Genomic DNA, 55,891 nt, shown 5'->3' with positions numbered 1-55,891 from the left:
AAGCAGATGCCAAACCTGGATGCGCTCGGCTTTCAAATCTTCGACAAGATTGATGGCGTTAAACAACCGGCCAAGCGACCCGCTGTTGCCACAAGTGCTCAGCAGCAGGCTAATTCCAAGGGGCTGAGTTGGCCGCTGGGACTAATCCTCTTGTTGCTGGCATTGACGGCGGGACACTTTGCCGAACCTTTGGGGCTGGTCATAGGGCAGAAGTTCTGGCCGGAGCGATTTGCGCCCAAGCCACCCGAGCAGGTGACCCAGTTGCCGACTGAAACGGCATTGCCGCTGTGGCAGAAGATAGACCAGCTATTTGCCGCCGCACCTTTGGCCAACGATGAGCCATATGTTTATCCCGAGCAGGTAGATTATCTGTTGGAGCTGGACAAGTATTTCCAGCGTTTTGCCGCCAGTCGCACCCGAGCGGCCAACTTAAGCAAAGAGTTACAGCAATGGCAGGGGCTTGATGCCAACAAACTCAGTGCGCTGCAGCGTCAGTCACGGGATATGGCCGAGTATGCCAGCAGCCTGTCCCCCGTGTTGGCCAGAGCCTACTTCATCGATGAGCTGCTCAAGCAACAGCAAAATGAGCGGGCAGCTCAGGAGCTGACACTGCTGGACAGGCAACTGAAATCCCTGCTGATCAAGCGCACTTTGTTGGCCCAGAGTTTGGGGCTCACTCAGGCTTCTGGCGTTACAAATGACCCGGCAGTCCAAACCGCCTCAGGTTCAGATAAGGCGCCAATGGCGGCGGGCTCAGATAGGGCTAATGTCCAAGAAGCGGCCGACGTTCAAGATGTTGTTATGTAATACAAGAATTCACCCGGTTGGCCCTTGTATTCGCTCTTGAGCTCTGGCCTTTGGCGGCTTTTGGCAACTCTTTTGGGCCACTCAATTTGGGCAAAAACTGGCCTGGAGAGAGGAGGTGGGTTTGGATGTTTTTGTAAAACAGTATGTTACGATTTGGCATGCTTCTGGCGTTGGGTGATGGGGTTTTATCACTCATTCAACAGTAAAAGGAACTAACCATGCCAACACCATGTTATATCTCTATCGAAGGTCAAACCCAGGGCAACATCACCGCAGGCGCCTCAGGGCGACTCATTGCTTCCTTACGACAAGCCCAAACATCCGCCGCACCCTCGTACCATTGCCACGGGTTCGGGCAGTGTTTTTATCTATGGTAAACCCGCTGCCTGAATCGGCGATGTAGTTGACTGCAGTGGTAATCTGGTGGGCGTGGTAATGTGAATATCGGTTGAGAACAGAGAGGTAAAAAAGGCCCTTGGGGCTGGTTCGTTCCATTGCCCTTCTGTATGATGTCGGCCTTAAAAAAACATTCAGTTTCATAGAGGTATTGAAATGGAAGTCAATCAAGAACCAAGTCAGCGTCGGGGTGCAAAAAAAATCAGATTCGATAATCAGGAGTTGGTGAAAACCAGCTTTTGGGTCAGCCAGATTTTTATGATTATCGCTACGGTTGCCGGGGTTTATTTGGCAGCGCAGGAAGGTCTGTCACAGGCGATTAAGTTTGATAGCCTGACCAATATGCAAAACAATTATCATCTGCAGCATTCTCTCTATGAGGAGCTGAAAGACAATGTCGCGGTGATGACTGCGTACACTGAGCTTATTGAGAAAGAAAAACCCTATAATATTAAAGAATATCATCCGGTTATGGCTGACTTTATCTGGGAAAATATGAAGTACTCGGCCTATACCTTGGAAACCCCAAGCGATATTCTCTCAGGCGCCCGCCGTTTCTATATGGGGTCTGCTGATATTGTCGGCAAGATTGAACGTAAGTTCTATGGCCCCAGCTTTGGTTCCAAACAGCTGCGATCCCTGATTGAAGAGGTGGAAACCCACACCTTACCCAAGTTGGAACAGAGTTATAAGAAGATGGCCGATGAGCTAAAGCGCGCCGGGATCGACGTTAACTGACAACTCAGGTTGTTACTTGGGAATTGGCCGACGGATAACCAGGTTTTTCTGACTCACAATGACAGGTTAAATACCATCATTGGGAGTTGCTATGGAAAGGAAATCTGAGCCGGTATCAAACGGTCGTAAAATTCATTTTGACAATAGTGAGCTGGTGAAAACCAGCTTCTGGGTGAGTCAGCTGTTGATGGTGCTGGCAACGGTTTTGGGGGTTTATCTGGCTGCGCAGCAGGGGCTGTCACAGGCGATTAAGTTTGACTCTCTGGTTAATACCCAGAATAACTATCATCTGCAGCGTGCCTTGTATGATGAAGTGCGGGATAACTTGCATGAACTGGAAGCCTATATGGCGGACATAGATAAACAGAGACCACTGGACTTGAGGTCATTGCATCCCCAGCTCAGTGATTTTGTTTGGCAAAACATGTATTACTCGGCCAATGCGCTGGAAACACCGGCTGAGATCCTGACCGCTATCCGCAGGTTCAGAATTGAATCTGCCCAGCTGATTGAAAAAATGGAAAAGCAAGAGTTGAGTCGTGGTGTCGGTACAACCAGGTTAAGAGCCTTGGTAGGGAAGATTTCGGCCGACACTTTGCCTAAGCTGCAACTGAATTTTCAGCGTATGGAGCTTGAGTTGCAGCGTAGTGGCATGGATGTGAATATCACAGAGGAATAATCCATGAGTTTAAAATGTCCCGGATGTTACAGCGAATCGATGCGCACCTTCGAACTTTATGGTGAGCAGGTGGACAGCTGCAATCACTGTGAAGGTATCTGGTTTGATAATGGCGAGCTTAATGGCGCGCTGTCAACAGCCGATAATGGCAATGATCATGTACGTATTGAAGAGTCGCTCGGGCCTCATCTTGGGCTTTCCAAGCGGCACTGCATGCACTGTGAAGAACAGATGCACAGATACCATCTGATGGATGGCTATCAGATAGAGCTGGATGTCTGCCACAGTTGCAATGGCGTCTGGGTCGATAAAGACGAAAGGAATAAAGTGGTGCAGTCCCCAAGGTTGCAGGGGCTGTTGGCGGAGTTGAATGGCAAGATCAGTGTCAAAACCTGGCTGTTTCAGTTTCTGTCGCAAATGCCGGTGGAGTTCAATCTCAAAACCCGCTCACAACCTGCAATCACCTACCTGCTGCTGGCACTCAATATCATGATCTTTGCCGCTTATGGCACAGACTTGGACATAGCTGATACCGTGTTTGCCAACTTTGCCCTGCGGGCCGATGAGGTGTTGCACGGCAGCCATGTATGGACCCTGTTCAGCCATATGTTCCTTCACGGTGATTTGATCCACCTGGCGGGCAATATGTATTTCCTCTATGTGGTTGGCGACAATCTGGAAGACGCCTTGGGACGCATGAGGTTCCTCGGGCTTTATCTGCTTTGTGGCCTGGCGGCTGCGGCGGTGCAGATTATTGCCGATCCCGGCTCCAATATCCCCATGGTGGGTGCCAGTGGCGCCATTGCCGGCCTGTTCGGTATGTATCTATTGTGGTTCCGTCATGCCAGCCTGACCTTTATGTTTGTTGTCTACCAGAAGAAGCTGTCGCCTATGGCTTTCTTTGCCATCTGGCTGGTATTCAACCTGGTTGGTTTGATGATGGCCGGTGAAGGCGTGGCTTACTGGGCTCATATCGGTGGCTTTGTTATGGGACTTATCCTTGGGGTTGGCCTCAAATCCAGAGTGATGCAGCAAAATCCCTTGCTGGCGATGCTTAATGAGCCAGAGGTGAAGATCCGTCGCTGAGTTTCAGTTAGGTTCGTAGGTAAGGCGCGAATAAGTCCTCGTGGCACTCTCTTATGTAGAGAGTGGCTTGCACAGTAATTAGCGTTCAAGGCATCCGACTGAAGGCATGCCGGGGCCTGTCGAAGTCGGCCTTCTTCAATAAATCCCGGTCAGTTCTCTGAGCGGGGTTTATTTTATGCCTCTGAAAAATATTGCGCTTTTTTCCAAGGCAGTGTTATTGTCGACAAATGGGTGTTTTGAGATCTGGATCACAAATGAGCCGAATCGAGAGGTGGTTTGCATTATTGCTGGTCAGTATTTTGCTGACGGGCACTCTTGCAGCTATCCCCAAGGCCCATTCTCAGCAGGTTTCTCTGGTACCGGTTTCAGCCTCAATACCTCTGGCGGTGCAGGGAGATAGTTCCCAAGGCCTGTTCCTCAAGACGCTGATAGATTCTCAGGAGCCGACGCTTCCGAAACAGAAATCTACTCATCTGGCGCCTTCGGCCGAGTTGGTATTGCGTCTGCCTTCGCTGGCGTCACTGCAGTCCCATGCACTGCATGTATTTCCTCAGGCACAGACCCGCGCACCGCCATTTGCCCTCATTTGAAAACCGTCTTTCGGGTTCGCACTAATGCGAAGCCCGGCAACCCAGTTTCCAAGTGAGGTAATAACATGAAAACACTTCATCCTTTTGCGATTGCCAGCAACGACAGGCTGCAAGCCTCTGCTTTAGCCAATCAACTCAACCCTTATGACAATGCCTTAGAGGCCATGATGGACTTCAGCCACAGTGCGCGTATGGTCATCAGTGCCGATATGTCGGCGCCTGATGCCTCAGCCCTGATGCAGAGTGAACACAGCGCATTGCACTTTGTCATTAATGCACGTCATGAGATGCTGGGCATTATCACCCAGGAATTGTTGGCGCCGGACAATCTGCTCAAGCTTGTCGACAAGGCCCACCAACCTTCCTCCTGGACGGTATTTGATTTGATGCTGCCAAGAGAGCAACTGCAGGCACTGGCCTATGATGAGGTTGCCAACGCCAGTGTCGCCGATGTGCTGCAGAGCCTGCGTCACAGCCGCGATAACTATTTTGCTGTGGTCGATACCCAGACCCATCAGATCCGCGGATTGTTGAGCCTGGCCGATATCAGCCATCGTTTGAATGTCGGCCAGTTGAGGGAAGACAAGGGCGGCAATCTGCTGAATATTCTGCGGCAGATAAACACCAGTCATGGCCTGGTTCAGCAGATAGCCTGATTTCGGCCCTGTTGCCAATAATGTGTTTGATAGAGGTCCGGCAGCCTCGGCGCGCCGGGCCTATTATTGCAGTTCCCACCACTCCCAGCTTTCCAGCTGATAGGTTTCGGCCAGTTCCAGCGCCTTGGCATGAGCTGCTTTTGCCCCAAGGCTGTCGCCTTCAGCCGCCAGTGCCAGGCTCAGTTGTTGCTGCCAATCGGCCTGGGTTGCGCCCACTCTTGAGGTCATCAGCAAGAGTTCCTTGGCCTAATGCGGTTCACAATAAGTGAACGGCATTAGGCCCAGAGTGGCCTTTAACTTGTTGGCGAATATAGTGTTTTGTCTATGGTGTCTGATTTCAGCGGCGGCGTCTGCTGACGGCGGCGACACCGGCAAAGGCCAGGAACAACCAACCCAGGCTGCCTCCTTCATCTTGCTTGGCATCTTTTTCGGTAGCCAGGAAATTGATCAGATCGGTCAGCTCACCCAGAGTGCGAATTTCTCCCAGGTTAACCAGATATTTGTCGTTTACCACGAAGCTTGGCACGCTCTGGATGGCAAATTCATTCTGCTGCTTACGCCACAGGGCGATGACATCATTGATTTTCTTGCTGTCGGCCAAGGCATCATACTGGCTGATATCGACGCCGTTGGCGGCGAACAATTGTTTGATATCGTCGCGGCTATTGATAGCAGAGGTGTGCTTGTGTCCAGGGGCGGAATGGTCATGACCATGGGCTCCTTCCTCGCCCTGAATGGCGGCAAACATAGGATGAACCAGCTTATCAGTCGCGCCCAGTTCCTGCATGATGGCCAGAGACTTCATCACCTCAGTGCCCAGATCGCTGTTCATAAAGTCGACATGCTTGCTGTCAAAGCTGACTTCTTTATTGAGACCGGCCTTGATGTCCGGCAGATACTGGGTTTCCATGCTGAAGCAGTTGTGACAGTAGAAAGAGTAGAACTCGGTGAGTTTGGGTTCTTCACTGCCTTTCTTGGCTATCTGGGTATAGTGTTTACCTTCGATAAAGTCGGCGGCGTTGGCGGCCAGCGGGATCAGGGTAAGTGCCATTGCGGCAACCAGTGGCTTGAGCAAAATAATCTCCTCAGAATTGACCGGGCGCAGCGCCCTTTGCTGTCAGGTTAGTGTGACTGGCTTAATTATGACTTAAGCGTTGGTGCCTTTGGCGGTCATTTCTGTGAGCGAGGCTAAGCTTTGGCGCTTTGCCTGGTTATTCAACCTCGCAGGGCTTGCCAGGCTTCGCAGATCTGCCTGAACTTGGCGGTATCACCGCCTTGCCTGTCAGGGTGCCACTTCAGCGCCAGTTTACGCCACTGGCGACGGATTTCCTTGTCGCTGGCATCGTCTTCCAGTTCCAATACCCGCAGCGCCTCTCGCTGGGCAAAACGGCCGGGACGCACGCCAATATAATCCTGATAACTGTTCCAGAAGGACTCCAGCATCTCACGAACGACATTGACGCAGGTGTCGTAGTTGTTCCAGTCGAGGTAGTAGTCTCTAAGCGCTGAGTCATCCTGTTGTAGTTGCAGCACATTGGCCGGTGGGATCCGCAGCAGTATGATATCCATGGCCTGTACTTGCAGCCATTGGCCCGGCAGCAGCATGTGTTGCAGTTCATAGAGGGCATTCATCAGCAGAAAGTTTCGTTTGAACAGATCTTTCTCGGGCAGAGGATCCAAGTTGTGCATCAGTCCCTGCTGCTGTAACTCAGTGGCGAGGTGATGCACCTTCCAGGAGCGGTTGCTGCGTTTGAGTAAACCGAGAATTGGCCAGGTAAGCGGGTTATCGCCTTTGAGTCGGGTCGGTTTGACTTCAGTGGCGTCGGCCTGGTTCAGCGCGGGTTTGGCAAGCAGCATGGTAGCAATCATTCATCCTGAACTGACGATAAAATCTACTATGCCACAGGTGTCCGCGGGTGCAAGGTGAAATTAATGGAACCCGGCATGGAGCCGGGTTCTGGAATAGAAGGTGAGAATGAGCTCTTCCTTAGATCTTGGTAAACAGCTCTTCTTGAGGCAGGCGAGACTTGGGCAGCTTGGCGTTGAAGTCAGACTCGTCATGGTAGCCAAGAGCCACCACTACGCTGGCGGTCAGGCCCTGTTCTCTTAGACCCAAAACCTGATTGAGTTTGCTGGCATCGAAGCCTTCAATAGGGGTTGCATCTATGTCCAATACGCTGGCGCCCAGTAGCAAAGTACCCAGCGCCAGATAGGTTTGTTTCTCCATCCAGTGCTGCAGGTCCTTAAGTTCGAACTTGTGCATATTGGTGAAGAAAGAGCGGCCGTTGTGTTGGCCCTGTTTGGCGTTTTCGTCGGCGAAGCGGCCATCGGCCTCTTCCTGCTCAAGCAGACGCAGCAGATGGGCTTCGTCCATGTTGTTGCGGGTACAGAGCACAATCACGTGGGAAGCGTTGAGGATCTTTGGCGTGTTGAAGCTATAGTCTGCGGTAGACTCGGCAATTTTGGCTTTGCCTTCATCTGTCGCGGCCAGTACAAAGTGCCATGGCTGGGAGTTCACCGAGGAGGGGCTGAACTGCAGCAGGCTCTGCAGATCTTCAATTTTATCCTGGGGGATCTTCTTGTTGGGAGCAAAAGCCTTGGTGGTATAGCGCTTTTTGGCAAGGTATGTCAGATCTGTCATGTCACTACTCCGGACAAATGAGGCTGAAATTGTTTTGGCATTCTACGATCTCTGTTGCGCTTTACAACAGTGTTTCTGCTGCAAGCTATATCAAAAATAAATTGAAAGTACGCGGTGGGGAACCACCTCTCGGTGCCAACAGGATTGCTTTTGCATGTTTGTTGGATGCTAAATTGCGTTTGCTGTATATATTGGTTAATATATGGACAGGTTTATGGCGGAGCAGCAAAGATGAATACCCTAGAGAAAGCCAATGCAGCCGAGGTATTATTCAAGGCGTTTTCCAATGCTTGCAGCGAGTTACAACTTACCCAGGCCGAGGCCAGCCGTATCATAGGCGTAAATCCCAGCACCTTGAGCCGTAACAGCGGCAAGGGGTTTAAACCCGATTCCAAGCAGGGGGAGTTGCAGTTGCAGCTTATCCGTCTGTATCGTTCACTGTATGCCATAGCGGGTGGTGAAAAAGCCTTTATGCGTCACTGGCTCAACAGTCCCAACAAGGCGCTGAATGGGACCCCCAAGACTTTATTGCAAACCGTGGTTGGCCTGGTGAGTGTTAACCAATATCTGGATGCGATGCGAGGCAAGGTCTGACAGCCATAGCCGGTGACAGGAGACAAACAACTGAAAATGGATTTTAGTGCGTTAGAGCCGCAGGACTTTTTTCCTCGCCGCTACTTTGGTCGCGGTTATCGCCTGGTCGAGTCCCAGGAAGAAGCCGCCACCCTGAGCCTGGTGGATGATTTTGACGAACAGATGCTGCTTGAATCTCTGCTCGATGAGGTTAAACCGCCATACCGAAGCGGGACAGAGCACTTGCATTATCTGCTCAAGACCCCGTTTCGTTATCCGCCGCTGCGCCATGGTTCGCGCTTTGGCAGTATCACAATGGAAAGCTTCTTTTATGCCAGTGAATCCTGGCAGACCTGTTTGGCCGAAGTTGCCTATTATCGTTTTGTCTTTATGGCCGACATGCTGGAGCCTTATCTGGAGCCGCTGCGCTCTGAGCATATGTTGTACTCTGTGGATATCAATGCCTGCGATTGTGCCGACCTGACGCTATTGCAGGGGCAGGGAGTGCAGCAGCAACTGACTCACAAGTCGAGCTATGCCTATACCCAGGCTTTGGGTGCTTGGTTGCTGCAACAGCAGGCGCAGATGATCCGTTACACTTCGGCCAGAGCAGAAAAGGGCGTCAACCTGGCGCTGCACGATCCTTTGGTGTTGCTATCAACCGAGCCGCAGGAGTGTGAATACTGGCTCTGTCAAAGCTCCGCCGACAAGGTGGCTTTCAGTCGTCGTAACAGCCGCAGCATGCCATTGACCTGGTTTTTAAAAGACTTTTTGCGGGACGGGCAGTTGCCGCGTCCCGCCTGAGAACAGAAATTACTTCAGGATTGGGTGCTGATAAACAGCGGGTTGGAATAGAACCAGAGATCGCCGTAGTTACGCTCATTGATGTCGTTGTACCATTGCTGCACCTGCTCCCCTTCGGCCTGTGGCAATACCTCTGAACGCAGTGGCGTGCCCTTGTTGGTCAAGCCACTGACGTTGTAATCCAGGTTGGTGCCCCGCAGGCGGAAATACTGCTTGCCATCGGCGATAAAGCTGAAGCTCATGCGGTAGAAACCATCGCTGTCTTTTTGCCAGTCGGCCTGGGTGAATGACTTGATCACCCGGGTACTGTCGTTGGTTTCCTTTTGCCAGGCAGCTGTTCCCGGCTTGGCCCGCTCACTGATATCGCCGGCAATCAAATCGATATGATGTACTCCCGGATTAATGCCGGCGTAGTGTTCATTGCCGATATCGCTTTCCTTGTTATTCAGCTCAGGGCTGCGGAACCTGATATTGATAGTGACCTTGTCGCCGGCCTTGGCACTCAGGGTTTGTCCCATAGTGATGGTTTGATCACCGCTATTCATCTGGAAATCCAGTCCATCGATGAGATCGCCAAATACCGCAAAGCTGTTCCCCGAGCGTAACCCTTCAAGCAGCGCCTGGGTGCCTTCTCCCTCAACCCAGGTGTAATTCTTGGCATATTCGCCGGGATAATAACTGCTGGCGTAAGGGGGGCGGGTCTTGAAGTGAATATCCGAGTTGCCCATGTTCCAAATTCTGCGTCCTTCGCCCAGTAGCGCATCCCACCAACCGCCGACCTCGGCCACGACCGGATCGACACCGCCGTAAACACCGCTCGATCTGTCGCCATAGTCACCGCGGTTGCCACTGAACTGGCCGCCAACCATGCCTTCCACCAGGAAGAAGACCTCAGGCGCGGCATCGTGAAGCTCCCTGACTTCGGCTATGGTGTAGCTGTCGAGATAGCGTCTGGGGTGATTGAGCATGCCGTAGCTCTGTTTGGGAAAGTGTTGCTGCAGCCAGGTGAGTGCCGCGACTGCATCTGCATGGGTTTGATTCTGACGCTTGACGCCGGCGGCCTCCCAGGCGGCGAGATCTTCGGCTGCGAAATCCTCCGGCTCATTCTTGGCGCTGAAGCGATACTCGAAGGTTTTAATCGCATCCAGAGTCTGCTGTTCATCGGCCAAGATGGCGATATTGAAGTGCTCGTGAGTCGGCATATCCCACTCAAAACCTGAGTAAACCAACTTGTCCGGGTAGTTGGGCATTTGGCTGGCGAGTCCGGGTTTTTCGTAGCGGGTGAGGGCATCATAGAAGAGAATGCCGCCTAGGTCGTTATCTTCATTGTCCTGGCTGTTGTTGCGCATATGGTTGGTCAGGCTCATATAATCCAGACCAAAGTCCTCGAAGCCCCACTTGAGAATATCGGCCTGGGTCTCTCTGGCATCTTGGGAAACAGCGGTGTGAACATGAAGATCGCCTTTGAGCCAGCGACCCGTTATCGGCTCGGGAGTTTGAGTGTTGTCATCTGAGTTACAGCCGGCCAGCAGGGCCAGAGATAGCAGCGACAAGGCTGCGACTTGATGGGATTGGCGCAAGAATAACCTCTCTATATTGGGCGTTTGGGAAAGCACCCAACATAGAGAGAAACGATGGCAGTTTTATGGCACTTTTGTACTAAAAAGTTACCCCTGTGATCAGCGCAGCACCTTAGCAAGGAAACCTTGAGTACGAGGGTTTTGCGGCGCATTGAAAATCTGCTCCGGTGTGCCCGCTTCCTGGATCACCCCTTCATCCATGAAGATCACCCTGTCAGACACCTCGCGGGCAAACCCCATTTCGTGAGTGACTATCACCATGGTCATGCCGTCGCGAGCCAAGGATTGCATCACATCCAGTACATCGCCGACCATTTCCGGGTCCAGCGCCGAGGTGGGTTCGTCAAACAGCATCAGCTCGGGAGACATGGTCAGGGCTCTGGCAATGGCCACCCTCTGTTTCTGGCCGCCGGACAGACTGGATGGATAGGCATCTTCCTTGTCTGCCAGGCCAACCTTAGCCAGCAATCCCAAAGCCTTGGCTTCGGCCTCGGCCAAACTCATCAATCCCAGTTTGACTGGTGCCAGGGTCAGGTTGGCCAACACTGTCTTGTGAGGAAACAGGTTAAAGTGCTGGAATACCATGCCAACTTTTTGTCTGAGCTTGTCGACACAGGCACCTGGCGCCGTTATCGATTCACCGGCTATCCGTATTTCGCCTTCGGTAGGTTGCTCCAAAAGGTTAATACAGCGAAGAAAAGTACTCTTGCCACTACCACTTGGGCCTATGATACTGACCACTTCGCCTTTGGCGATATGCTGATCTATGCCCTTGAGTACTTCCAGTTTGCCGTAGGACTTATGCAGGTTGGTTATCTCAATCACTTTGTTTCAGCCTCGCTTCAAACTTACCCAACAGCCAGGTGAAGCTGTAGGTCAATAACAGATAGATCAGGGCACAAGTCAGCAGTGGCACCACATCTTCGAAGGTCCGGCTGCGGATGATTTCACCGGCGCGCATAAGATCCACACCACCTATAAAGCCGATGACGGCGGTTTCCTTTAATAGCACGATAAATTCATTGCCGAGCGCCGGTAGGATATTCTTGATAGCCTGCGGTAACACCACCTCACGCATGGTCAGTGAATGGCTCATCCCTAAAGAGCGGGCGGCCTCGGCCTGGCCCTTGTCGACCGCCTGGATACCGGCACGGATAATCTCACTGATATAAGCGCCGCTGTTGAGACCGAAGGCGATGATGGCGGCGGTCACCTTGTCGACATCCATGGCGGCCAACACGATAAAGTAGAGGATTACCAGTTGCACCACCACAGGGGTGCCGCGGATCACCCCGACATACAGCTTGGCCGGCCAGCGAAGATACCAACGTTCGGACATGCCCATCAGGGTGGTCAGTACCCCGAGGATGGCGCCGAGGATCATGGCGAAGAAGGTCACTGTCAGGGTGACCTTGAGGCCGCTTAGGATCAGCAAGATGCCGACCATGCCGTCTTCCCCTATGGGGGTGAACAGCGAAGAGATTATTGCATCCATCTAAGATTACTTCTGATATTTTTCAAGGATTTGTTGGTATTCACCTGAGCTTTGCAGCCGTGACAGGGTGGCATTGATCTGGCCGAGCAGTTCGGGTTGATTCTTGGCAACTGCAATACCGTAAAACTCGGGTGAGAAGTCGATATCCAGCTGTTTGAGAGTGGGGTTCTTGGCCAGATAAGTGGCCGCCGGTTGGCTGTCGAACAGTACCAGGTCTACCTTGTGGTTTTTCAGCTCCATAAAAGCCTCAAAACCTGTGTTGAAAGCCACGACTTCGGCCTTGAGCTCCTTGGCCATAATGTCGCCGGTCGAACCCAACTGCACCGCAATTTTCTTGCCGGCAAGATCAGCCGGAGTGTTGAATACCTGGCTGTCCTGATTGACTATCACCACTTGGGTAGCTTCGTAGTAAGGCGTGGAGAAGTCGACGCTCTTTTGCCGCTCATCCGTGATTGTCATACCGGAGGCGATAAAGTCGATTTTGCCTGAGTTCAGCGCCACTATCAAAGAGTCGAACTTGAGGTTTTCTACCTTGAGGGTTTTACCGGCATCGGCGGCAATCGCCTTGGCAATGTCGATATCCAGCCCTTTTACCTCATCACCATTGGCGCCTCCCATGTATTCAAATGGGGGGAAGGCGGCATTGGTGCCGACGACCAGTACATCTTGATCTTTACCGCAGCCGGTCAACAGCAAGGCCGTGATCGTGGCCAGAAGCAGGGATTTTTTCATCTTGGAGATACTCTTGAGGAACCGTATGACTGGCACTATAGCCAGTTCCCATACCTCAATCAATAACTAATCACAAAAAATGACTAATTATTCACTGTCCGCACATATTTCGTTAAAAAAACATTATTAATTAGTTTGTTATTTATTAACCAAATGTGTTTGAGTGAATGAAGTAGAGATTGCTCAACTAAGGCTGAGCGACGAGTGAAGATTTTTTGTCGCCTGAGACACAAGAATGTGCATTTGGCACAGCACCGAGGAAAAATTTGTTATAAAATGCGCGCCCAAAATCCTCTGCCTGCCTACAATGGTGGAAGCCCACTCCGGATTTTGGAACAGGCCTCCAATTCAGCACCTGCCAAAGCAGACAGCGAAGCACACAAAATAGAACAAGATGGGGTCGTATACCTATGATAGAAAAACGCTTTATTACCGCTCAGGAATTGCTGGAGGATTCATTTCGTCTGGCTGCACAGGTCTATGAGAGTGGCTTTCGGCCGCAGTTTATTGTTGGGATCTGGCGTGGCGGCGCCCCAATAGGGATCGCGGTACAGGAGTTTTTCGACTTCAAGAAAGTGGAAACCGATCATATTGCGGTGCGTACTTCATCTTATTACGGCATAGGCACAGATAAGCAGAGCAAGGAGATCAAGGTTCATGGTCTGCATTACATTGTTGAAAATGCCAATGCTGATGATGGTTTGTTGATTGTTGATGATGTCTTCGATTCCGGGCGCAGCGTTTTTGCGCTTAAGGAAAAGCTCAGTCAATCCATGCGTCTGAATATGCCCAAGGATATCCGCATCGCTTGTCCTTACTACAAGCCGCAAAATACTGCGGTGCCATTGAAACCCGATTACTATATCCACGCCTCGGATGAATGGCTGGTATTCCCCCATGAAGTTTCCGGCCTGAGTGCGCAAGAGCTGGCCGAAGGTAAGGGCGATCTTAAAAATATCAAAGAGCTGTTTCTCTGATAAAAAATCCAATGCAAAGAGGGCGCCGATAGGCGCCCTCTTTGTTGTTGGCAATGGCTAGATATCCATGCAGTTGGCGTAGTAAGTCACGGTCGCCGGCCAATCGGAGAATACCCCCAGGACACCTATTTCTTTGGCCAGTACATCCAGTAGTTGATAGACATCGCCATCGTTATTAATGCTGCCGCTGATGCTTTGGTAGTACCAACCACCGCCTTGTGCCAGGGGGCCAGAACGCTCCAGTGACCAAGTGATTATTTTAAGCCCGGCTTCCTTGGCCGCCAGAGCATAGGCCGAGGGAACTATTTTGCCGCTGTCATCCAGACCGACCAATACCCACAAGGGCGGCGCAATGATTTCGACTCCCAGGGCCTTGAGCCTTTGCATATCGGCCTGCCATTGGCTCATATCATTGGGGTTAAAGCTGCTGTCCGAGTCATACCTGTCATCCAGATAGACGGCCTGCCTGCCAAAATCGGTATTATTGGCCAACCAGTACTGCACATCTTCCAGATTAAACGACTGGGGATAGACATTTTTTGCAGGTACTCCGGCCGCCTGATATTCGTCGATCATCTTCTGAGCATAGTCCTGCTGGCTAAAGCCATCGAAGGGCATGGGCACACTGGCGGCCTTGAGCTCAGGCGTCATCTTGACCCTGGCTTCTTTAAACAGAGCTATACTCTCGGCGTGGGTCATCAATGTGCCACAACTGGCGTAGAGATCCGTGCGCCAGTCAGGAGTACCCTTCATAAATGTTTCCGCCGTGGTGGCCTTGGGATTAAAACCATCCATCTTGCCGCAAAGCTGTTTGAATTCATCCAAGGTTATATCGCTGGTACAGCACTCGGCGCTGGCGTTAACACCATTGGCAGCATCGGCGGGAGAGAAGGGCTGACGGCATTTGGCTGCCAACTCAGGGATGCCGAGGATATTGGTGGTTGTGGCCAGATCGCATTGGGAGTGCCGACAAACCAGCTGTTTATCGGCGGTGAAGGTGACATCACATTCCACTATCCCGGCTCCGGCATCTATAGCTGCCAAATAGGCTTCTTTGGTGTGCTCAGGGAACTGCATGGAGGCGCCGCGGTGGCCTATGCTGAAGTCGGTGCGATAAAAGGGCCCTTTGCTGCATTGTGCCAGTTTATCTTTGAGCGGCCCTTCATCCATGTCATTTACCAGAAATTGGGGGCGGGGGCCCAAGTTGGCGCCAACTTTTTCCTGTTGATCCTGTGCCGGGGTTGAAGTACTGGCGTTGTTGTCACTGCTGTTGCAGCCACTGAGCAACAGGCCAAGCAGCACCAGGCCTGGTAACGTCGATGCTGTCTTGGAGTGAAAAGTCTTCATTAAGCAGATCCTTATGCTATTTCGCACAGGAGTTTACTCACCTGACGAGAATGGTATTTCTGAAGCTAGGGATGCTTGATGACAGCCGGATAGTAAAATTATGACAACTAACTTAATTAATACAGTACTTTGTTCCGGATATACTGAAGAGGAACCATTGCGTTAGTCTTAGAGTCGGTTGATCTTATCCTTCAGATCGTAGCTCTTGTCTGTAACTATGGTTTCCAGATTAGCAATCCGCTGCTTCAATTCATCCACTTCCCGTTGCAGTTTTTCAATCTCACCATTTTGGAGATACTGTTGTTTTTTGTTGTAGTCCTTGATGAGTATCATGGCAAAGAAGCCTATGATTATAATGAATATTAGTCCCATAATGACCCTTGATATTTAGCTCGTTAGCTATTGTGGCACAGCATGGTGCCACAGGAAAACCAAGCGGCTCACATAGCTAGAGTTTCAGCGTGTCTTTAATCAACACGCAGCGCTGCTCTTTCTCTATTGCTTGCTTGAGATTGCGCTGGGTCTGGGCCGATAGCTCAGGGTTAGCCTGCAAGGCTTTTTCGAGCCGCAGCATTGAGGCGTGACTGCATTGACGCGGTAAGAGTGCCGGCGCGTAACTGCGCATAAATACCGGGTCTTTTTCGGCGTCCAGAGCGGCTAACTGACTCAAGCGCTGCTCTGCAGTGCTTGCCTGCAGTTGCCCTTGGCTGCTGGGATAGAGGTTTTCCATCGCTACTCTCAGCTTGGCAAACGGCAGCGCCGAATGGTTGATTTTCTCCAGCCAGCGGCGTTTGCCGGCGGTGTCCGGGCGCACCACTTCGGCGGCGATGGCCGCCTTTTGCCCCGAATCGCTGATATCAAGTTTGGCTTCTTGCTGTAGCAGATATTTGCTGGTGGGGTAATCGTAACGGTTCAACTGATAGATAAGCTGCCAGCGGGTATCCTGATCCAGCTCCACTCCCTTTATCTTGCTGTGGCCCTGCAGCAGTGACAGCAGGTGATCAAGTGAATCACCGTCGCGGGCAAAGTCCACATAGGCATCGAACCAGCGCCGCTGCAGATCTTTATTATCCGCGTTTTGCATGGTCAGACGCAGACTCATCTGCGCCAGCGCTCTGATGGCGCGCTCGGCGTAGGCCGAGTGAATCGGAGCCATCGACTCGAGTAAGGCCTTGCTATAGCGCATATTGCCGAGAATTTGTCCCAGCAGGGTGTAATCCTTCTCTTGGGGAGCATTGATCAGCACAGTTTCCAGATACTTGTTCAAGGGCAAATTACCGCTCTGGACACTGTCCCACAGGCTTTGCCAGAGCATGGCGCGCAGCAGGGGATCTTCTACCTTGGCCAGGTGATTGAAGGCGGTATCGAACGAGCGTGGGTCGAGCTCTACTTTGACATAGCCCCAGTCCTGATAGTTGGGATAAACCAAATCAGGACAGGATGCGCCTTTAAGTTGCGGCACCAAGGTCTTTTCACCTTGGTAGGTAACGGCCAGAGTTTGCAGCAGGTGCATTTCATGGCGGCCCTTGCTTAGTAAGGCCAGCTGAACTTTTTGCTCTCTGAGCGTCGGGTAGGCGGGATCGCTTGTTGACTGCAACAGGGCAAATTCACTGATGCGGCCATCTTGGCACTGGAACTCGGCCTTGAGGCTGTTGACACCGGCGCTGTAGAGCCAATCCCGGGTCCATTGGCTCAGATCCCGCTTGGCGGCCTGGCCGAGACTGGTAATGAAGTCTTCCAGTGTGGCGTTTTGCCAGGAGTAGCGTTTGAGGTATTCACTGACGCCACGGCGGAAGGTTTGCTCCCCAAGCAGGTGGCGCAGTTGAATGAGAACCGCGGCCCCTTTCTGGTAAGTGATGGCGTCGATATTATCGAAGGCGTTGGCACTACTGGCCACAGGCACTTCTATCGGATGGGTGGTAACGCCAGAGTCCTGTTGATAAGCACTCTGTTTGCCCCTGGCGTAAAAACTGCGCCAGGTGTTGTCAAACTCAGTGGCTTCGGCGCTCGCCAGCATGCCCATGAAGGAGGCGAAGCTTTCATTGAGCCACAAACCGTTCCACCATTTCATGGTCACCAGATCGCCAAACCACTGGTGCGCCATTTCATGCATGATCACCGACGCCAAGCGCTGGCGCTGATTAGCTGTCATATCACCACTGCCAAGAAAACGCCCTTCGGCAAAGGTGATGGCGGCGGCATTTTCCATGGCACCATAGAGGAAGTCAGGCACCAGCAGTTGATCGTATTTTTTAAAGGGGTAGTCGATACCGAAATAGTCGTCAAAAAACTTAAGCCCGGCGTCTGTGTATCTGAACCAGTCGGTGGCATTGACCTGGGCTGCCACTGATTGGCGGGCAAACAGGCGCATGGGGTATTTGCCGCTGTTGTCTTGCCAGACATGGTAAGGGCCGGCATGCATGGAAAAATTGTAGGGGCTCAACTTGGGCGTTGCCGGAAACTGCCACAGCTGGCTGTCACCCTCCGGGGTCACACTCAATTCTTGGGTGGCGCTGATCACCTGCCAGTCTTTGGGGGCTCTAACGGTTAACTTGTAGCTGGCCTTGAGATCCGGTTGGTCGAATACGGCAAACATCTGCTGTGCGGCGGCGGGCTCAAAGTGGGAGTAGAGATAGACCTTGCCATCGACGGGATCCACAAAGCGGTGCAGCCCTTCACCATTGCTGGAATGCTGGCGTGTGAAGCTGACTTCTATCTCATTGTCGCCTATGAGCAGCAACTTGGCACTGATCTCCAGGTAGGCGCCATTGTATTTGGGATAGAGCCTGTGGCCGTTGATCTTAAGGCTGGTGATCTGCGCCTTGCTCAAGTCCAGTGTCAGGGGCTGTTGGTTGTCGCTGAGACTGAAACGTACCAGGGTGCGGTTGGCAAATCGCTCGCTGCCATCCAAGGTAAAGTCCAGTTCATAGCTGACATTGCTGACTCTGGCAGAGCGAGCCATCGCCTGTTGCTCGCTGATATAACCGCTGCCATCCCGCACTCCGGCGGAGGATTGAGTGCTGCTGCAGCCGCTGAGTGATAGCAGTCCGGCAGCCAACAGGCTGAGACCAAACAACCGGGGAAGAGATTTCACAAACAGATTCCTTGCTTTTTATTGTTTTACCATTAGGTGTCGGTGTTTTCCCTCACAACAGGAATGAAAGGGGAGGGATACACTTAGAGTTAATACCCTGTCAGGCTTGGCGCCCGTGGCATAAATTACGCTATTTGCCGACAAAGAACAAAGGAGAAATGTTACAAAAAAGCCGCTGTGACAGCGGCTTTTGGGAAGGAGCGTTAGACTTGGTTAGAGCCCGAGGAAGGACTTGGACTTCACTTTGCGGATCTCTTTTTCATCGGACCATTCGATCAAACCAGTTTCCAGATCCATCAGGCGCATGGTCATCTTGTAGTAGACATCACGGGTGCTGCCATTTTGTTTGACTATGCTGGAAAGGTTGCCGTAGAGCATGTACTGAGCGCCTATTTGACGACCGAACTTGATGGCGGTGGATGGGTCAACCATGCCGGCGTTGTTCTGGTAGTCCAGTTGTTTGCGCACTGAATCCACCTTGGTCATATCGATAAAACGGAACTTGCCTGAGCGCAGCAGCTTGTTGCTGATGGAGTCGGTCACTGACTCAGTATCTATATGCTCAGAGGTCTTGTTCTTGATCTTGTCGACAAAGATGATAGGTCTATCGTTGGCTGTCATGGCCACCACAGGCGGAAAAGTCAGCATGCTGTCGACCATTTTGGCGGCAATGGCTTGCAGATCTGTCGAACCGAAGTTTTCATTCACTGTCTCTACCTCAGTGGCATCACCGTATTCCACTTTGGATTGACAGGCTGCCATGCCCATAGCCATTGCCAGTATCAGTATCAGCTTCAAGTGTTTCATAGTCAGTTCCATTTCAAGGTTATCAAATCAATTCTGTATAAAAACGTGTGACATTGCCAGTGTCTATTGCCCAGACCAGAGTGGTCTTGCCACTCTGAACCTGAATTTCCGTGCCCTGATTGTCCAGGGTTAGTTGATAGCTGCCGGCATCGACAAACTGCCTCGCTATCTGTGCCTGCCTAGGTAACGTGAGCCAACTGCGGCGATCGGCCTGCTCTGTGACCACGTTGAATATCTGCATGGCGATCACCCCGAGGTCCGAACCGTCTTTGCGCTCGGCCTTGCGGGCCATTTCCGACTTGGCATAGACCCTGGCAGCCTGGCGCACCAGCAGATAGGGTAGTTCCTCCTTGAGCGCCGTGATGGCCAAGGCATCTATATTGGCTATAGGGGCTGCAGTCATAGGTTTTGACAAGCCGCGGATATTGGCACTGCTTACCGGCACTCTGGAGGGCATATAGGTGGGCAGAGAGACAGTTTGCCAGTTGCCGTGAATGGTGAAGGGAACCGTTAGGCTCTCCTTGGCGGGCACAAAGCCGCGCTCCAGCAGCAAGATGACCTGACCTTGCCCCTTGGCGGGCGTGGGCGCTTCTCCCCAACGGCGTTTGAACTCATCATACTGAGGCATGGCAAGCTCTTTGGCCAAGCGCACCAGATCCTGCTGCAGATAAGGATTATCCGGCATAATCTGCGCCGCCTTGCGATAGTCGATAAAGGCATCGTTGCGCTCACCAAGGATTTCGTGCAGTACCCCTGTGGTGTAGTAACTGTAGGCGTTCAAAAACGAGCTGGTGACACTGCCGGCCGCCTTGCCCAGTTTATCCATTTCGGCGCTGATAGTGCCGTTGGCCATCTGTTGCACCGCACTGCTGGATTTTTCGTACCTTTGCTGTTCCAGCGATTGCAGTTCATTGCTGCGACGCACCTCCACCAACGCGCCTTCGGCATCGCCCGCAAACAGATAATTGAGAGCCTGATATTGGTGCAGCATGATGCGCTCATACCCGGGACCACGATAGGGAATGATATTGTCGTTCAGCAGCAGGCTGCCGCCCTGTGAACCCAGCTCGGACAAACTGAGCTTGGCTTTGTCGTCGAATGCCTGATAGGCGGCTATGGCGCTTTGGTAATAGTCTTTGCTGGCGGTGAAATCGCCGCTTATCTGCGCGGCGCGCCCCGCTTCCTGGGCATAGAGCAGGCCATCTCGGCTGCTGATCCCGCCTGCCAATTCCTTGGCGGCATTGCCCGGCATTGATGAGTTGAGTTCGGCGCGAACGCCGGCCAGTTGGGATGGATAGTTGACCAATACACTGTTGAAGGCGCAGCCAGTGAGGCTCAACGACAACAACAGTGGCAGCAGTAACTTGCCTGACTTCAAGAGTCGGCTCCTTGGTTTTGGATCTCCAGTCGTTCTCTCAAGGTGAGTCCTTCCAGATGATCATATTCATGCTGAAAAATGCGCGCGACAAAGCCTTGTAACCATTCTTGCTGCCACTCGCCGCTGAGATCCTGATAACGTACCTCAATGCTTTCATGGCGCAGAATCTGTACTCTTTCACCGGGCAGAGATAGGCAACCCTCTTCCCCGGCCAGCATCTTGCCTGAGCGTTTGAGTATCTGTGGGTTGATCACCACCTGGGGCGCCATCAAAGGCGCATCCGGATATCTGTCGTTGGGATGGGATGCCATAATAAACAAGCGGATACCTTGGCCTACCTGAGGCGCGGCTATGCCTACGCCCTGTGCCAGTTTCATGGTCTCGAGCATTTTCTCGGCCAGGGCCGCCAAAGGTTCATCGAACAGTTGAACCGGCTGGGCAGCCTGCCCCAGAATACGTTCTCCGTAGGTTGCTATGGCTAACATCCTTATCCCCCTTTATTCGACTCAGTAGTGAGGCGGCGGCGTTTCTTCCGATTGAGATGCGATATTACTCGGTTCTACCGCTTTGAGTTTACTGATTAACAACTGGATCTGAAACTGCTGCTCGGCCACGACTTTATTGAGTTCGAAAATCTCCTGACTCAATTCTTCCAGTGTGGCTTCCTGAAATGACAGCTTGGTTTCGAGCTCTTCGATCCTGTCCGGGATTGCTTGCATTACTTACCTCTGTGTTGGCGCCGACCAGCGTTCCAGCAAGCTGGCACTGCTGATACTCTGAAGTTGGCCGTTGTCGGATTCAGACACTGAGTATACTACGGCGCTTTGGGGCAAAGGCTTTTTTGGCAGTGAAACTTGCCAGTTGGCGACTTTTTTCCCCGAATCGACCTGCCACAGACTCAATTCTCTGGCCGGCGTGCCGGTCAACAAGGCCTGCTCCTGTTGGATAAAGCGCGCTGCCGAAAAGTTCATTTGCCGCCGGACTATCGCCAGCGAGCTGGCCAGTTTCCCTGAGTCATTGTGCCAAATGTCGGCATTGCCGGTACTGTCGGACACTAAACTGAGGTTACCGCTGCGGCTGAGGGCAACCTTCAGTACCCTGGAGTCCATCTGCCAGCGCCTCAGTACCTGAGCATCCTGGGTGCGCCACAGCAGGGCGGTGGCATCGTTGGCGCCGGTCAATGCCAGGTGGCCATCGGCAGAGAGGGCAACGCTGTTGACCTTTTCGCTGTGGCCAAGAAATTTCACCAGCACACCTGTGGTCGGGGTCAGCGACATCACCGCGCCATCTGCCAGCCCTACCAGCAACTGGCCGTTGTCGGCCACGGCCACAGCCTGGGCTACTGCCGGCAGTGACCACCAACCCGCCGCCCGGCCGTCGGCGATTTTCCACAGTGCAACTGAATCGCGGCTTAACGTCACCGCATATTCTCCATTGGCCGAGATATCTGTGGCGATGACATCATTGGCTTCACTGCCTTGAGCCCACTGATACTTGACCGCGCCTTGTTTGAGATCCCAAAGCCTGATCCCCTCCTGGCTGCTTATCAAAGCGTAGCGGCCATCGGCAGAGAGGCTGGCGCTGTAGCTGGGATCGGCCGCCAGGGATTGGCTGCTATTGGGGCCTGGATGGCAGGCACCAAGGCCAAGCAAAGTAAAACTGAGCGTGCAAATAAGTAGCAATCTGTTTATTGCCATGAACTTATACCGCCTCGACTTGTCATTTTGAGTAAGGGTAAAACGCTGTCGCTTCCATGCAAGGGTTAACGGTTTGTCGGCCGCTTTCCCTTGTTAACCAGTATGGATAATCTGCTTTGTATCTCAAAGTTAACTGGTATAAAGTGAGTCGTCTTACATATTTTGGGTTAATTGTAACCATTTGAAGATCCTGAGGATGCCTTTAATGAAACCGATTTACAAAATTTCACTGGTCGCACTGGCCCTGATCGGCCTTTCCGCCTGTAACCAAGAACAAAAAACAGCGAGTGCCGACAAAGTGGAACTGAGCTCTGTCGAGCAGAAAGAAGCCTATAGCGTGGGTGCCTCTATTGGCCGCTACATGGCCGGCCATATCAAGGAGCAGGAAGAGCTGGGTTTCTCAGTCGATCGTGCTTTGATTGTGACTGGTTTCCAACAGGGGCTGAAAGACGAGCTGCAACTGACTGAAGATGAGATGCAGAAAGTGCTTGAAGGTCTGGACCAGAAGCTGAATGAAAAACGTATGGCCAAGGTCCAGGAGATGGCGGCCAAGTCGATGCAGGAAAGCAAAGCCTATCTGGAACAGAACAAGGCCAAAGAGGGTGTGATCACCACTGAGTCAGGTCTGCAATACGAAGTATTGACTCCAGGCGAGGGTGAGAAGCCGGCCGCCGAAGACGTAGTGACAGTTCACTACCGTGGTACTCTGATCGACGGCACTGAGTTTGACAGCTCCTACTCCCGCGGTGAACCGGCAGAATTTGCCCTGAACCGGGTGATCCCGGGCTGGACCGAAGGGGTTCAGCTGATGCCGGTAGGCGCCAAGTATCGCTTCGTTATCCCATCTGAGCTGGCCTATGGCGAGCGTGATATGGGCACTATTCCTGCCAACTCCACACTCATCTTTGAAGTCGAGTTGCTCAAGGTCAAAAAGGCCGATGCCCCCGTAGAGCCGACCGAAGCCGAGGCTTCTGCCAAGTAATCCCTTCTTTCACGGAAAGTGGATACCCGATATTGAAAAGGACGCCGCCGGCGTCCTTTCTGTTTACAGTCACTTATTGCGTCAGTAATTCTAAAGCCACTTATAGCGATAGAACAGCCACAACTGTCCCCCTACCAATAGCAACAGGAACAGGCAAAAGGCTCCGAAGGCCCAGCCGACATCGGCGCCCGGGATCCCGGCGATATTGACCCCGAGCAGACCGGTAAGGAAACCCAGCGGCAGGAAGACGGCGCTGATCAGCGACAGGAAATAGAGGCGGCGATTGACTGCCTCGGCCTGACGGTTTTGTAACTCTTCCTGGGTGACGCTGGCCCTGTCTCTGATGGCATCCAAATCTTCGATGCAGCGAATGAGTTGATCATTGATTTCGTTGAATTTAAGCCGCTGCTGTTCATCAAATACCTTAGCCGAGTCTGCCAGCAGGCGGGTAAAGGCTTCCCGCTGCGGCGCCAGGTAGCGCCGGACCACCACTATCTGACGCCTGAGCTCGGCGATATCGCTGCGTAGATCCCTGTCTTTACCGGCCATGACCTTGTCTTCCAGATCGTCGACAGTTTCTTCCAGCCGGTCGATAAACTCCGTCTTACGTTGGGTGAGACGCTGCGTCAGCGCCAGCAAAAACTCCCCGGTATTGCCGGGGCCAGCTCCCTGGCTGACGCTCTGGATGATGTCTTTGACCGATAACAGCTCGCGACTGCTGGTGCTGATAATTCTGTGATTGTCCAGGTAGAGGCGTATCGACACCATGTCTTCAGGGTCGGCCCCGGGGTTGTGATTGACCCCTCTGAGCGCCAGCAAGAAACCCTGGCCGGATTGTACCACCCTGGGGCGAGTGTCCTGCGCCAACAGGGCTGCCACTTCCAGTGCTTCCAGGCCGCTGTGTTGTTGCAACCACTGACGGTTGGATTTCTTCTTATAGTCCAGATGCAGCCAGAGTATGCCCTGCTCCGGGCGCCAATCACTGACCTGTTGCTGCGTCAACTCCTTGCCTGCCATCTCCCCGCTCAGCAGCAAGGCACAAAACTGTTTTTCGGCCATAGACTCACTCTCATAGGTTTGCTTTAGTTTAAGCTAACCTAGTTATATCATTGGGCATAGGAATTTACTCACTCAGTGGCAATGAAAAGCTGGGCAGGCAAGTGGGCTAATGGGCGGTTTATCGGGATAAAGCGACATTGGCTTGCGCCACATACGTGCTTTTTCAACTCGTCCTTGGGGAACTTGTCAGCCATCTGACGACTACACCAATTTGTCTCGCCGTAGCTTCACTATGTCATCACCAATCTGACTAGCACCCTAATGGCTGACATGGCTGCAGAGCTAACTGAGGAATACTACTATAGAAAGTAAAGCCCAGGCATAACTATGGGCAATCCCCTGGGCTCTGGGTTAAAATTAGGATAGGTTTGATTACAGCAAAAGAAGTGGCACCATGGAATACGAATTTCGGCGCAATTCACTGACGGGAACCGCAATGGCCCGCTTCAGTATGGAGCATCATGTACTGGGGCAATGGTTCTCTGAAGAGTTGGCGGATAACGCCGAGATCTGCACTCAGGTTAAACAGGCATTGGCGGATTTACAGTCAGGGCGCATTCGCGAATGGCAGTTGATTGGCCGGGATCTGACGCTGCAACTGGATCAGGAGCAGGTGCGGGTTTACGCCAATGTGCTCGAATTCGGTGAGAGTCAGGAGTTGGATGAGTCCCTCTCTCTTTATGATGCCGAGTCAGAAGCCTGGTGCGGCCTGGAAGACTTTCAGGATGTGCTTGAGAGTTGGTGTGACTTTCTGCACCAGAGCCGCTGAACAAGCGGCATGGGCGGCAATGAGAAGGGACGCGGTGGCGTCCCTTTTTCGTGGCTTAACGGTTGAGATAACGCACAGCCATTTCGGTGCGGGACTTGGCATTGGCCTTGCGAAGCAGGTTTTTGACATGCACCTTGACCGTGCCTTCGCTGATATGCAGTTCTTCGGAAATAACTCTGTTGCTCTGCCCTTCTGCCAGATGCTGCAGTATCTGCAACTCTCTGGGGGTCAGGCTGTCGAGCCAGGCTTCCTCTTCGGCGGCATTTTTCAATTCAAACAGATAGTCTTCCACTTCGGCGCTGATCACTCTGTGGCCGGACATGGCTTCTTTCAGTTGCCCGAGCAGCAGATCGGGTTCGGTATCCTTGAGCAGGTAACCATCGGCGCCAGCTCGCAGCAAACGGATAACATCCTGTTTGGCATCGGAAACCGTCAGGATAACGATTCTGGAGGTCACTCCCTCCTGACGCAGGGCGTTCAGGGTATCGAGACCTGTCATGCCTTTCATATTCAGATCCAGCAGGATAATGTCCGGCTCGTTTTCGGCGGTGGCCGCCAAGGCGTCGAGCCCGGTACCGGCTTCACCGAAGAGACTAAAGTCAGGATCGGATGCCAGTAACTGACAGATACCGCGACGCAATAAGGGATGATCATCGACTACCAGAACTGAATAAGGTTTACCCATGATGTGGCTCCTGCTGAGGTGGGAAAGTCAGGACAACACTGGTGCCTCCCGACGCATTGCTGGAAAATTCAACCATACCCGAGAGGCGGCTGGCGCGTTCGTGCATTATCCCTATGCCGAAATGTTGATCCCTTTCCTTGATATGCGCCAGGCCTATGCCGTTGTCTTCGATACTGATAACCACCATGTTATCAGAGTTCTTTTCGCAGCTGATACAAATACGACTCGCATTTGCATGTTTAATGGCATTGAGGGTGGCTTCGCGGGTGAGCTGCAGAATATGAATATGTTGGTGCGCCGCCAGTAACTGGGGCGGCAGACGATAGTTGAGCTCCAGCTCTGTCTCTGTTTGGCTGCGCAGTTGCTCCAGCATAGCCTCGAGGGCGTTGCGCAGATTGGGTTCTTTAACTGTCAGGCGGAAGGTAGACAAGAGTTCTCTGAGCTGGGCGTAGGCTGTGGTCACCCCCTCATTGAGTTCTTCGAGCTGTTGGGTCACCGCCGGGCTTTTGCAGCTCTGATCGAGGCCTTTACGCAGCAAACTTATCTGGATTTTCAGGAAGGATAGCAGTTGCCCCAGTGAATCGTGCAGCTCTCTGGCGATAACCGCCCGCTCTTCCAACAGGGCCAGTTGTTGGCGCTGCTCGGAGGCATTGTGAATCACAATCGAGCGAGCCAGCATGATGGCGAAGTTTTCAAACAGGGGCACATTGATATCGTGCTTGCCTATCACTTCCAGAAAGCCGAGTTCCTGCTGTTCAAACTTGAGCGGAAACTGCATGGTTTGTCCGGATTGCGGCCAGATTTCCTCGTCGGTGGCGATCACCTCCATGGCATCTTCATCCTGTTGAATAATCAGCCGCAGATGTTGCAGGTGCTCATACTCCTTGAGTTGCAGCAGCGACTGTCGCATCACCTCGAAATTGAGTTTGCCCGAGTGCAGCAACACCAGATTGTCATAAAGAAACTTGAGCTCACGGTTGGCACGGGTCAACGCCAGGGTCTTCTCCTTCACCTGAGTTTCCAGATTGCCATAGAGAGTTGCCAGTTCCTGAGCCGTACTGTCCAGGGCATCGGAAAGAGCGCTGAGCTCAATATATTCCGTCTTCGGCATTTCGACGGCAAAGTTACCTTTGGATATAGTGTTGGCTGATTCCATCATCTGTTGCAGCGGCACCACCACCTTGCGTTTGGTAAAGCGCACGGCGATAAAGGCAATCAGCAGCATCAAACCCAGACCTACTATCTGGCTGACGGCCAGCAATCTTAGTTTGAAGGCGGCATGGTGCTCCATCTCCAATACCAGCAAATCTATGGTATCGACAAAGTCTTTCAGCGAGGAGGCATAATTGCGTGAGTCTTCCTGCTCTATGTAGTACTTCATGACCTTCCACTTGCTGATCACCAGTTGGTACTGCTGTCCGAGCCTGGCCGGCGATGACCAGTCCATTGAGCGCACCAAGGCATCTGAGTAGAGGGTGTTTTCAAATTCGCGAATTTTTTGCAGCGCTTCTTCACTGCCGGAGTTGGCATAAAACATCAGCCGGTAGCTCTGCATCCGCAATGAACCGGAGGCGTTGATCGCCCGGGCATCTCCCAGGCTGTAAGACAGATTGATAATGGCAAAAGTGGCCAAACCGCTTGAAAGCAGGATAAGGGTCAGCATTAAGCCTAAAATGGTAGAGGTCAAGCTGCCTCGTTTCATGAAATATTCACTCACTTTTGCTAAGGTTTCCTCAGTCCCTGCAGTGTTGCTCTCGATTATCGGAAAGGAAACGCGCCGATAAGATTGTCGAGAATAAAAAAGGACTTGGGTCTCAGAGTTCTACATTAGCCAGCACTTGAATACATTAACAAGAGTACAAAAATGTGAACAACATCGCCTTCACATTTTGATCTGGCGCAAACTTCGCCCCGGATACCCCCTAAGAGGTATATTTTTGGTGTATTTAAGCGGCTACTTTTGACCTTGGAGATGTCGTGGTTATTGCAAATAACGATAAAGTAACACGGAGATGAGATGGTGAAAAAATTAAACCAAAAATCCTTTGCACTCAGTGCATTGGTCGCCGCAAGCCTAATGGCTGCCGGTGCGTTTGCGAGTGACAAGACTGAGCCTCGCAACGAAGTCTACAAAGACAAGTTCAAAAATCAATATGCCAGTTGGCATGACACTGCAAAGAGTTCTGAAATTGTTGACGTATTGGCAGAAGATCCCAACTTGGTAATCATGTGGGCCGGTTATGGTTTCGCCAAGGACTACAATGCCCCTCGTGGCCACATTTATGCCGTGACGGATGTGCGCAACACCCTGCGTACCGGAGCGCCAAAGAGCGCCGAAGATGGTCCAATGCCAATGGCTTGCTGGAGCTGTAAGAGCCCGGATGTTCCTCGCCTGATAGAAGAGCAGGGCGAAGATGGTTACTTCACCGGTAAGTGGGCCAAAGGTGGCCCTGAAGTGGTTAACGCCATAGGTTGTGGCGATTGTCACGAGAAAGGTTCTCCTAAGCTGCGTTTGGGACGTCCTTTTGCCGAGCGCGCCATGGAGACCTTGGGTACACCATTTGATAAGGCTTCCCGCAAAGACAAGCAATCCATGGTTTGTGGTCAGTGCCACGTAGAATACTACTTTGAGAAAGTGGAAGGTCGTAAGGGTTTTGTTAAGTTCCCATGGGATCAAGGCACTACAGTAGAATCCATGGAAGCTTACTACGATGCCATCGAATTTGCCGACTGGACTCATGCTTTGTCCAAGACTCCTATGCTGAAGGCACAGCACCCAGGTTATGAAACTTGGCAGCTGGGGGTTCATGGTAAGAACAACGTGACCTGTGTTGACTGTCACATGCCAAAAGTGACCAACGACAAGGGGCGTAAGTTCACCGATCACAAAGTGGGTAATCCGTTCGACCGCTTCGAAGAAACCTGTGCTCAATGCCACACTCAGAGCAAAGAGTTTATGGAGAATCTGACTGCTGAGCGTAAAGTTAAGGTTAATGAGCTGAAGCTGAAGGCTGAAGATCAAATCGTCAAGGCTCACTTTGAAGCCGCTGCCGCCTGGAAAGCCGGTGCGACTGAAGTCGAGATGAAGCCAATTCTGACTGATATCCGTCATGCTCAATGGCGCTGGGATTATGCTATCGCCTCTCACGGTGTCGCGGCTCACGCTCCTGATGAAGCGCTGCGGGTGCTGGGTACTGCGGTTGACAAGGCTGCCAACGCCCGGGTGAAACTGGCACAGTTGCTGGCCAAGAAAGGTATCACAGAGCCAGTTGCGCTGCCGGATATCTCCACCAAGGCCAAGGCTCAGGCTGCTCTGGGTATGGACATGAAGAAGATGGTTGCCGATAAGGAAGACTTCAAGAAAAATGTTCTGCCCAAGTGGGATGCTGAAGCCAAGAAGCGTGAAGCGACCTACAACTAACAGTCGTTAACATCACGAAATGAAAAATCCCCGCATCGCGGGGATTTTTTTATCTTACAAGCCAGCAGTGGTAGCCAGTGAGTGATTACAGGCTTATTTGATCAGCTTAAGCAGAGCCTTGAAGCGTTCACCTTCTGCCTGATGTTGCAGTTCAAACAGTAAAGATTCACTGTTATTGAGCCTGGCTCCCTGCTGCTTCATCATCTCAATTCCCAAGAGTTTGTTGCTTTCACTGCGGGAGCTGACAGCATCGGCTATCAAGTGCACATCGAAACCCTGCTCGATAAGATCACCACAGGTTTGATAGACACAGACATGGGTCTCTATCCCGGCCAGCAGTACCTGTTTGCGGCCCGTGCTCAGCAGTGCCTCACGGAACGCCGGGCAATGCCAGCCACTGAAGTGATGCTTGGCAATCGGCGAAGTGGTCTTGGATAGCAGAGCGGCCAGCGACTCTGTCGTGGGGCCGAGCTTCTGCGGCAACTGTTCCAGCCAGAGCACCGGGATATCAAACAAGGCCGTGCCTTCTATCAGCATGGCCAGTTGCTGATGCAGCTGTTCACTCTTGTCCATTATCTGCGCCAGTTTACCCTGAACATCCACTATGACCAGCACGCATTCTTCCGCTTTTAACATTTTGTTCTCCTTCTGGTTGGTCTTAGGACAGGTGTAAACGAGTCCTTCTTTCGCTTCAGTTAACGTCAGGACATTCAGTTAACGTCAGTACAGGGCTTAAGCCAATAGGTCTTAGGTCGTAGATGATTGCGCTTTTTTTGTGCGCCCAAGCCTTACTTGCACCTAATTGGTGCATATCTGCAGCTCTTAACCTGGTCCGTAAAAGCTAACTCTTTATAAAACAAAAAATTAACATTCTGGCCTGATGTTTGAATTGCTTTTGGCATAACACCAATACAGCAAGGCGATTCTGGAGGTCTGGATGAAATTAGTCAGCGCAATCATTAAGCCGTTCAAGCTCGATGATGTCCGCGAAGCGATTGCGGGCATAGGCATTGAGGGGATGACGGTCACCGAAGTCAAAGGTTTTGGCCGACAAAAGGGGCATACAGAGCTCTATCGGGGAGCCGAGTATCAGGTGGACTTTCTGCCCAAGGTTAAGCTCGAGATAGCCACCAAGGCGGAGAATCTTGAGCACCTGCTGGAGGTCATCACCAACGCCGCCCATACCGGCAAGATAGGTGACGGCAAGATCTTTGTGACAGATCTGGAACAGGTTATCCGTATTCGTACGGGCGAAACAGATACAGAAGCGCTGTAAGGGGGAGAAGATGGAAGAACTGAGCAAATTGGGTACTACGGTCACAGAGCTGCGTTTTGCGCTGGACACCTTTTACTTTCTGATCTCCGGCGCGCTGGTGATGTGGATGGCGGCGGGTTTCGCCATGCTGGAGGCTGGGTTGGTGCGTTCCAAAAACACCACAGAGATACTGACCAAAAACATCTGTCTCTATTCAATCGCCTGTATCACCTACCTGATTGTGGGTTACAACATCATGTATGTGGACAATGGCGAGGGCGGCTGGCTGCCGAGCATCAGCACCTTGATAGGCTCTCAAGCTGCCGACGCCGACCATGCGCTGGAGTCTGATTTCTTCTTCCAGGTGGTATTTGTGGCTACAGCCATGTCGATTGTTTCCGGCGCCGTGGCCGAGCGCATGCGCCTGTGGGCTTTCCTGGCATTCAGCCTGGTAATGACGGCAGTCATCTATCCGGTGGAAGGTTACTGGACCTGGGGTGGTGGTTTCCTTTCCGAAGCCGGCTTTGTCGACTTTGCCGGTAGCGGCATAGTGCATATGGCCGGTGCGGCCGCGGCCTTGGCCGGTGTCTTGCTGCTGGGGGCCCGTAAAGGTAAATATGGCGCCAATGGCCAGGTTAACCCTATCCCGGGATCCAACTTGCCGCTGGCAACTCTGGGGACTTTTATCCTCTGGATGGGCTGGTTCGGTTTCAACGGTGGTTCTCAGTTACTGGTCTCTGATGCCGAGAATGCCAGCGCTGTGGCCAAAGTCTTCGTCAACACCAATTCGGCAGCGGCCTTCGGCGCGGTATCTGCACTGATCGTCTGTAAGATGGTGTGGGGCAAGGCCGACTTGACCATGATACTCAATGGTACTTTGGCTGGTTTGGTGGCTATCACAGCAGATCCATTGTCGCCCTCGCTGCCTATGGCGGGTGTGATAGGCCTGGTAGCCGGCGGTTTGGTGGTGTTCTCCATTGTGGGCTTTGACCGAATCAAGATAGACGATCCTGTCGGGGCTATCTCGGTGCACGGGGTCGCCGGTTTCTTCGGTTTGATGATGGTGCCTCTGTCCAATGCCGATGCCAGTGTGACAGGGCAGCTGTTTGGCGCTGCGGTGATCTCTGCCTGGGTGTTCCTGGCGTCATTGCTGGTGTGGGGCGCCTTGAAAGTGACCATGGGGATCCGGGTGACCGAAGAGGAAGAGTACAACGGTATGGACGCGTCGGATTGCGGTATCGATGCCTATCCTGAGTTTGTGACTGTCAAGAACGCCAATTGATAAGCCAAGAACGCCAATTGATAAGCCAAGAACACCAGCTGATAAGTCATGAGTGTTTTTGAGAGATCAAGCAAGCTTCCTTAATCTTTAAGCCATCTCTTGTGAGATGGCTTTTGGGTTATCTGCCTTGGCGGGAGTCGGCCAGGAAAAGCGTATTTTGCGGCTATGGCGCTTGATGACAGACGCTCTTGGGGGCAGACTGAAAGCAGAAACAGCCTGGAGCCTAAGGGGATGGCGATGAAGACTCTCAGTGGAATGAAGCTGACCGGTACTTTTTTCGGCGCTTTGTTAATTACCTTGCTGTGGCTTGGCAATGCCGAGGCAGGTCAAGTGGTGGTTCGTGATGCCAGTGAGCCCTTCGATGCCTTTGCCGTCAGGGATGAATTACTGCGTCAGCATGAGTGGCAGGAACTACTGCGCTCGCAGCAACAACTGGAGATCCTCCGCAGCCTGCCTGCCATATGTGTTCCTTACATGCGCCCCTATCGCTACTTTTCCTGCGATGGCCATTTTTATCGCCCCTATCTTTACCGGCAACAGCAGCTCTATATAGGGATCCCCAAGCCGGGTTCCGACGTTATTGCTCCCGGAAATGAAGGCTTGAACTAGGGTATATTCACATTTTGTCACCCTTTGGCGCGGCAGGAGTGGCCAGTCTGACTTAAGCTTTCAGTAAAGAAGCCTTAACTCAGGAGGCCTTATGTTCTCAGGCACTTTCTCAAGCGCTTTCTCCGGCTCTGTCACTCGTGCTCTCTTTGGCGCTCTATCCGCTACCATGTTGAGTCGCCTATTGGGTGCGGTTTTGCTGCTGCTATTTTGCGGTTGCAGCAGTACCCCGGTGCCAAGCAAGATGGCTCTTGGCAGCCTGTTTCAGGATAACCAATTCAAAGAGGCAGGGAATATCCCCGAGCCCGCCGAGTTATTCGCTTTGCCTCCCGAAGCGGTGCAGTTACTCAGAGGTGCTTATAGCCGCGGTGCACTCATGTCCAATCAGGAGTTGGCCCACGAGTGGTTGGCTGACTATATCCATGCCGACAAGGGCGGCTTTCGCTATCAGGACAACTACACCCGCACCGCCGCCGAAACCTTTCACGACAGGGCCGGAAACTGCATGTCACTGGTGATCCTGACGGCGGCCATGGCGCAACAACTGGGGATAGAGGTTGAATTTCGTGATGTGGAAGTGCCCCCGGTCTGGGATCGTCAAGGCGCCTTTTATCTGGTCAATGGTCATATCAACCTCAAGCTATACCCGCCCAAGAATAATCATGTCTTCCATGTCACCGAGCGTTCCATCCTGGTGGATTTCCTGCCAGAGCGTGCTGTGCGCAGCTATAAGGTCAATAAGATCAGCCAAGGTACTGTGGTCGCCATGTATTACAACAATGCGGCGGCCGAGGCATTGATCAATGAGAATTGGGATCTCGCATACGGCTTGTTGAAAAAGAGCCTGCAACAGCAGAGTCTGTTTATTCCGGCGCTCAACAGCCTGGCGGTGCTCTATCGCGCCAGGGGCATGGAACAGATGGCCGAGCGGGTCTACCGCTATGCGTTGACGCTTGAGCCGGAAAACATGACTACCCTCTATAACCTGGCGGTCATACTGAGCAGCCAGGACAGACTGGATGAATGGGCCGAAGTGCACAAGGTACTGGAGCTTGCCCGGATCCGGAATCCTTATTACTACTATGATATGGCGCAACAAGCCTACATGGATCATCAATATGATGAGGCGCTGAGTTGGTATCGAAGAGCGATTGAGAAGGCGGATTATCGCCACGAGTTTTACTTTGGTTTGTCCAGAACCTATTGGGCAAAAGGGGACTCCGACCGCGCGAAGAGCAATCTGCAAAAGGCGTTGGCGCTGGCCGGTGACGGCGAGCAGAAAAAACGCTATCAGGCCAAGTTGCATGCGATGGAAGGGCATTGATTCAAAAGCTTGGCTGAAAGAGTGAGGTTATAAAGGCGCAACTGGTTAAGCCAAGCTGCAGAGTAAAAAGCCCGATGCTGACATCTGCATCGGGCTTTTTACTTTCTGGCTATAAGTTTCTCTCTGCCTGAAAGCTGGCTTTAAAGGGCTTCGAAACTCAGCGCCTTGTCGCGGTAACTCAAGCGCGCCATCTGCCCCATATCCTTGAGCTCAACTGCCCTGACACCATAGGGCGGCTTTAAGCCCGAATTTTGGATTAGCTCAAGGTTTAGAGGCAACTGCAGACTGTTTTGCTCTTGTGTCAGCCAGGCCGCGGTCTCACTCTGCAGTATGGCGATTTCCTGCCCTTGGGCATCGGTCCCTGTCAGTATTGCCGACACCCCAAAACGACCACTTTGGGCCAGCTCCAGCGTAAAGTTGAGGGCGCTTGGCAGACCATTTTGCCAACCCACTTTGATTTCGGGTGCCAGCCGTGCCGATGGATAGAACTGCTTGAAGGCGGTCTTGACTGTTCGTCGTACCAAGGTGTTATCCACCAGGGTCTCAATATCGACCACCAATTCACTGAAACCCGCATTGCTTGAGGGCATGGGCAACTGCTCATTTTGCAGTCGCCAGCTGTTGCCACTTTGGCTGAGTTGCAGTGGGGTTTGCTCGCCGCTTGCTTGCTGCAGCCGGGCACTGGCCAAACGAGGTGAACCCATGGCCTTATCGTTCTCAAGCGCCAGCTCCAACTCGAGATGGGTGTTGGCCTCGAGTGATGATGGGGTGCTTAACTTGAGACGATAGGCAGAGCCTTTCTCTTTGACATTAACCAGATAGTTGTCAGTGGCGGTCAGCGCTGCGGCGACCTGCAGACGATAGAGACCGGGCTTGATATCTGAGCTCAGCAACAGGGCACTGGAGTCATCATCCATCCCGGCACTGGCCAGAGACTCAGAGTCTACGGCGCGGCGGATAAGACGCTTGTTCTCAGTTTTGCCTGCGGCCGAGCTGAGTTGAACTGCGTCTGGAGCAATGCTCTTGGGGGCAGTAGGGGCGCCGCTGCTTGTATCCCAGCGAGGAGCCAGACGGATAACGCTGCTGCCTTGGGTTAATGGCAGCTCTAGGCCTTGGTTAAGCTCGGCGCCTGTAACCATCAACCAGTATTCATCACTGCTGGCACTGGCGGTTTTGTCCGGCAGCTGGGCCTGATACTCCCCTGACAGCGCCCTGACAAAGCTGACATCTTCCCTGGAGGTATTCAAGGGCGGCAATTGCCCTGTATCCAGCTCTTCTCCTGCCTTGATATCGCTTGCCTGGGGCGGCACCATGGCCAAGGTCAGGCTCTTGGGCTGCTGGTTTTGTTCTACCTTGGCATCATCCTGGCAACCCGTGAGGCTCAGGAGTATCGCTGCCAGCAGCGGTGTCTTGCTGATATACATCTTCATACTTACGTCCTCAGATATGATTGCGCAGAAGGGTGTCGAGATTAAAACAGGCCCGGCGGCTTTGATGGTGACTCAAAGGTTCTCTGTCACGGGTTTTCTGCTTATCGGTAAACCAGACACTGCCGGCGGCACTTTGGGAGTTGCACTCAAGAAAACCGTCGGAGCAGTTATCCAGCCAGTTTTGGGTAGTCTCCAGGCCCACTTGATTCTGATAGCCGCCGCAATAGCTGTCGCTGTCCCAAACTGCCGACTCCACGTCCGAGCCGACAACAGCTTCAAAAGGCTTACCCAGAGAAGGGCGCCCGGCTGTGCCGTACAGCCATTGACTGTTGTATTGCGCCATCCAACCCACTTGCTGCTGTTTGACGGCATCGCTGTCGTAACCGAGCAGCCAGCCGAGACTGGTTTCAAACACATTGCCTTGAGTGACGGCATCGGCCAGTGGTGTACCGGCACTGGAAGGAGCCAGCGCTATCACTCGGCTGATGCTGTTGATCACAGCTGGATAACGTCCATCCCAGGTGGGATTGGACAAGACCCAGCGCACTATGTTGCCGCCATTGGAGTGGGTGATAAGGATCAGTTGATCCAGATTGCGGGCGTTGATAAAGCTCTGCAGCTGATCGACCAAACAGCCGGCAGCGGCCTCATCCCACATATATTGCTCGAAGTCACAGTTGATGACCTGATAGTTACTCGGGGTGCTGATACCTTGACGAACTGAATCGACAAACTCGCGGGTCCAGTAATCGTTCAGGGCATCGGTTTGTTTTCCTGTTCCATGGACAAAGGCGACGCCGGTGGCGCCATGACTCAGGGAGCAGACACTACAAAGACCCAACATCATCAGGGTGGTGGATATTTTCATGTCGCATTTCTCTTGTTGATAATCATTATTTTGTGAAGGGATAAATATGTTTATCCGCTAATTAAGTTAGTTTTAATGTTTACTTGCAGCAAGTTAATTGCTGAAATATTGGCTAGGTTAAGCCAATTGAAAGGGATAGCTGTATATAGAGGAATTTCTTAATTTTTTAGTTAAATATAACTGTTGAACATGAGAGGAGGGAGCCGCTTTTGAGCGCACTCTATATGAGTTACTTGCCTATAAAAAGGAGTTCAATCGGGTTTGATTCAAACCAGGTGAGAGCTTGTGGCAAAAATGGCTACTCCTTGATTGAAAGGTGTTGTTGGTGGTTTGTTTGTCAATTAGGCTGTGCTTAGGGGATTTCTCATTGGAAGGCGGAGATTACCATACAAAAAATAAGAAATAACATGAATTGCAGAGAAATCTATATAAGTTAATTGCATTGGTTGAATATAGCGGATAGATTGAAACTGTTATTCAAAACAAGAGATTCTTATCAATAGCCGGAGCTGTGTGACGTTTATGTATTACCAGAATGATGATGTACGGATTAATGAAGTTAAAGAGTTACTGCCACCGATAGCCATTCTGGAACGATTTCCGGCAACCGAACGCGCCTCATCCACCGTCTTTAAAGCCAGGAAGAATATTCACAAAATCCTGCATGGACAGGACGATCGCCTGCTGGTGGTGATAGGGCCATGCTCTATTCACGACCCCGAGGCCGCGCTGGAGTATGGTGCGCGTCTGGCCAAACTCAGAGCGGCCTATCAGGATCAATTGGAAGTGGTGATGCGGGTTTATTTCGAGAAACCCAGAACGACAGTGGGCTGGAAGGGGCTGATTAACGATCCCTACATGGATAACAGCTTCAAGCTCAACGACGGCCTAAGAACGGCCCGCAAACTGCTGCTCGAATTGAATGACAGCCAGGTACCGACTGCAGGTGAGTTCCTCGATATGATCACCCCTCAATATATGGCCGACCTCATGTGCTGGGGCGCCATCGGCGCCCGTACCACAGAGTCTCAGGTTCACCGCGAGTTGGCATCGGGCCTGTCTTGTCCTGTGGGATTCAAAAACGGCACAGATGGTACCATCAAGGTGGCGATAGATGCCATTGGGGCCGCCAGCGCACCACACCATTTCCTGTCGGTGACCAAGTTTGGCCATTCGGCAATTGTGTCAACCAAGGGTAATGATGACTGCCATATCATTCTGCGTGGTGGACGCGAACCCAACTACAGCTCGGCTCATGTGAGCCGGATATGCTCTCAGCTCGAGACGGTTGGCCTGAAACCCAAGGTGATGATTGACTTCAGCCACGCCAATTCCAGTAAAGACTTCCGGCGTCAGATGTTGGTGGCTGAAGATGTCTGCGGCCAGATTGCCGCCAAACAGCAGGCGATTTTCGGGGTGATGGTGGAGAGTCATCTGGTGGAAGGGCGTCAGGACCTTAATCCCGGGCACCCCCTCAGTTATGGTCAAAGTATTACCGACGCCTGTATAGGTTGGGATGATACAGAGAAACTGCTGTCAATGCTCAACGACAGCGTGCTGAAGCGCCGTCAGGGTTGAGGGTCAATACTTTAGGTAAAGGCGCCATCGGCGCCTTTATTTTTGGACTTGCTGTGCCAGGTATTCGTTGGCCTTGGCCAGACTGCCAAAGGAAGCTATTAGATTGTTACGGCCTTTTTCCTGGATCTCGGGGTTGCCTGATTCGATCATCATCCATACCCAGGTTTGGATCAGTGGCAGGGGCGGGTATTGAACTTTTGAATCCAACATAAGATTTCCTTCAACAGATACGGTAAAAAATCGGTGCGGACCGGTTTGTTTGACATTTTTGAACACTCGTTGCCGCCCGTACTAACAGGAAAGAGTAGCAAATTCTTTTTTCATGTATAACCATCTTTCAGCTCTTTGGGGTGATTTTGGTGATAAAAATTTTGTTGCTAGTCATTTAGTCTAGGTTAAATGTTATTTTTGGCATTCTAAAGTGCTGCTTCAGATGATGATTTCCGAGCTATCAGCCAAACAGATCGCAGACTTGGGTCCCACTCACTGCTACACTCGGAACACTCTTTTCTCCTGGCAAGATGTATGCGTCCGACTCTTTACCTTGACGGTCCCGTCGATAAGCTCAACTGGCAAGTGCTCAAACTTCTCTGGCCCTATCTGTTGGAATACAAGAGCCGCATTATTCTGGCGCTGTCGTGTCTTGTGGTGGGAAAGCTCGCCAGTGTCGGCTTGCCTTTCCTGTTGAAGCATTTGGTTGATGACTTGGGGAACGCCCAAACAGCGCAGCTGTTGGCCGTGCCTATAGCTCTGGTTTTGGCTTATGGCAGTTTGAGATTAGTCAATGCACTCACCGGGGAGATCAGGGATACCCTCTTTGGCCGAGTGACCGAGAGAGCGATACGACGCCTTGGTCTGCAGGTCTTTGAACATCTGCACCGGCTGGATCTTGGCTTTCACCTCGACAGGCGCACCGGCGGATTATCACGGGACATAGAGCGCGGTACCAGTGGCATCAGTTTTCTGATGCGTTTTATGGTGTTCAACATAGTACCCACCTTATTGGAAATCCTGATGGTAGTGGCCATTTTGCTATGGAATTACGGTATTTGGTTTGCATTGATCACCTTCTGCTCTGTGCTGGCCTACGGTTTGTTTTCTGTTGTGACGACTGAGTGGCGTACCTCCTATGTCCGTGAGGCGGCGAAGGCCGACTCGGTATCCAACACCCGTGCTATTGATAGCCTGCTTAACTATGAAACCGTCAAATACTTCAACAATGAAGCCTATGAGGCGAATGAATATGACAAGGCGTTGGCCGACTGGGAGGTGGCCAAGCGCAAGAATCGTCTGTCGCTGTTCGCCCTCAATGCCGGTCAGGCCACCATTATTGCCATTGCTATGACTTTGATGCTGGGACTCGCAGCTTTTGAAGTGACCCGCGGGCAGATGACTGTGGGTGACTTTGTATTGATCAACGCCTTTATGATGCAACTCTTTATGCCGCTCAACTTCCTGGGCTTTGTGTATCGTGAAATTCGTGGAGCCTTGGCTAATATTGAGAGGATGTTCTCGCTGCTGGATAAGACCCCGCTGGTAAAAGACAGCCCTACGGCTAAAGCCGTATCGCTGACCGAGGGCCGCGTCAGTTTTGATTCGGTTGGCTTTGGTTATGGAGAGCGGGAGATACTCAAAGGGGTGAGTTTTGAGATAGAACCTGGGCAGAAGGTGGCTGTAGTGGGGGAAAGCGGCGCCGGTAAATCGACGTTGGTGCGCTTGCTGTTTCGTTTTTACGATGTCAGCCAAGGGGCGATTCGGGTCGATGGTATTGATATTCGCGATATGACCCAAGATGCACTGCGCCGAGCCATTGCCATAGTGCCTCAAGACACAGTGCTGTTTAACGATACTCTGTTTGAGAATATTCGCTATGGCCGCCCCGATGCTTCGGATGCCGAAATCTGGCAGGCGATAGAGTTGGCCCACCTGAAGCAGTTTGTTGAAGCATTACCGCAGCAGGCCCAGACCAAAGTGGGTGAGAGAGGCATGAAACTCTCCGGCGGTGAAAAGCAGCGGGTGGCTATTGCCAGGGCGATATTGAAGCGCTCGCCGATACTGGTCTTTGATGAGGCTACCTCATCATTGGATAGCCGCTCTGAGAGGGCGATTCTGAAGGCGCTCGATGAAGTTGCCAAGGGCCATACCAGTCTGGTTATTGCCCATAGGTTATCGACAGTGGTGGATGCCGATAAAATCTTAGTGTTGCATCAAGGTCAGTTGGTTGAATCCGGCAGCCATGACAGCCTGCTGGCCGCCGATGGATATTACGCGCGTTTATGGCGGATCCAGCACACAAAACAGACTGATGAGTCGGTGCAAGTTCAGCATTGATTCAGCCTGACTGCCGCATACTCGAAAGTCCGAAGTCGCGTCAGCCATGGGGGCAGCACAGATGGAAAACATTGTATTGCAGGTCAATATTGAAGGAATGCAGGACAAAGTCCGTACAGATTGGAACAGTTTGGCGGATGAGCTTAAGACTCGAGGTATGGATGATGTTGCCCTCAATCAATTACATACCGAGTTACGTGCCGGTCTGAGAGTATCCACTCGCGGCCTGACTCTGTCTATGGTATCTGCAGAACCCTTTAATGAGGCGTTGGAAGGAATTATCAGTGAGTCAAGAAAGCAGGCTCAGTCGCAAGGGGAAGTGCGTAGCTGAGCCTGAGTTGATGCTATTTCTTGGTTTGGTTGCGGTCGGCTTGCCAGCCGTCGCACAGTAGGTTGAAACTATTTTTCGCTTCGTTTACCGGCGTCAGTTCAGTTATTTTACCGCCGCGATAACAGAGCATCTCTCCCTCAATCTCAATCAAACGGCTGCAATTCTTGCAGCTGAGCGATGCAGTTTTGCTCGTTTCCGGCTTGGGGACCTGACTGACAAATGTCATTTTCACTTCAAAATCCTCTGGAAGTGGCAAGTCTTGATTAGGCGCAAGATCTTACCACTTTTGTGATGCAACGCACAATCCGGCCAATGTTACGCTTCGGTGACAGCGACAAAATCGTCACTGATCGAAGTGAGCGTAGTATTTGTCCAGAGATACCGACAGGCCACTTTGGGTAACGATTCTGACGTGGCGTGGTTTGAGTTGTCTTGGGTCAGTGACCCCACAGGAGTGGGCCAGCATCCCCAGATCATGGTGCAATGCCTTGTTGTAGTTGGCGACTCGGGTGGATTTGTCTCTGGGATCCAATCCCTGTTGTAGTTTCTTGTTATGGGTGGTTATCCCGGTGGGGCAGGTATCCTTGTTGCACTGCAGCGCTTGAATACATCCCAGCGCGAACATATTCCCTCTGGCAGAGGCGGTGAAATCCGCTCCCAGCGCCAGCGCCCAGGCGACTCTGGAGGGTGTGATAAGCTTGCCAGAGGCAATCACTTTAATCCGCTGCTTCAGTCCATGCCGCCGCAGTTGTTCGACCAGCAGTGGCAAGCTCTCTTTCAGCGGCAGGCCAACGTAGTCCATCAAGGTTTGCGGCGCTGCGCCCGTACCACCATCGGCGCTGTCGAGGGTGAAGAAATCGGGAGCCGAGTCATGACCGCGTTGGTTAATCTCTTCCAGAAAATCTTCCAACCAGTGAGTATCACCCAAGACAGCCTTGATCCCTGTGGGTTTGCCTGTCACCTGCCTGACTCTGGCTATCATGTCGAGAATGTCGCCGACATGATGAAACTCGATATGACCGTTGGGACTGATGGAATCCTCTCCTGCTGGGATCCCTCTAATCGCGGCTATCTCTTCGGTTACCTTTACCCCGGGAAGAATTCCCCCCTTGCCTGGCTTGGCTCCCTGACTGAGTTTGATTTCGAACATTTTCACCTGAGAGTGAGCGGCCACTTCCCTGAGCTTGTCATCATCCAGGTGCCCTTCAGCGCTGCGAACGCCATATTTGGCAGTGCCGATCTGGAATACCAGATCGCAGTTTCCCTTGAGGTGGTGGGCGCTGAGGCCGCCTTCCCCTGTGTTGAGCCAGCATCCTGCCTGGGCTGCCCCATGGGAAAGGGCGGTAACAGCTGGGCGAGAAAGAGCACCGAAACTCATGGCGGAAATATGGCAAATGGCGCTGGTGGCAAAGGGATGTTCGCAGTCAGGGCCGATAACCACAGGTGTTGGCGGCACAACGTCTTGATCCAGTGTTGGGAAGGCGGTGTTCATAAACAGTATGCTGCCGTTGGCTTCCAGTGGCCTGGTGGAGCCGAAGGCTATGGTGCGGTCGACATTTTTCGCCGCCCGGTAGACCCAACTACGCTCGGCACGATTGAAGGGGAGTTCTTCCCGATCGAGAGCGAAAAAGTACTGGCGGAAGAATTCGCCCATTTTCTCGAAGAAATACCGGAATCGTCCGACAACAGGGTAGTTATGCCGCACCGCCTGCTTGGTTTGCATCACATCGGCGATATACATATAAGTGATTACCAAGAGTCCTAAGCCGACGACTATTAAAAACAGGCCGGAAAAGAGTTCCAGGCCCCACATAAACCAGTTTTGCTCGCGCATCTTCTATCCTTATTGACTGCCAAAGTGGGTGGTTACCAGGCCCGTGGGCCCCTGTTCTGCCAAGGTAAGAATAAAGAGTTGATCGTATTGCTGCTCATTCAGGCTAACCAGGGGGCCACCCAGCGCCTTGATGATGGCCGGAACTGTATTGCTGTGGCCGGCGATCAGCACATTGCCTTGGCTGGCTTTGACTGCATCTGCTATGGCATTGATGTGAGCCTCCAAGCCGACTTTGGCTGGAAACACCTCAATCCTGAGTTGTTTGGCTGTTGCAATCGGTGCCAGGGTTTCCTGAGTTCGGCGAAACTCACTCGACATCAGCCTTTGCAGTTGGGTGTCCCTTAATGCCTCTGCCAGAGCTTCGGCGCGCGCCTTGCCTGCGACTGTCAGCCCGGGATCGCTTCCCTGAGCTTTTTCCGCATGCCTAACCAGGAATATGGTTTGATGGGGGGCGGCGGCCTGGGACGGCCAACTAAAAAGCACTGAAAGACAAAGCAGTAGAAAAATTCTTACCATTTTTATTTTCTATCAAATACTTAAATAACATGTGGGATCATAGCTCGAGTATCGACCTGGGTAAACAATCACTAAACTAATTGCTGAATTGGTCGATAATTAACCTGAGATACGCTTTTCATACGAGGAAACCAAGATGGAAATCCGCAATCATGGCGCTCAGGTCTCTGAGGTGGCCAAGGACAAGACTCAACAACTGGACGGTAATCATGGTAAGGCGGTATCTGAAGTCGCCGGCAGCAAGAGTGCCCGCCATATCAGCCAGCAGTTGATGAATAACGCTATTCTGGCGGCGCAGGAGGAAGTAAGCCTCAATAGCGGTAACGAACCCATGAGTCTCTTGTATCGCGCCGCGATTGAGGCCATCAATGAAGAACTGGCACCTTACATGGGGGAAAATGCCCTGCAGCAGGTGCAGGAGCAGCAGATAGATACTTCTCCCGAGGCCACGGCCGACAGAATTGTCAGCTTTGCCACTCAGTTCTTCAGTGTCTACCAGCAGCAAAACTCCAGCATGGACTTTGACAGTCAGCTGTCCGGTTTTATGGACGTTATCGGCGGCGCCATAGATCAGGGCTTTAAAGAGGCGACGGATATTCTTTCCGGACTCAAGGTGCTGGAGGGCGATATCAAGACCGGGGTGGATGAAACCTACTCTCTGGTACAACAAGGGTTGCAGTCATTCAGAGACAGCTTTACCACTGAGCAGGAATAATCGAGCTCACGTGAAACCTTTCCTGCCGATAACACCCCTCACTATGAGGGGTTTTTGTTGGCTGAATATGGGGTTATGCTGCAATAATCGTCTTGTGTTACCTAAGGAGAAGCTATGTGGACTGAAGGTCGGGTCATTGAGCGTATCGATTGGAACAGCAAGTTATTCAGCCTGAGGATAGCCGCCGAGATAGCGCCGTTTATTGCGGGCCAGTTTATTAAGCTCAGTCAGCAGAGGGATGATAAACGTATCGCCCGGGCCTATTCGCTGGTGAATGCCCCAGGGGCCGACTATCTTGAAATACTGGCGGTGGCGGTAGATCAAGGCCAGTTGTCGCCGGATCTGCAATCTTTGCAGCCGGGTGACAGTATTAGCGTGACAGACAAAGCCACCGGCTTCATGACCCTGGATGAGATCCCAAAAGGGGAATTGCAGGGGCGCCACCTGTGGTTTTTGGCAACCGGTACCGCCGTGGGGCCGTTTCTTTCCATGTTGGATACTCCTGAACCTTGGCAGCGGTTTGATAAGGTGGTTCTGGTTTACGGGGTCAGAGAAGTGCAGGATCTCGCCTATCTCGATAAGATCCGCGGCTATCAACAGGCCTATCCCGAGCAATTTGTGTTTGTGCCCAGTGTCACTCGTGAAGACTTTGACGGTGCGCTGCGTTGCCGCATCCCGGATGGCCTACAAAGCGGTGAGATAGAGGCCAAGGCCGGGCTAAGCATAAGTGCAAAGGACTCGCAATTGATGCTTTGTGGTAACCCCGGGATGATCCAGGGGGCTACGGCGGCGCTTATCGATAAAGGTTTGGCCAAAAACCTGCGCCGGGCCCCCGGACAGATAACAGTCGAAAAATACTGGTAACAGGAGAGTCTGGATGCAGCTCTATTACTCTACAGCTTCGCCTTATGCCCGCGTGGTCAGGGTCATTGCCCGCGAGCTGGGTTTGGCGTTGGATGAAAAGCTGGTCAATCCTTTCGATAACAGTGACGAGTTACTGTCGGTTAACCCCTTGGGGAAAATTCCCTGTCTGCTTTTGGACGATGGCGCCGCACTGTTCGACAGCGAAGTCATTGCCCGTTATCTGGACGCTAGATTCGGCCAGGATCGTTTCTTTGGGCCCCAAAAAAACTGGGCTTATGAGTGCCAGTTCTCACTGCTTAAAGGCGCGTTGGATAGCGCCGTTGGCCTAAGGCAGGAACAGATGCGTGAAGAGGAGGGGGTTCGTTCTCTTTTCTGGAGTGGTCGTTTCGAGCAGGCCCTGCTCAGAGCCTTGATGGAAGTGGAGCGTCAGGGAATTATCGCGAGCGGTCCACTCGATGCCAGGCAGGTACTGCTGTTGGTGCTACTCGAATACCTTGATTTTCGTCATCCGGATCTCGACTGGCGTAAAGTGGCGCCGGCCTTGGCACACTGGCTGGAATCTGCATCAATCAGGCAGAGTTTCCGAGATACTCGTCCTGGATGATTTCTCGGTAATTTGCGGTTTGGCCAAGTCCGAGTAACGCCTGCCCTTGGGGTGGGTTCTGCGGTTGGTTTCACCGAAGATGCCATAGAGGTCACGGCTCATACCATAGTCCAGTCGCCGATCGCTGAAGGGAACTCTTCTGTCTTCATGATGTTGATACTTGCAGTCGCATTGGCTGCAATTACATTCTGCCAAGGGGAGCCGGGGCGCCTCCTTCGACAGAAAACGCTTGCCTTCAAGCGCTCTTATCGCTTGGCAGGCAGTTGGCGTCAACACTATGGAGACACAGTGATATTGTTTCTCTTTGGGGACAGAGGGTCTGTCCTGCCGACGCTTTTCTGGTCTTAACCTGTGACGGAACAGAAACAAGATCAGTAGCAAAGACATGACAGCCAGCAGGATTTCCAAAATATCCAAGATACTTCCCCTCTCCATGTATAAGTTTTAAGGTTCAGTTTAGTTTAGTTTGCGACAATTTGGCCGATTCCAATCGCTTTGCTCCCAGCCACTGCCATTCTGTCTGTTTTCATTTGTACTCCCCTTGTCAGAATTTTTGCACTAGGCTGAAAATAAAGCTGATTAGAAATAGTTCTCATTAAATTACTCATCCAATATGGGGTACTGAATAATATGAGCTACAAGACAGGTCTGTTACTTTGCAGTGCGTTGGCTGCATCCAGTTTGACATTGCCGGTGGCCGCCGCCGATGAGGTGACGGTTTATTCCTATCGCCAGGAGTTTTTGGTCAAGCCCATTCTGGATGACTTCAGTCAGGCTACCGGGGTGAAGGTTAATTTTGTGTTTGCCAAAGATGGCATCGCCGATAGATTGGCTCGTGAAGGACGCTTATCACCGGCGGATCTGGTGCTGACGTCTGACTTTTCCCGCTTGCAGGAATTGGTGGACAAGCAGTTGGTCAAACAGGTGGAAAGTGACACGCTCAAGCAGAATATTCCGGCCCAATACCGGGATCCCGAAGGAAACTGGTACGCCTTGACTATGAGGGTGCGTAATCTCTATTCCAGCAAGGAGCGCCTCGGGCCGCTGACAATCAACTATGAAGACCTGGCCGATGCCCGTTACAAGGGTAAGGTGTGTATGCGTAGTGGCAAGCATCCCTACAACATAGCGCTGGTGGCCTCCATGATAGCCCACCACGGTGAAGCCGATGCCAAGAGTTGGCTTCAGGGACTGAAGAGTAACTTGGCCCGTAAGCCTCAGGGTAACGACAGGGCGCAGGTGCAGGCGGTAAAAGAAGGTTTGTGTGATATCGCCATCGGTAACAGCTATTACTATGGCAAGATGCTGCAAGACCCCAAACAGCGGCCATGGGCCGAAGCGGCGGTGATCAACTTCCCGAATCAGGAAAATCGCGGTGCCCATATCAATGTCTCGGGTATGGCGCTGGCCAAGCATGCACCTAACTCGGCCGATGCTCTCAAACTGATGGAGTATCTGTCTTCGGATGCCGCCCAACAGAGCTATGCCGAGGTCAATATGGAATATCCGGTCAAGGACGATGTGCCTGTCTCAGAATTGGTGGCATCCTGGGGAGACTTTAAAGCCGATGACTTGCCTGTCTACAAATTGGCAGAGCACCATCAGGCGGCGCTGAGACTGCTCGATGAGGTTAAGTTTGATCTCTGAGCTTGAAGGCGTTTCTGTAAAGGTTGTGGGGGAATAGCTGTGATCCTGACCTTCTCCAGAGGCTGGTCGTGGGCGGGGTTTACCGTCTGCGGCCTTATGGTGGCGCCTTTGCTGGCGCTGGTCATGCAGGCATTCGAACCGGGTGAAACCCGCTTTGGGCAGATGTTTGCCACTGTGCTGCCGTCATACATAGCCAATACCTTCTGGCTGATGTTGGGGGTGAGTGTCGGCAGTCTGCTTTTGGCGGTGCCAGCTGCCTGGCTGGTGGCGCGCTGTGAGTTTCGGGGCCGGCGCCTGTTCCAGTGGGCTCTGTTGTTGCCGCTGGCCATGCCAGCCTATATCGTCGCTTATGTGTATACCGATCTACTGGATTATGCCGGGCCTGTGCAGCGGTTTTTACGCGCAAGTTTTGGTTGGCAATCGGTAAGCGACTACTGGTTTCCCGATATTCGAACTCTGGGCGGCGCCACTGTGATTTTGTCGCTGGTACTCTTCCCCTATGTTTACCTCTTGGGGCGCACCGCGTTTCTGGAGCAATCCTTAAGTTTGCAGCATGCAGCCAAGGTGATGGGTTGCTCGCCATGGCAGAGTTTCTGGCGTTTGTCGCTGCCAATGGCACGCCCGGCGCTGGCGGCCGGTGTCGCCCTGGTGGCCATGGAAACCATGGCTGACTTGGCGACGGTCAATTATTTTGCGGTATCCACCCTGACCACGGCTGTCTACGACACCTGGCGAGCCTATGGTGACTTGGCGGCCGCGGCTAAAATTTCGCTATTGATGTTGCTTGGTGTCTTTACTCTGTTTGCGCTGGAGCGTATGGCGAGGCGTAAACAGCAATTGTTTCAAAAACAGCTGTTGCTTGAGGCACCAGAGCCATACCGGCTCAAAGGTTGGCGTGAGTGGTTGGCGCTCGGCTACTGCTCGCTGTTGCTGCTGCTGGCGTTTTTTTTGCCATTTGTCATTCTCGGCAGTTACGCCTTGGATTACTGGCAACAGAGCTGGAACAGTGACTTTTGGCAGTACAGTCTCAACAGCCTAACAGTCGCCGCTATCAGCAGTGTATTGTGTTTGCTCTTGGCTATCCTCTTGATGTTCATTCGCCGCCTGAGTCCGCGAAAGTGGGACATACTGCCATCCCGTCTGGTCAGTACCGGCTATGCACTGCCGGGCACTGTGCTGGCGATTGCCGTGCTTATTCCGCTGACCTGGCTCGATTTCAGAATCGATGATCTCTACGCTCTGTTCGAGCGTCAAGGCCCGGGGCTGCTGTTCACCGGCAGTATCGCCGCCTTGGTGCTGGCGTTTTGTATTCGCTTTGCCGCCATTGCCATCGGCAGTATAGAGAGCAGTTACAAACGGCTGTCGCCTTCTCTCGATATGGCGGCCATCAGCCTGGGCAAGACACCGGGTAAAGTACTGGCATTAATCCATCTGCCATTGCTGCGCAGCGGTATTTTTGCGGCTCTGCTGCTGGTATTTATCGAGGCGATGAAAGAGTTGCCGGCTGCCTTGCTGCTAAGCCCTGTCGGGTTTCACAACCTGGCTACCCAAGTGTTCCAATACGTCTCCGATGAGCAGTTGGAGCAGGGGGCGCTGGCGGCTATTGTCATTGTGTTGGTGGGGCTGGTGCCCTTGATTTATCTCAACCGTTCGCTGGAGCAAAACAACTGATGTCGACCCTGAGTGTCAAGCAACTCCACAGCCATTATGGCGCCCAGCAGGTGCTCAAAGGGCTGAGCATTACTTTGCAAGCCGGTGAAATTGCCGCTCTGCTCGGACCCAGTGGTTGTGGTAAAACGACTCTGCTCAGAGCCATTGCCGGACTGCAGCCGGTCTCCGCCGGTGAAATTCATATCAGCGGCCGTGCAGTAACCACGGATAAGCTGCAGGTTCCGGGAGAGGAGCGTGGCGTGGGGATGATCTTTCAGGACTATGCCCTGTTTCCCCACTTGACGGTCGCGCAGAATATCCTCTTTGGTGTCAAGGGATTGAATAAGGCGCAGCGCCTGAGCCGGCTTGAGGAGATGTTGGACTTGGTCAAGCTCACCGGGCTTGCTGAACGTTATCCCCACGAGTTGTCCGGCGGTCAACAGCAGAGGGTGTCGATTGCCAGGGCGCTTGCCTATGAGCCTGAACTGCTGTTGTTGGATGAACCCTTCTCTAACATAGATGCCCAGGTACGCGGCGAGCTGATGCTGGAGATTCGCGCGATCCTCAAGAGCCGTAACGTCAGCGCCGTATTTGTGACCCACAGTAAGGATGAGGCCTTTGTTTTTGCCGATACCCTGGCGCTGTTTGAAGATGGAAAAATAGTGCAGCAAGGCAGTGCTGAAACTCTCTATGCCAACCCGGTCAATCGCTATGTGGCGGACTTTCTCGGCAGCGGTAATTATCTTAAGGCCAAGGTCAGCTGCGAGCACTGTGTCGATACTCAAATCGGCCGCCTTAAAAGCTCTTTGCCCCATGGTTTGCCACTGAACTGGCAGGGCGAGTTGTTGCTGCGGCCACAGCAGTTGGAGTTACGTCCCGACGAACAGGGGCTGGCCGTGGTTACCGAGCGGCGTTTTCTGGGCAATGTTTGCCATTATGATGTGCAGCAAGAGGGAGTCATACTCGAGGTTCGTAGTCATCAGGTACAGTTTTCTCCAGGGCAGAGAGTCAGGCTGTCGGCACTGGAACATCCGTTGGTGTTGTTCGGTAATGGCTGTTAACAACAATTGTTTCATAGGTTTGCTGTGGGTGATAATTTGTTTGTCTCTGTGTTATACCAAACAATCGGTTTGATTGAATTCACCATAGGTATTCACTGAACCCCGGACTCGCCCATGCGCCGCTCCGGGATGAGAGCGGAGGCGAGATGCATAAACACAGCAATAATAAAATGCAGGACGTACAAGGGATACGGAATATCAGCAACAGCTCATGCCGTCAGCTGTTACTCGGCGTCATTGGGAGTTTGACTGTTTTCTGCAGCACGGGAAGCATGGCGATGGACAGAATCACGGGCGCGGCCTTTGCGAGCCGCTCTGAAGTCTATGCGGTCAATGGTATGGCGGCAACCAGCCAACCACTGGCGACTCAGGTGGCGGTCGATATTCTCAAACAAGGTGGCAGCGCCGTGGATGCCGCGATTGCCGCCAATGCCATGCTGGGGTTGGTGGAGCCTACAGGCTCTGGCATAGGCGGCGATCTTTTTGCGATTGTCTGGGGCGCCAAAGAGCAGCGGCTCTATGGGCTTAATGCCTCTGGACGCAGTCCGGCTTCTCTGACGCTGGAGATGCTCAAGGCCAAAGGGCTTGAGCAGCTGCCGCCTTATGGGCCTTTGCCCGTATCCGTGCCCGGTGCCGTGGATGGCTGGTATGAACTGCATGACAAGTTCGGCAAATTGCCCATGAAGGATAACCTGGCACCGGCTATTCATTATGCCCGTGAAGGATTTCCGGTTTCCGAGCTCATCGCCTTCTATCTGGCGCGCAGCGGTGACAAGCTGGCCAAATACCCGGGGTTTAAAGAAACCTATATGCCAGGTGGCCGCATGCCGGCCGTCGGTGAATTGTTTCGAAACCCGGCTTTGGCAAACAGCTATGAAAAAATTGCCAAGGGGGGCCGGGATGTCTTTTACAAAGGAGAGATAGCCCGCAGTATTGCCGCTTATATGCAACAACAGGGCGGTTATCTTTCCTATGAAGATCTCGCTTCTCACAAGAGTGAGTGGGTCGAGCCTGTATCGGCTAATTATCGGGGCTATGATATCTGGGAGCTGCCGCCCAACGGCCAGGGGATAGCGGCACTGCAGATCCTTAAAACCCTGGAGCCATTTAATCTCAAGGCCATGGGGTTGGGCAGCGCCGAATATGTGCATCATTTCGTGGAAGCAAAAAAGCTGGCGTTTGCCGACCGAGCCAAGTTCTACGCCGACATGGACTTTGCCAAAGTGCCGGTAGCCTCACTTATTTCCAAAGAATACAACTACGCCAGAGCCAAGCTTATCGATGCTGACAAAGCCGCCGCCAGCGTTGAGCCGGGTAATCCCAATCTTTTACACGGTGATACCATCTATCTCACTACCGCCGATAAAGAAGGCAATATGGTGTCTCTCATCCAGAGCAATTATCGTGGCATGGGCTCAGGCATGACGCCTCCGGACTTGGGATTTGTGTTGCAGGACAGAGGCCAGCTGTTTGATCTCACTCCTGGGCGTGCCAACTCCTATGCACCGGGTAAGAGACCGTTTCATACCATAATTCCGGCCTTTGTCACCAAAGATGGCAAGCCCTGGCTCAGCTTTGGCGTCATGGGGGGAGCCACCCAACCCCAGATGCATGCCCAGATCATGATTAATCTGATTGATTTTGGCCTCAACCTGCAGGAGGCGGGCGATGCTCCGAGAATACTGCATACAGGTTCCAGCCAACCGACCGGCGAGCAGATGACAGATGGCGGTTATATCAGTCTCGAGTCGGGCTTTTCCATGGAAACCCGCCGTGAGCTGATGAAAAAGGGGCATACTTTGAGTGATTCTCTCGGGGCTTTTGGTGGTTATCAGGCCATAGGCGTCAATGTTGAAAGCGGCGTTTATCGGGGAGCTTCCGAGTCCCGTAAAGACGGGCAGGCATCAGGTTATTGAAAGTAATCGGCAAAAACGTGCGTGAGCTAATTCAAATTAATGCTCAAGTTGCGGATAATAAGGCCGAAGATGAATTAATCTGAAAGGGTAGATTGCAAATGGATACACAGGTTATGCCACGGGAACAGCTGGGGATCTGCGCAGAGGGAAATCTGCACAGTGTTTATCTGATGTTCAATGCCAACGAAGGCGGGGAGTCACAACTGCGTCCTTGCCTGGCCAATGTCGCCCAGTATTTGTATGAGCTGGCAGATCAGTATGCTGACAGTGCCTTTAACGCCTTTGTGGCGATTGGTGCCAATTTTTGGGATCATCTCTATCCGGGAAGCAGGCCAACTGAACTCAAGCCATTCCCTGCTATGGAGTCGGGTAACCGGGATGCGCCGGCGATAGAGTTCGATATTTTTATTCACCTGCGTTGTGATCGCCTGGATATTCTTCATCTGGTGGCCAATGAGGTCAATGAAATGCTGGAAGGCCTGGCCGAGCTGGAAGAGGAGGAACGTGGGTTCCGCTTTATGGACAGCCGCGATCTGACCGGTTTTGTCGATGGTACAGAAAACCCCAAGGGCAGAGGTCGTCAAGCTGTAGCTCTGGTAGGCGATGAAGACGATGCATTTCGTGGCGGTAGCTACATTCATGTACAGAAATATGTCCACAATTTGAGTAAGTGGCATAGACTGCCGCTGAAAAAGCAGGAAGACATCATAGGCCGCACCAAGCAGGACAACATAGAGTACGCCTCGGAAGATAAACCCTTGACTGCGCATATCAAGCGGGTAAACCTCAAGTATGACAATGGTGAGCCGATGGAGATCCTGCGTCAGAGCATGCCTTATGGTTCTGTAAAACAGCAGGGGTTGATGTTTATCTCTACTTGTAAGACACCAAGCCATTTCGAAAAGATGCTTCACAGTATGGTTTTCGGTGACGGAGAAGGACACCATGATCACCTGATGCACTTTACTCAGGCGGTAACAGGCTCCTCTTTCTTTGCCCCTTCTCTGGATTTTATGATCCAGTTTGATGATTAATAATGCGATAGCGACAAAAAACGCCCCTCAGTGAGGGGCGTTTTTTTATGACATCTTCAACTCAGTCTGTGTAATTGAACAGCGATTTCACAGTTTCCAGAGTTTCATCAATGGTCTTGATGCTGGAAGGGCAGATAAAGATAGTGTCATCACCAGCGATAGTGCCCAGAATACCTTCTGGCTTGCCGATGGAGTCCAGCAGCCTGGCAATTAACTGCGCCGCGCCCGGGCTGGTACGTACCACTATCATGGCTTGGTTATGATCTACATCCAATACCAGATTCTTCAGCGGGCTGCCGGCGGTAGGCACTCCTAGTTCGGCCGGTAAGCAGTAGACCATCTCCTGCTTAGCGTTACGGGTGCGCACTGCACCGAACTTGCTCAGCATGCGCGAGACTTTGGACTGGTTGATATTGGCAAAGCCTTCGGCTTGCAGTGCATTGACTATTTCACTCTGGGAGCCGAAGCGCTCCTCTTTAAGCAGAGCCTTGAAGGTTCTGATTAGCTCATCCTGATTTTTGCTTGCTTGCATTATCTTCTTCTGTCGTTATTCAGAAAATCTCGGTCATTCTGCATATCAAACGGATAAGTGTCAACAAATACCCAAGATGTCTGCATAAAAATGCAATGCAGGTCATTGGGGGGGGAAAAGAAGCCTCAGTGGGCAGTAGAAAACGCTGAAGTTAATTCAGCTTTTGATGAAACAGAGTCATATGACTAAGGGATAATTGCTATTTTTGTGACGATCCTTTAATGTTGCGCCATCACAGAATTAGATCTATGTCACACATAATTCCGAGAATTGACGGAGATAACTATGAAAGTTGCTGTACTAGGTGCTGCTGGTGGTATCGGCCAGGCTCTTGCCCTTCTGTTGAAAACCCAATTACCTGCCGGCTCTCAGCTGTCACTTTATGATATCGCCCCCGTAACGCCTGGGGTTGCCGTGGATCTGAGTCATATCCCGACAGCAGTTGAAGTTAAAGGTTTTGCCGGTGAAGACCCAACACCCGCACTGGAAGGTGCTGATGTGGTGCTGATTTCTGCCGGTGTTGCCCGTAAGCCTGGCATGGATCGTTCTGATCTGTTCAATATCAATGCCGGTATCGTCCGTAACCTGATTGAAAAGGTGGCTGCGACTTGTCCCAAGGCGCTGATTGGTATTATCACCAACCCAGTGAACACCACTGTGGCAATTGCTGCTGAAGTACTGAAAAAAGCCGGTGTTTACGACAAGAACCGTCTGTTCGGTGTGACGACTCTCGATGTCATCCGCTCTGAAACCTTTATCGCCGAAGCCAAAGGGCTGAACGTTGCCGATGTTAAAGTCAATGTGATTGGCGGCCACAGCGGTGTGACCATTCTGCCTCTGTTATCTCAGGTTGAAGGTGTCAGCTTCTCTGATGAAGAAGTTGCTGCCCTGACCAAGCGTATTCAAAACGCCGGTACTGAAGTGGTTGAAGCCAAAGCCGGTGGCGGCAGCGCGACTCTGTCCATGGGCCAGGCCGCTTTCCGTTTCGGTCTGTCGCTGATCCGCGGTCTGCAGGGTGAAGCCAATGTGATCGAGTGCGCCTATGTTGACGGTGGCAGTGAGCACGCTGAATTTTTTGCCCAGCCAGTGGTGCTCGGCAAGAATGGTATCGAAAAGGTTCTGCCGTATGGTGAGCTAAGCGCGTTTGAAACCAATGCCCGTGACGCCATGCTGGATACCTTGAAGGCGGATATCAAACTGGGTGTAGACTTCGTTAAGTAAGTCGACTCCGGGAATAACAAGGAGCGCTTCGGCGCTCCTTTTTGCTACTAGAACCTATTCTACTCTGGCCTTGCTGGCTAGTTTCTTTGGCAAAACAGCCGAATTCTTTCCTGCTGCTCCTTTATCTGCGCCTGCCGTTCTTCTTCTGTCATCTTAATCATTTCACCTGAGGCGTCATCTTTACGTTGTAGTCTGGTGTGGGTATTGAGGACATCCAATTGGAATTTGGACTTATCACAAATAGCCTGAGCCTGGGCCGCATCTTTCTCCTTGATCAATTTGGCTTGTTTCTCAGACTCTGTCTCCTGCACAACGTCATCTTTTCGCTGCGGCGCGACCGTGCCAATTCTGGCGGGTTGCAGATTTTGGCTGTCCAGTTCGGTGGCTTGCCGCTGTGGCGGCGGCTCTTGGCTGTAGTGGGTGACGCCATTTTCATCGACCCAAGTATAAATGGGCGTTGCCGAGGCAGCGTTGGCTCCGAGTAATGCCAGCAGAGCCATAAATAGGCTGATCTTTATCATTGTCTGTTTCCGTTTCTGCAGGGTGAGCTTGTCTGAGCAAGTGTGTTATCTTTGCCGCTATGAGTTTTATTACATCATCAGGTTAAGTGTATGCAAAATTTATCCAAGCCAACAATAAAAACCCGTGGCATCTATCTATTGCCCAATCTGATGACAACGGCAGGATTGTTCTCGGGCTTCTATGCTGTTATCGCTTCCATGAATGGGCACTTTGAGGCATCGGCTATTGCTGTATTTGTTGCCATGTTATTTGATGGACTGGATGGTCGTCTGGCGCGTTTGACCAACACTCAGAGTGCCTTTGGTGCCGAGTACGACTCGATGGCAGATATGGTGTCCTTCGGTATGGCTCCGGCCTTGATAGCCTATAACTGGGGGCTTTCTGAATTGGGCAAAATAGGTTGGTTGGCGGCGTTTATCTATTGCGCCGGGGCTGCCTTGCGTCTGGCGCGCTTCAATACCCAAGTAGGAGTGGCCGATAAACGTTTCTTCCAAGGGCTTGCCAGTCCGGCCGCAGCGGCTCTTATTGCCGGCAGTGTCTGGTTGGGGCAGGGCTACGGCGTCTCAGGGCATGATATAGGTATATTGGTGGCCCTGGTCACGGCCGTTGCCGGTCTGTTGATGGTGAGTAATTTCCGCTATCACTCCTTTAAAGAAGTCGATTGGCGCGGCAAGGTGAACTTCCTGGTGATTCTGCTGGTAGTGGCCGTATTTGTGGTGATCTCGGTTGAGCCTGCATTAATCCTCTGTCTGCTATTTTATCTCTATGCTCTCTCGGGGCCTGTGGTTACCATTCGCAGCGTTAGAAAACTCAAGGTGTCTCATGTTTTGGGTGATGACGACGAGACAGATGATAGTGATGGCAAAGCATCAACTGCAGAGGGTTCTCCCACTTTCCATGCCCGAGATAATAAAGATAGCGATAACAAAGAAAGCGCCGAAGAAAAAGAAGATACGGGAGATAAAGCGAGTCTAGACAAGCTCAAGTCATGATTCTCTCGTGATAGTGATAACTTTGGGCTGCCATTTCAAAAGGCTTTTACTCTGCAAAGCGGCAAAATATGTGCTAAACCTAGATCCCACCTTGAGTGAAATAGCCTTATGAAGACTCGTTTCACTCGGGCAATGGAACCCAATTTGATAACTGTTGACTCAAGGACGTAAGTTCGGGCATAGGTTTGGCATAGGTTCCGACAGAGATACGGCGGACTGATATCACTTTGACGAGCAACTCTGGTTAGTGAGCAAGTCAGCTTGCATAGCCATCTCAGTTGGTTCAAGTTACTCATCAAGATGAAAAGGGACTTTAGGGTAATATCTATGTTGCTCAAAGGTTGGTTTTGCCCTGTTGGTGCCTAAATAGTGTTCGCTTGGTGTGGTTTTGCAAAAATCCCCCTTGCACAAAAGTTCAGGCTCCCTATAATGCGCTCCCACTGACACGGCACAGCGGCAACGCGAAAGACGTGACAGGGTCGAAGAAAAGAGGCTTTTGAGTCCTTTCAACGACAGGCGAAAAAAGATGGTAAATACCTCTTGACGCCGCAGCAGGAAAGCGTAGAATACGCAGCCCTGACCCGATGGCCAAAGCGCCTAAGGGATTGCTCTTTAACAAGATAAACAAGCAAATCTGTGTGGGCACTCACAGGCATTGAGAAATCGACAAAACGATTTAACTCGATGAAGAGTGTTCATAAGTCGGAGGCCAAGCGGTCTTAGGAAGACAATTCGTATCCGCAACTCCTTGGCTCACAGAACGACATGGCTACGATCCGACTTCT

58 protein-coding genes and 1 pseudogene (1 of these 59 cut by a window edge) are annotated in these 55,891 nt (G+C 52.1%); 30 read left to right on the top strand and 29 right to left on the bottom strand.

Features of this window, described 5'->3' with window-relative positions; all coding sequences use genetic code 11:
- The 7 genes and pseudogenes from CX651_RS00295 to CX651_RS00260 form a co-directional block, all read left to right on the top strand.
- A protein-coding gene (locus CX651_RS00295) for a type VI secretion system ImpA family N-terminal domain-containing protein (RefSeq protein WP_101052541.1) crosses the window boundary here: on the top strand, positions 1-807 show its 3' portion. The gene continues 429 nt to the left of window position 1, outside the view; the window shows 807 of its 1,236 coding nt (coding positions 430-1,236); its start codon lies off the left edge, out of view; it ends in the stop codon at positions 805-807.
- Between the two features lie 218 nt (positions 808-1,025).
- Positions 1,026-1,088 (top strand): annotated as a pseudogene (locus tag CX651_RS00290) (type VI secretion system tube protein Hcp); the annotation flags it as partial.
- 340 nt (positions 1,089-1,428) lie between these two features.
- Positions 1,429-1,941 (top strand): hypothetical protein, encoded by a 513-nt coding sequence (locus tag CX651_RS00280; protein WP_226563811.1) that lies wholly within the window; start codon positions 1,429-1,431, stop codon positions 1,939-1,941.
- A 91-nt stretch (positions 1,942-2,032) separates the two neighbouring features.
- On the top strand, positions 2,033-2,620 hold the full coding sequence (locus CX651_RS00275; protein ID WP_101052537.1) for a hypothetical protein: 588 nt from the start codon (positions 2,033-2,035) through the stop codon (positions 2,618-2,620).
- A gap of 3 nt (positions 2,621-2,623) precedes the next feature.
- Positions 2,624-3,706 carry a rhomboid family intramembrane serine protease gene (locus tag CX651_RS00270; protein WP_101052535.1) on the top strand — a complete coding sequence of 361 codons (1,083 nt, stop codon included), beginning with the start codon at positions 2,624-2,626 and terminating at the stop codon, positions 3,704-3,706.
- A 254-nt stretch (positions 3,707-3,960) separates the two neighbouring features.
- Positions 3,961-4,296 (top strand): hypothetical protein, encoded by a 336-nt coding sequence (locus CX651_RS00265; RefSeq protein WP_101052533.1) that lies wholly within the window; start codon positions 3,961-3,963, stop codon positions 4,294-4,296.
- A 65-nt stretch (positions 4,297-4,361) separates the two neighbouring features.
- A complete protein-coding gene (locus tag CX651_RS00260; RefSeq protein WP_101052531.1) occupies positions 4,362-4,952 on the top strand; it encodes a CBS domain-containing protein in 591 nt (196 codons plus the stop codon).
- A 63-nt stretch (positions 4,953-5,015) separates the two neighbouring features.
- Here the strand turns inward: CX651_RS00260 and CX651_RS19780 are convergent, their stop codons facing one another.
- The 4 genes from CX651_RS19780 to nfsB form a co-directional block, all read right to left on the bottom strand.
- Entirely contained in the window at positions 5,016-5,180 is a 165-nt protein-coding gene (locus CX651_RS19780) for a hypothetical protein (protein WP_157822651.1), read from the bottom strand.
- A gap of 109 nt (positions 5,181-5,289) precedes the next feature.
- Positions 5,290-6,027 carry a DsbA family protein gene (locus CX651_RS00255; RefSeq protein WP_101052529.1) on the bottom strand — a complete coding sequence of 246 codons (738 nt, stop codon included), beginning with the start codon at positions 6,025-6,027 and terminating at the stop codon, positions 5,290-5,292.
- 140 nt (positions 6,028-6,167) lie between these two features.
- Positions 6,168-6,809, bottom strand: coding sequence for a DNA-J related domain-containing protein (locus CX651_RS00250; RefSeq protein ID WP_101052696.1), 642 nt, complete (start codon positions 6,807-6,809; stop codon positions 6,168-6,170).
- A 130-nt stretch (positions 6,810-6,939) separates the two neighbouring features.
- A complete protein-coding gene (nfsB, locus tag CX651_RS00245) occupies positions 6,940-7,593 on the bottom strand; it encodes an oxygen-insensitive NAD(P)H nitroreductase (RefSeq protein WP_101052527.1) in 654 nt (217 codons plus the stop codon).
- Between the two features lie 231 nt (positions 7,594-7,824).
- On the opposite strand from nfsB, the gene CX651_RS00240 reads away from it, so the two are divergent.
- Complete coding sequence (locus CX651_RS00240) at positions 7,825-8,187, top strand: MbcA/ParS/Xre antitoxin family protein (protein ID WP_025011540.1); 363 nt, start codon at positions 7,825-7,827, stop codon at positions 8,185-8,187.
- Between the two features lie 36 nt (positions 8,188-8,223).
- A complete protein-coding gene (locus CX651_RS00235) occupies positions 8,224-8,970 on the top strand; it encodes an RES family NAD+ phosphorylase (protein WP_101052525.1) in 747 nt (248 codons plus the stop codon).
- 14 nt (positions 8,971-8,984) lie between these two features.
- Here the strand turns inward: CX651_RS00235 and CX651_RS00230 are convergent, their stop codons facing one another.
- From CX651_RS00230 to CX651_RS00215, 4 genes are all read right to left on the bottom strand, one after another.
- Complete coding sequence (locus tag CX651_RS00230; RefSeq protein WP_101052523.1) at positions 8,985-10,550, bottom strand: CehA/McbA family metallohydrolase domain-containing protein; 1,566 nt, start codon at positions 10,548-10,550, stop codon at positions 8,985-8,987.
- Between the two features lie 99 nt (positions 10,551-10,649).
- On the bottom strand, positions 10,650-11,375 hold the full coding sequence (locus tag CX651_RS00225) for an amino acid ABC transporter ATP-binding protein (protein WP_101052521.1): 726 nt from the start codon (positions 11,373-11,375) through the stop codon (positions 10,650-10,652).
- Entirely contained in the window at positions 11,368-12,045 is a 678-nt protein-coding gene (locus CX651_RS00220) for an amino acid ABC transporter permease (protein WP_101052519.1), read from the bottom strand. The genes CX651_RS00225 and CX651_RS00220 overlap by 8 nt, the downstream gene beginning before the upstream one ends.
- Positions 12,046-12,051: 6 nt before the next feature.
- On the bottom strand, positions 12,052-12,777 hold the full coding sequence (locus CX651_RS00215; RefSeq protein WP_101052517.1) for a basic amino acid ABC transporter substrate-binding protein: 726 nt from the start codon (positions 12,775-12,777) through the stop codon (positions 12,052-12,054).
- A gap of 410 nt (positions 12,778-13,187) precedes the next feature.
- On the opposite strand from CX651_RS00215, the gene CX651_RS00210 reads away from it, so the two are divergent.
- A complete protein-coding gene (locus CX651_RS00210) occupies positions 13,188-13,754 on the top strand; it encodes a phosphoribosyltransferase (protein ID WP_101052515.1) in 567 nt (188 codons plus the stop codon).
- Positions 13,755-13,811: 57 nt separating this feature from the next.
- Here CX651_RS00210 and CX651_RS00205 read toward each other — a convergent pair whose 3' ends face one another.
- The 8 genes from CX651_RS00205 to CX651_RS00170 form a co-directional block, all read right to left on the bottom strand.
- The gene (locus tag CX651_RS00205) at positions 13,812-15,101 is read right to left on the bottom strand and encodes a glycerophosphodiester phosphodiesterase family protein (RefSeq protein WP_101052513.1); all 1,290 of its coding nucleotides are present in this window, start codon (positions 15,099-15,101) and stop codon (positions 13,812-13,814) included.
- 168 nt (positions 15,102-15,269) lie between these two features.
- Positions 15,270-15,473, bottom strand: coding sequence for a hypothetical protein (locus tag CX651_RS00200; RefSeq protein WP_101052511.1), 204 nt, complete (start codon positions 15,471-15,473; stop codon positions 15,270-15,272).
- A 76-nt stretch (positions 15,474-15,549) separates the two neighbouring features.
- A complete protein-coding gene (pepN, locus tag CX651_RS00195; RefSeq protein WP_101052508.1) occupies positions 15,550-18,195 on the bottom strand; it encodes an aminopeptidase N in 2,646 nt (881 codons plus the stop codon).
- 213 nt (positions 18,196-18,408) lie between these two features.
- Complete coding sequence (gene lpoB, locus CX651_RS00190) at positions 18,409-19,002, bottom strand: penicillin-binding protein activator LpoB (RefSeq protein ID WP_177192617.1); 594 nt, start codon at positions 19,000-19,002, stop codon at positions 18,409-18,411.
- Positions 19,003-19,024: 22 nt separating this feature from the next.
- Positions 19,025-20,380, bottom strand: coding sequence for a COG3014 family protein (locus CX651_RS00185; protein WP_101052506.1), 1,356 nt, complete (start codon positions 20,378-20,380; stop codon positions 19,025-19,027).
- Positions 20,377-20,865 (bottom strand): peptide deformylase, encoded by a 489-nt coding sequence (gene def, locus CX651_RS00180; protein WP_044733842.1) that lies wholly within the window; start codon positions 20,863-20,865, stop codon positions 20,377-20,379. Before def ends, CX651_RS00185 begins: the two co-directional genes overlap by 4 nt.
- Positions 20,866-20,886: 21 nt before the next feature.
- Positions 20,887-21,099, bottom strand: coding sequence for a SlyX family protein (locus CX651_RS00175; RefSeq protein WP_025011529.1), 213 nt, complete (start codon positions 21,097-21,099; stop codon positions 20,887-20,889).
- A gap of 3 nt (positions 21,100-21,102) precedes the next feature.
- Entirely contained in the window at positions 21,103-22,077 is a 975-nt protein-coding gene (locus tag CX651_RS00170; protein WP_101052504.1) for a WD40 repeat domain-containing protein, read from the bottom strand.
- 205 nt (positions 22,078-22,282) lie between these two features.
- Between CX651_RS00170 and fkpA the strand changes: the two genes are divergently transcribed.
- A complete protein-coding gene (gene fkpA / locus CX651_RS00165) occupies positions 22,283-23,059 on the top strand; it encodes an FKBP-type peptidyl-prolyl cis-trans isomerase (RefSeq protein ID WP_028780139.1) in 777 nt (258 codons plus the stop codon).
- Between the two features lie 90 nt (positions 23,060-23,149).
- Here the strand turns inward: fkpA and CX651_RS00160 are convergent, their stop codons facing one another.
- Positions 23,150-24,118 carry a zinc transporter ZntB gene (locus tag CX651_RS00160; protein WP_101052502.1) on the bottom strand — a complete coding sequence of 323 codons (969 nt, stop codon included), beginning with the start codon at positions 24,116-24,118 and terminating at the stop codon, positions 23,150-23,152.
- Between the two features lie 394 nt (positions 24,119-24,512).
- On the opposite strand from CX651_RS00160, the gene CX651_RS00155 reads away from it, so the two are divergent.
- Positions 24,513-24,887 (top strand): YacL family protein, encoded by a 375-nt coding sequence (locus tag CX651_RS00155; RefSeq protein WP_025011525.1) that lies wholly within the window; start codon positions 24,513-24,515, stop codon positions 24,885-24,887.
- A gap of 55 nt (positions 24,888-24,942) precedes the next feature.
- Here CX651_RS00155 and CX651_RS00150 read toward each other — a convergent pair whose 3' ends face one another.
- Complete coding sequence (locus CX651_RS00150; RefSeq protein WP_101052500.1) at positions 24,943-25,572, bottom strand: response regulator; 630 nt, start codon at positions 25,570-25,572, stop codon at positions 24,943-24,945.
- Complete coding sequence (gene narQ / locus CX651_RS00145; protein WP_101052498.1) at positions 25,565-27,274, bottom strand: nitrate/nitrite two-component system sensor histidine kinase NarQ; 1,710 nt, start codon at positions 27,272-27,274, stop codon at positions 25,565-25,567. The genes CX651_RS00150 and narQ overlap by 8 nt, the downstream gene beginning before the upstream one ends.
- Positions 27,275-27,589: 315 nt before the next feature.
- Here narQ and nrfA point away from each other — a divergent pair, with 315 nt between their 5' ends.
- Positions 27,590-28,993 carry an ammonia-forming nitrite reductase cytochrome c552 subunit gene (gene nrfA, locus CX651_RS00140; protein ID WP_101052496.1) on the top strand — a complete coding sequence of 468 codons (1,404 nt, stop codon included), beginning with the start codon at positions 27,590-27,592 and terminating at the stop codon, positions 28,991-28,993.
- Positions 28,994-29,086: 93 nt separating this feature from the next.
- On the opposite strand, the gene CX651_RS00135 is transcribed toward nrfA, so the two are convergent.
- Positions 29,087-29,629: a hydrolase gene (locus CX651_RS00135; RefSeq protein WP_101052494.1), complete on the bottom strand. Its 543-nt coding sequence runs from the start codon at positions 29,627-29,629 to the stop codon at positions 29,087-29,089.
- A 301-nt stretch (positions 29,630-29,930) separates the two neighbouring features.
- On the opposite strand from CX651_RS00135, the gene glnK reads away from it, so the two are divergent.
- The 4 genes from glnK to CX651_RS00115 all read left to right on the top strand — a co-directional run bounded on the left by glnK (position 29,931) and on the right by CX651_RS00115 (position 33,460).
- A complete protein-coding gene (gene glnK / locus CX651_RS00130) occupies positions 29,931-30,269 on the top strand; it encodes a P-II family nitrogen regulator (protein WP_025011521.1) in 339 nt (112 codons plus the stop codon).
- Between the two features lie 10 nt (positions 30,270-30,279).
- A complete protein-coding gene (locus CX651_RS00125) occupies positions 30,280-31,530 on the top strand; it encodes an ammonium transporter (RefSeq protein ID WP_101052492.1) in 1,251 nt (416 codons plus the stop codon).
- Between the two features lie 237 nt (positions 31,531-31,767).
- Positions 31,768-32,139: a hypothetical protein gene (locus CX651_RS00120; RefSeq protein ID WP_224867673.1), complete on the top strand. Its 372-nt coding sequence runs from the start codon at positions 31,768-31,770 to the stop codon at positions 32,137-32,139.
- Positions 32,140-32,305: 166 nt separating this feature from the next.
- Positions 32,306-33,460 carry a tetratricopeptide repeat protein gene (locus CX651_RS00115; RefSeq protein WP_101052692.1) on the top strand — a complete coding sequence of 385 codons (1,155 nt, stop codon included), beginning with the start codon at positions 32,306-32,308 and terminating at the stop codon, positions 33,458-33,460.
- A 140-nt stretch (positions 33,461-33,600) separates the two neighbouring features.
- Here CX651_RS00115 and CX651_RS00110 read toward each other — a convergent pair whose 3' ends face one another.
- Together CX651_RS00110 and CX651_RS00105 are read right to left on the bottom strand one after the other, a co-directional pair.
- On the bottom strand, positions 33,601-34,890 hold the full coding sequence (locus tag CX651_RS00110) for a DUF4785 domain-containing protein (protein WP_101052490.1): 1,290 nt from the start codon (positions 34,888-34,890) through the stop codon (positions 33,601-33,603).
- 10 nt (positions 34,891-34,900) lie between these two features.
- Positions 34,901-35,758: a lipase family protein gene (locus tag CX651_RS00105; RefSeq protein WP_101052488.1), complete on the bottom strand. Its 858-nt coding sequence runs from the start codon at positions 35,756-35,758 to the stop codon at positions 34,901-34,903.
- Between the two features lie 522 nt (positions 35,759-36,280).
- Between CX651_RS00105 and aroG the strand changes: the two genes are divergently transcribed.
- On the top strand, positions 36,281-37,336 hold the full coding sequence (gene aroG / locus CX651_RS00100) for a 3-deoxy-7-phosphoheptulonate synthase AroG (RefSeq protein ID WP_101052486.1): 1,056 nt from the start codon (positions 36,281-36,283) through the stop codon (positions 37,334-37,336).
- A gap of 36 nt (positions 37,337-37,372) precedes the next feature.
- On the opposite strand, the gene CX651_RS00095 is transcribed toward aroG, so the two are convergent.
- A complete protein-coding gene (locus tag CX651_RS00095) occupies positions 37,373-37,546 on the bottom strand; it encodes a hypothetical protein (RefSeq protein ID WP_101052484.1) in 174 nt (57 codons plus the stop codon).
- Positions 37,547-37,861: 315 nt separating this feature from the next.
- On the opposite strand from CX651_RS00095, the gene CX651_RS00090 reads away from it, so the two are divergent.
- Positions 37,862-39,667, top strand: a complete 1,806-nt coding sequence (locus tag CX651_RS00090) for an ABCB family ABC transporter ATP-binding protein/permease (protein WP_101052482.1) — start codon at positions 37,862-37,864, stop codon at positions 39,665-39,667.
- A gap of 61 nt (positions 39,668-39,728) precedes the next feature.
- A complete protein-coding gene (locus tag CX651_RS00085; protein ID WP_101052480.1) occupies positions 39,729-39,998 on the top strand; it encodes a hypothetical protein in 270 nt (89 codons plus the stop codon).
- Between the two features lie 13 nt (positions 39,999-40,011).
- On the opposite strand, the gene CX651_RS00080 is transcribed toward CX651_RS00085, so the two are convergent.
- The 3 genes from CX651_RS00080 to CX651_RS00070 all read right to left on the bottom strand — a co-directional run bounded on the left by CX651_RS00080 (position 40,012) and on the right by CX651_RS00070 (position 42,348).
- Complete coding sequence (locus CX651_RS00080; protein WP_263619481.1) at positions 40,012-40,224, bottom strand: hypothetical protein; 213 nt, start codon at positions 40,222-40,224, stop codon at positions 40,012-40,014.
- 117 nt (positions 40,225-40,341) lie between these two features.
- Positions 40,342-41,832: an FMN-binding glutamate synthase family protein gene (locus CX651_RS00075; protein ID WP_101052476.1), complete on the bottom strand. Its 1,491-nt coding sequence runs from the start codon at positions 41,830-41,832 to the stop codon at positions 40,342-40,344.
- Between the two features lie 9 nt (positions 41,833-41,841).
- Positions 41,842-42,348, bottom strand: coding sequence for a phosphoglycerate mutase family protein (locus CX651_RS00070; protein WP_101052474.1), 507 nt, complete (start codon positions 42,346-42,348; stop codon positions 41,842-41,844).
- A gap of 136 nt (positions 42,349-42,484) precedes the next feature.
- Here CX651_RS00070 and CX651_RS00065 point away from each other — a divergent pair, with 136 nt between their 5' ends.
- From CX651_RS00065 to CX651_RS00055, 3 genes are all read left to right on the top strand, one after another.
- A complete protein-coding gene (locus CX651_RS00065; RefSeq protein WP_101052472.1) occupies positions 42,485-43,063 on the top strand; it encodes a DUF5610 domain-containing protein in 579 nt (192 codons plus the stop codon).
- Between the two features lie 114 nt (positions 43,064-43,177).
- Complete coding sequence (locus CX651_RS00060) at positions 43,178-43,927, top strand: ferredoxin--NADP reductase (RefSeq protein WP_101052470.1); 750 nt, start codon at positions 43,178-43,180, stop codon at positions 43,925-43,927.
- A 13-nt stretch (positions 43,928-43,940) separates the two neighbouring features.
- Entirely contained in the window at positions 43,941-44,531 is a 591-nt protein-coding gene (locus tag CX651_RS00055) for a glutathione S-transferase N-terminal domain-containing protein (RefSeq protein WP_101052468.1), read from the top strand.
- Here CX651_RS00055 and CX651_RS19775 read toward each other — a convergent pair.
- Positions 44,493-44,948 carry a hypothetical protein gene (locus tag CX651_RS19775; protein ID WP_146225980.1) on the bottom strand — a complete coding sequence of 152 codons (456 nt, stop codon included), beginning with the start codon at positions 44,946-44,948 and terminating at the stop codon, positions 44,493-44,495. The two genes, CX651_RS00055 and CX651_RS19775, sit on opposite strands and share 39 nt — an antisense overlap.
- 213 nt (positions 44,949-45,161) lie before the next feature.
- Here CX651_RS19775 and CX651_RS00045 point away from each other — a divergent pair, with 213 nt between their 5' ends.
- The 5 genes from CX651_RS00045 to CX651_RS00025 all read left to right on the top strand — a co-directional run bounded on the left by CX651_RS00045 (position 45,162) and on the right by CX651_RS00025 (position 51,839).
- On the top strand, positions 45,162-46,178 hold the full coding sequence (locus tag CX651_RS00045) for a Fe(3+) ABC transporter substrate-binding protein (RefSeq protein ID WP_101052464.1): 1,017 nt from the start codon (positions 45,162-45,164) through the stop codon (positions 46,176-46,178).
- A gap of 39 nt (positions 46,179-46,217) precedes the next feature.
- Entirely contained in the window at positions 46,218-47,849 is a 1,632-nt protein-coding gene (locus CX651_RS00040; protein WP_101052462.1) for an ABC transporter permease, read from the top strand.
- The gene (locus CX651_RS00035; protein ID WP_189577740.1) at positions 47,846-48,889 is read left to right on the top strand and encodes an ABC transporter ATP-binding protein; all 1,044 of its coding nucleotides are present in this window, start codon (positions 47,846-47,848) and stop codon (positions 48,887-48,889) included. Before CX651_RS00040 ends, CX651_RS00035 begins: the two co-directional genes overlap by 4 nt.
- A 272-nt stretch (positions 48,890-49,161) precedes the next feature.
- Positions 49,162-50,805 carry a gamma-glutamyltransferase gene (ggt, locus tag CX651_RS00030; RefSeq protein ID WP_229839727.1) on the top strand — a complete coding sequence of 548 codons (1,644 nt, stop codon included), beginning with the start codon at positions 49,162-49,164 and terminating at the stop codon, positions 50,803-50,805.
- Positions 50,806-50,903: 98 nt separating this feature from the next.
- Positions 50,904-51,839: a Dyp-type peroxidase gene (locus CX651_RS00025; protein ID WP_101052458.1), complete on the top strand. Its 936-nt coding sequence runs from the start codon at positions 50,904-50,906 to the stop codon at positions 51,837-51,839.
- A gap of 61 nt (positions 51,840-51,900) precedes the next feature.
- Here the strand turns inward: CX651_RS00025 and argR are convergent, their stop codons facing one another.
- Positions 51,901-52,371, bottom strand: coding sequence for a transcriptional regulator ArgR (gene argR / locus CX651_RS00020; RefSeq protein ID WP_025012091.1), 471 nt, complete (start codon positions 52,369-52,371; stop codon positions 51,901-51,903).
- Between the two features lie 285 nt (positions 52,372-52,656).
- Between argR and mdh the strand changes: the two genes are divergently transcribed.
- Positions 52,657-53,592, top strand: a complete 936-nt coding sequence (gene mdh / locus CX651_RS00015; protein ID WP_025012092.1) for a malate dehydrogenase — start codon at positions 52,657-52,659, stop codon at positions 53,590-53,592.
- Positions 53,593-53,669: 77 nt separating this feature from the next.
- Here mdh and CX651_RS00010 read toward each other — a convergent pair whose 3' ends face one another.
- Positions 53,670-54,113, bottom strand: a complete 444-nt coding sequence (locus tag CX651_RS00010) for a DUF4124 domain-containing protein (protein ID WP_101052456.1) — start codon at positions 54,111-54,113, stop codon at positions 53,670-53,672.
- 90 nt (positions 54,114-54,203) lie between these two features.
- On the opposite strand from CX651_RS00010, the gene pssA reads away from it, so the two are divergent.
- Entirely contained in the window at positions 54,204-55,106 is a 903-nt protein-coding gene (gene pssA, locus CX651_RS00005) for a CDP-diacylglycerol--serine O-phosphatidyltransferase (RefSeq protein WP_101052454.1), read from the top strand.
- Positions 55,107-55,891 lie beyond the last annotated feature (785 nt).

The organism is Shewanella chilikensis, assembly GCF_002836945.1.
Lineage (GTDB): Bacteria > Pseudomonadota > Gammaproteobacteria > Enterobacterales > Shewanellaceae > Shewanella > Shewanella chilikensis.
The sequence above is the reverse complement of the archived record's forward strand: the minus strand, read 5'-3'. Positions and strand labels throughout refer to the sequence as shown.

Excerpts from the sequence above, each read along its gene's own strand:
- CX651_RS00275 (WP_101052537.1), top strand. The coding sequence starts at position 2,033 with ATGGAAAGGAAATCTGAGCCGGTATCAAACGGTCGTAAAATTCATTTT.
- CX651_RS00270 (WP_101052535.1), top strand. The coding sequence starts at position 2,624 with ATGAGTTTAAAATGTCCCGGATGTTACAGCGAATCGATGCGCACCTTC.
- CX651_RS00265 (WP_101052533.1), top strand. The coding sequence starts at position 3,961 with ATGAGCCGAATCGAGAGGTGGTTTGCATTATTGCTGGTCAGTATTTTG.
- CX651_RS00260 (WP_101052531.1), top strand. The coding sequence starts at position 4,362 with ATGAAAACACTTCATCCTTTTGCGATTGCCAGCAACGACAGGCTGCAA.
- CX651_RS19780 (WP_157822651.1), bottom strand. The coding sequence starts at position 5,180 with ATGACCTCAAGAGTGGGCGCAACCCAGGCCGATTGGCAGCAACAACTG.
- CX651_RS00250 (WP_101052696.1), bottom strand. The coding sequence starts at position 6,809 with ATGCTGCTTGCCAAACCCGCGCTGAACCAGGCCGACGCCACTGAAGTC.
- nfsB (WP_101052527.1), bottom strand. The coding sequence starts at position 7,593 with ATGACAGATCTGACATACCTTGCCAAAAAGCGCTATACCACCAAGGCT.
- CX651_RS00240 (WP_025011540.1), top strand. The coding sequence starts at position 7,825 with ATGAATACCCTAGAGAAAGCCAATGCAGCCGAGGTATTATTCAAGGCG.
- CX651_RS00235 (WP_101052525.1), top strand. The coding sequence starts at position 8,224 with ATGGATTTTAGTGCGTTAGAGCCGCAGGACTTTTTTCCTCGCCGCTAC.
- CX651_RS00220 (WP_101052519.1), bottom strand. The coding sequence starts at position 12,045 with ATGGATGCAATAATCTCTTCGCTGTTCACCCCCATAGGGGAAGACGGC.
- CX651_RS00215 (WP_101052517.1), bottom strand. The coding sequence starts at position 12,777 with ATGAAAAAATCCCTGCTTCTGGCCACGATCACGGCCTTGCTGTTGACC.
- CX651_RS00210 (WP_101052515.1), top strand. The coding sequence starts at position 13,188 with ATGATAGAAAAACGCTTTATTACCGCTCAGGAATTGCTGGAGGATTCA.
- CX651_RS00205 (WP_101052513.1), bottom strand. The coding sequence starts at position 15,101 with ATGAAGACTTTTCACTCCAAGACAGCATCGACGTTACCAGGCCTGGTG.
- CX651_RS00200 (WP_101052511.1), bottom strand. The coding sequence starts at position 15,473 with ATGGGACTAATATTCATTATAATCATAGGCTTCTTTGCCATGATACTC.
- lpoB (WP_177192617.1), bottom strand. The coding sequence starts at position 19,002 with ATGAAACACTTGAAGCTGATACTGATACTGGCAATGGCTATGGGCATG.
- def (WP_044733842.1), bottom strand. The coding sequence starts at position 20,865 with ATGTTAGCCATAGCAACCTACGGAGAACGTATTCTGGGGCAGGCTGCC.
- CX651_RS00175 (WP_025011529.1), bottom strand. The coding sequence starts at position 21,099 with ATGCAAGCAATCCCGGACAGGATCGAAGAGCTCGAAACCAAGCTGTCA.
- CX651_RS00170 (WP_101052504.1), bottom strand. The coding sequence starts at position 22,077 with ATGGCAATAAACAGATTGCTACTTATTTGCACGCTCAGTTTTACTTTG.
- fkpA (WP_028780139.1), top strand. The coding sequence starts at position 22,283 with ATGAAACCGATTTACAAAATTTCACTGGTCGCACTGGCCCTGATCGGC.
- CX651_RS00160 (WP_101052502.1), bottom strand. The coding sequence starts at position 24,118 with ATGGCCGAAAAACAGTTTTGTGCCTTGCTGCTGAGCGGGGAGATGGCA.
- CX651_RS00155 (WP_025011525.1), top strand. The coding sequence starts at position 24,513 with ATGGAATACGAATTTCGGCGCAATTCACTGACGGGAACCGCAATGGCC.
- CX651_RS00150 (WP_101052500.1), bottom strand. The coding sequence starts at position 25,572 with ATGGGTAAACCTTATTCAGTTCTGGTAGTCGATGATCATCCCTTATTG.
- narQ (WP_101052498.1), bottom strand. The coding sequence starts at position 27,274 with ATGAAACGAGGCAGCTTGACCTCTACCATTTTAGGCTTAATGCTGACC.
- nrfA (WP_101052496.1), top strand. The coding sequence starts at position 27,590 with ATGGTGAAAAAATTAAACCAAAAATCCTTTGCACTCAGTGCATTGGTC.
- CX651_RS00135 (WP_101052494.1), bottom strand. The coding sequence starts at position 29,629 with ATGTTAAAAGCGGAAGAATGCGTGCTGGTCATAGTGGATGTTCAGGGT.
- glnK (WP_025011521.1), top strand. The coding sequence starts at position 29,931 with ATGAAATTAGTCAGCGCAATCATTAAGCCGTTCAAGCTCGATGATGTC.
- CX651_RS00125 (WP_101052492.1), top strand. The coding sequence starts at position 30,280 with ATGGAAGAACTGAGCAAATTGGGTACTACGGTCACAGAGCTGCGTTTT.
- CX651_RS00120 (WP_224867673.1), top strand. The coding sequence starts at position 31,768 with ATGAAGACTCTCAGTGGAATGAAGCTGACCGGTACTTTTTTCGGCGCT.
- CX651_RS00115 (WP_101052692.1), top strand. The coding sequence starts at position 32,306 with ATGTTGAGTCGCCTATTGGGTGCGGTTTTGCTGCTGCTATTTTGCGGT.
- CX651_RS00110 (WP_101052490.1), bottom strand. The coding sequence starts at position 34,890 with ATGAAGATGTATATCAGCAAGACACCGCTGCTGGCAGCGATACTCCTG.
- CX651_RS00105 (WP_101052488.1), bottom strand. The coding sequence starts at position 35,758 with ATGAAAATATCCACCACCCTGATGATGTTGGGTCTTTGTAGTGTCTGC.
- aroG (WP_101052486.1), top strand. The coding sequence starts at position 36,281 with ATGTATTACCAGAATGATGATGTACGGATTAATGAAGTTAAAGAGTTA.
- CX651_RS00095 (WP_101052484.1), bottom strand. The coding sequence starts at position 37,546 with ATGTTGGATTCAAAAGTTCAATACCCGCCCCTGCCACTGATCCAAACC.
- CX651_RS00090 (WP_101052482.1), top strand. The coding sequence starts at position 37,862 with ATGCGTCCGACTCTTTACCTTGACGGTCCCGTCGATAAGCTCAACTGG.
- CX651_RS00085 (WP_101052480.1), top strand. The coding sequence starts at position 39,729 with ATGGAAAACATTGTATTGCAGGTCAATATTGAAGGAATGCAGGACAAA.
- CX651_RS00080 (WP_263619481.1), bottom strand. The coding sequence starts at position 40,224 with ATGACATTTGTCAGTCAGGTCCCCAAGCCGGAAACGAGCAAAACTGCA.
- CX651_RS00075 (WP_101052476.1), bottom strand. The coding sequence starts at position 41,832 with ATGCGCGAGCAAAACTGGTTTATGTGGGGCCTGGAACTCTTTTCCGGC.
- CX651_RS00070 (WP_101052474.1), bottom strand. The coding sequence starts at position 42,348 with ATGGTAAGAATTTTTCTACTGCTTTGTCTTTCAGTGCTTTTTAGTTGG.
- CX651_RS00065 (WP_101052472.1), top strand. The coding sequence starts at position 42,485 with ATGGAAATCCGCAATCATGGCGCTCAGGTCTCTGAGGTGGCCAAGGAC.
- CX651_RS00060 (WP_101052470.1), top strand. The coding sequence starts at position 43,178 with ATGTGGACTGAAGGTCGGGTCATTGAGCGTATCGATTGGAACAGCAAG.
- CX651_RS00055 (WP_101052468.1), top strand. The coding sequence starts at position 43,941 with ATGCAGCTCTATTACTCTACAGCTTCGCCTTATGCCCGCGTGGTCAGG.
- CX651_RS00045 (WP_101052464.1), top strand. The coding sequence starts at position 45,162 with ATGAGCTACAAGACAGGTCTGTTACTTTGCAGTGCGTTGGCTGCATCC.
- ggt (WP_229839727.1), top strand. The coding sequence starts at position 49,162 with ATGGCGATGGACAGAATCACGGGCGCGGCCTTTGCGAGCCGCTCTGAA.
- CX651_RS00025 (WP_101052458.1), top strand. The coding sequence starts at position 50,904 with ATGGATACACAGGTTATGCCACGGGAACAGCTGGGGATCTGCGCAGAG.
- argR (WP_025012091.1), bottom strand. The coding sequence starts at position 52,371 with ATGCAAGCAAGCAAAAATCAGGATGAGCTAATCAGAACCTTCAAGGCT.
- mdh (WP_025012092.1), top strand. The coding sequence starts at position 52,657 with ATGAAAGTTGCTGTACTAGGTGCTGCTGGTGGTATCGGCCAGGCTCTT.
- CX651_RS00010 (WP_101052456.1), bottom strand. The coding sequence starts at position 54,113 with ATGATAAAGATCAGCCTATTTATGGCTCTGCTGGCATTACTCGGAGCC.
- pssA (WP_101052454.1), top strand. The coding sequence starts at position 54,204 with ATGCAAAATTTATCCAAGCCAACAATAAAAACCCGTGGCATCTATCTA.